A 56028-nucleotide genomic window follows, 5' to 3' on the forward strand; every position below is an offset into this window, starting at 1 on the left:
ATATGGAAAGGAATATCGTCTTGATGGGAATTTATTAAATTAAGTGAAAATACCGGCGCATAATAGGTTCCGGGTTTTCTGCCGCAAAGTAATAATTTGTTACGGCACTCGCCATTCCGAGAAACGCCAGTGCGGGACCGATTCCAGACGCACAAATAAAAAGCCGGACGACAAGTCCGGCTTCGGAAACGCGGCGCGGCGGAGGTCGTCAAAGCGGCACGTCGATCGCGCCGGCGCTGGCCGTGATCGCATTGGCACCGGGCGCCGTCGCGATCGGCGGCAGGTTCGCGCTCGTCAGTGCCGGTGCGGCGCCCGGCGTACCGCCGCGCGGCACCGTGCGGATCACTTGCGACGGCGGCAACGCGGCGCCGTTCTTCAGGTGCCGCCACATCAGGTTCAGCGCCTGCACGTTGTAGTAGTGGACCGGCACGAAGCGCGTGTCGAAGCCCGCCACGGGCAGGAACGCGTCGAAGTGCTGGCCGTTCGTCACCTCGTAGAACACGAGCTGGCTGCGGCCGCCTTCGCTGATGCTGTTCTGCGCCATGTACGCGCGCGACGCGTGGTTCACCGGCACGAGCGCATCGCTGCGGCCCTGCACGATGATCGCGGGCTTGCCCTGCAGGTTAGCGTTCACGCGCACGGCGTCGACGTTCGCCGGCATGTCGAGCATCCCGTTGGTCCACAGCTGGCGCAGGCACAGCGCGCCGGCGAAGCTCGCGTCGGGCGTCGCGAGCCGGTGATCGACGCCCGCGCCGGTGTTGAACACGAGGTTGATGCCGGCCGTCGGCGGCACGCCGTTGCCAAGCCCGAACACGGCCGGCATCGGCGACGTGGCAGGCGCCGCGACCGCGCCCGTCCCCGCGGCGGTGGTCGCGAAGCTGAAATTGCACAGGTTGTCGGTCACGCGCGAGCGCGTGTACGCATTCGCGTAGGTCACGGCGATCGCCGGAATCGCCTGCGAATCCCACATCGACGCCTGCAGCAGGTCGGAATCGGCGAGATAGCCGGCTGCATGCAGCTGCGCGAGCGCGTCGGCGGCCTGGCTTTGCGTGTCGGCGCCCGACACGAGGCCCGCCGCGGCGAGCGTCGCGCAGCGCTGCGTGCGGATCGACTGCGTGGTGGCGAGCGGCAGCCCGCTCAGGTACGGCTCGCCGGCGAGCGACGCGGCCGCGGCCGCGCACGGCTGCAGCAGGTTCGCGAGCGTCGCGTAGTCGGCCAGCGGCCGGCCGAACGACGGCACCGGCTGACCGCCCTCGCGCACGACCGCGTTCGCCGCGAGCCGCACGTTCACCTGCGGCTCGCCGACCACGACCGCGGTGATCCAGCGGCGCGTGTCCTGCTCGGCCGCCGCGAGCGCGGCGCCGCCGCCGTTGCTGACGGATGCCGCGATCGTCGTGATGTCGCCCGCGCGGTAGCGCACGCCGTGCTGCGAGCCGTCGAGCAGCGGGCCGAACTGTTCGTTGAGCGCCCAGTACGCGAATTCGACCGCCTGCAGCGTCGCGTGACCCCAGTCCTGCTCGGGATTCTGCTGCGAATGCGCGTGCTTGAACGCGTAGCGGTTCGGGAAGCGGCTGTTGAACGCGGCCAGGTCGCCGCTCGTCACGTTGGCGGTGAAGAGGCTGGCACTGCCGGCCAGCACCGCGTCGGCGAGCGTGCCGTCGATCAGCGTGATCGTGTCGGAGCCGAGCTCGTGCGCGCCGTTGCCGCCGCCCTTGTCGTTGTACGCGACCGCGCAACCGCGCTTCAGGCCCCATTCGCCGGCCGCCGAGATCGCGCCGTACACGCCGCGCGAGCCCGACGACGTCGCGGTGACGATGCACGGCTGCGCGGGATCGAAGCTCGCGGGCACCTGCACGAGCAGCGTCACGTTCTTGCGGCCGCTGCCGTCGTCGGAATACGCGAGATATTCGGTGCCGGGGATCTTGCCTTCGCCGAGCGTGTCGTTGCCGTCGAGATCGACGTTCGGCCCCCAGAAACGGCCGTAGCCGCCGTTCGCGCTCATGTCGACGAGCGCGCGGTAGTTCGACCAGATGGCGACGCGGCGCAATTCGGCGCTGGTCGGCCGGGATGGATTCGCGAACGCGGGTGCGGTCGCGGTGGCCAGGCCGGTCTTGCCGAGGCCGGCCGTCAGCAGGTCGTCGCTCGTGCCGTCATAGGCGGTCGTGCGCACGCTGCCGGACACGAAACCGGGTAGCCGGTTGCGCTCGCTCGATTCGTCGCCGTTGCAGGCGCCGAGCAACGTGACGGCGGCCAGTGCCGCGCCGACCAGAATCCGACTGCCCCACCCGTGCGTCGTCATAGCCGACCTCTCGATATCGATATCGTGATCGGTCCGCCGCCGCGTCGGGCGCGGCTCGCGGCCATCGGGAAAACGCCGGGTCGCCCCGCGTATTCCTTCCGAAGGAAGTGCCGTTCGAGGCATGCCCTGTCGGTCAACCTGCCCCGCGGGCACGCTGTGGTGCAAACGGGCCCCGGCATGCCGAGGCCCGCCTGAAAGCGGGCGCGGGCGACGCTGGTGCGCCGCTCGCCCGGCGTTATTGCTGCTGAACCGTCAGCTTGTTCGAGACCGACGTCACGCCCTTCACGCCCTTCGCCGCCTCTTCCGCCTTGTCGATCTGAGCCTGGTCGGGCACCGTGCCCTCCAGCGTGATCGCGCCGCCCTTCGAGCGCACGACGAGGCTCGACACGTCGATGCCGCCTGCCTTCGTGATTGCCTTGCGCACCGCGTAGCCGAGCTGGCGGTTCGCCTTCTTCGCGGTCTTGGCCGCCGCCTTCGGCGAGCTCGCTGCCGCGGCCGGCGCTTCGGTGGCCGCCGCATCGCTGGACTGCGCGTACACGCTGCCCGTCAGACAGGCCGCCACGGCCGCAACACCCAACGCTCTCAACACGATCGACTTCATGCTATCTCCTTGTAACTTCGGAACGGCCGTGCACAGTACGGCCGGACACCCCCAAAGGCAGCCGGCCCGCGCGCGAACGGGCGGGACGGCCGATGATTTCCACGGCGATGCGAGAGAGGCGACACGGGCCGGCGGCCGGCGCGCGCGAATGCGGGCCGGCCGGGCCGGACAGCCGCCGGCCGGACGCGCCCGGTCTCATTGCGTGCCGGGTCGCGCGCGAATCGGGCGCGGCTGCGTCGCACAATGTAATCCAGCGCCCGCCGAAGCGCAAAGCTTTTGACGCGCGGGCCCTCGCCCCTCCCCCGCCGCCGGCCGTCGCGGCCACCCGGGCAACCCCGCGCGAGCCGGCCGCCGACTCGCGCACGCCGCGGGAAACCGGGTACCATCGCCGCCAGAACATGCATCGCGTGCAGCGTCCTAGCGCGCCGTCATCGATGCGTCACGCCCGTGTCATCCGCCGACTTCATGAAGCCAGCCAGCCCCCGCCCGCCGCGCCGCATCCTCGCCCGCTTCGTCGCGGTGTCGTGGCGCGACCTCGCGCTGTCGATCGGCCCGACCGTGCTGCTCGCGGCCGGCGCGGTCTGGCTCGCGGTCAAGCTGATCCAGCCGGCGCCGCCGTCCACCCTTGCGATTTCGGCCGGCCCGCCCGGCAGCACGTACTGGAACGCCGCGCAGAAATACAAGACGATCCTCGCGAAGAACGGCGTCACGCTCGACGTCGAGTCGTCCGAAGGGTCCGCGCAGAACCTCGCGCGGCTGTCGAATCCGAAGGCGCCGGTGGACGTCGGCTTCGTGCAGAGCGGCATCGGCCCGAAGGAGCGCGACGAACACCTGATGTCGCTCGGCAGCATCGGCTACGTGCCGCTCGCGATCATGTACCGCGGCCCCGTCGTCGCGCGCCTGTCCGACTTCAAGGGCAAGCGCCTCGCGCTCGGCGCGGAAGGCAGCGGCGCCCGCGAGTTGAGCCTCGCGCTGCTGAAGATGAACGGCATCCTGCCGGGCGGCTCGACGGAACTGCTGCCGACCGCCGGCGAGGACGCCGCGACCGCACTGCTCGACGGCAAGATCGATGCCGCGTTCCTGTCCGGCGACTCGACCCAGATTCCGGTGATGGCGAAGCTGTTCCGCGCGCCCGGCGTGCACGTGTACTCGTTCACGCAGGCCGACGCGTACGCGCGGCGCTTTCCGTACCTGACCGCGATCACGCTGCCGATGGGCGTCTACGATCTCGGCCGCAACCTGCCGCCCGCCGACATCCATACGGTCGCGCCGACCATCGAGCTGGTCGCCCGCGACTCGCTGCACCCCGCGCTGTCCGACCTGCTGATCGAAGCCGCGCGCGAAGTGCACGGCCACGCGACGATCCTGCAGCACGCGGGCGAATTCCCGTCGCCCGTCACGCGCGGCTTCCCGCTGTCGGACGACGCGGCGCGCTATTACAAGTCCGGCAAGACCTTCCTGTACCGGCGGCTGCCGTTCTGGGTCGCGAGCCTCGTCGACCGGCTGCTCGTCGTGGTGGTGCCGCTGATCGTCGTGCTGATCCCCGGGCTGCGCCTCGTGCCGTCGCTGTACGGCTGGCGCGTGCGCTCGCGCATCTATCGCTGGTACGGCGCGCTGATCGCCCTCGAGCGCCGTGCGCTCGGCGAGCACACGGCCGACGAACGCATCCAGCTGCTCAACGAGCTCGACGACATCGAGGAAGCCGTGAACCGGATGAAGATGCCGCTCGCGTACGCCGGGCAGTTCTACGTGCTGCGCGAGCACATCGGCTTCGTGCGCGAGCGGCTGACCGCGCACGACCACGACGTCGCCGCGGCAACGGCGGTCACGCCGGGCGCCGGCGCCGCGGCGCACACCGACGTTGCACCGCAACCAAACGGCGAGCCCCCTCGGGCGACTCCCGGTTCCGCGTGAGCGGCCAATCCGCGATCATTGCTGCATCCGCGCGCCACCGCGTAACATGAAGGCCGCCGCCAGGCGCGCACGCCCCACCCTCTGGAGATCGCCATGACAACCGGCCTCGACACCGCCCAACCCGCCTGGTTCTACGACTTCGTGTCGCCGTTCTCCTACCTGCTGCTGGAGCAGCACGACAAGTGGCCGGACATGCCGTTCGAACCCGTCGCGGTATCGCTGCCCGACCTGCAGCGCCACTGGGGGCAACGTTCGAGCGCCGACGTGCCGGCCAAGCGCGTGTTCACGTACCGCCACGCGCTGTTTCGCGCCGAACAGCTCGGCATCCGCTTCAAGATGCCACCCGCGCATCCGTTCGACTCCGACAAGGTGCTGCGCCTCGCGATCGCGCTGCGCGCCGACATCGCGACGGTGTTGGAAATGTTCCGCTTCATCTGGCACGACGGCAACGATCCATCGACGCCCGACGGCTTCGCCGCCCTGTGCAAACGCGTGGGCGTGAACCACGGCAACGAGCTGATCGAATTCGAGGAAACGAGCGCGCAGTTGCGCCGCAACACCGACGATGCGATCGCGCTCGGCGTGTTCGGCGTGCCGACCTTCTGGATGAACCAGCAACTGTTCTGGGGCGAGGACGCGCTGCCGATGGTGCTGTACTGTGCGCGCACGCCGAACTGGCTCGAGTCGCGCGAGGTCAAGCGGATCAGCGCGCTCGCCAAAGGGCGCGCGTGATGGCCGGTATCACGCACGCGAACGCGCGGCTGCGGTAAGGTTACGCGTCCCCCGAATCACCCATTTCCGATGGAAGACGACGACCGTACCGCCTCGCTCGACATCTGGCTCGTGCGCGTGTTGCGCACGCTGCTGCTCGAGCGCAGCGTCACGCAAACCGCGCTGCGGCTGAACCAGACCCAGCCCGCGATCAGCACCGCGCTGCGCAAGCTGCGCGAGACGCTGAACGACCCGATACTCGTGCGCGGCAAATCCGGGATGGTGCCGACCGAATACGGCACATCGCTGCTCGGCGCCGCGTCGCGCGCGCTGCGCGAGGTCGACTTCATCGCGACGCCGCACGGCGACTTCGATCCGTCGTCCGCGCGACGCACGTTCCGCGTCGCCGCGCCCGACTACCTGAACGATTTCTTCATGCCGACGCTGATCGAGCGCTTTCGCGACGCGGCGCCGCATGCGCATCTGGAAATCGATTCGCTGAATCCCGCGCTCGATCATGCGGAAGCGCTCGAATCGGGCGCGCTCGACCTCGTGATCGGCAACTGGCCGAAGCCCGACCCGCGGTTCGCGCGCCAGGACCTGTTCTCCGACACGATCGTCTGCCTGATGCGCGACGCGCATCCGCTCGCACGCGAACCGCTGACGCGCGAAGCGTACGCAGCGGCCGCGCATGTCGCGCCGACGCCGTACACCGGCGACAAGCGCAACGCGATCGAGATCGGCCTCGCCCGCGCGCGCCTCACGCGACGGATCGTGACGACGCTGCCGTACTTCGGCATCGTGCCGCAGGTGCTGCTGCAGTCGGACCTGATCTTCACGACGACGCGCCGCTTCGCGACGCACTATGCGCAGCTGCTGCCGCTCGTCGTCGTCACGCCGCCGGTGCCGTTTCCGCGCATCAAGAGCTACCTGCTCACGCACCCGCAGCCCGATCGCCCGACCGACATCGCGTGGCTGTGCGCGCTGATGCAGAACGTGTCCGACGAGCTGACGGCCGCACGCGGGCGCAGGCGGTAAAGCGGCACTGAGAGGCGACACTGAAGCGGCACTGACGCCGCGCCGACCCTTCGCACGACGGCCCGCGCGCGTTCACGTCGTCCCGCCGCTCAGGCTGTGCAGAACGTTTCCTGAAGATGGGTCCAGCGCACGACGCCTGCCGCGTCGCGCGCGAACACGGCCGTCGCGCGACGCGCGGGCAATTCGCCCGACGCCGCGTGCTGCGCTTCGAGATAGGTGAGCACCGCATGCGACGCGCCGGCCGCGAGCACGCGGATATCCGACAGCGCGATGCGCAGCCCCGGCTTCGCACCGCAGAGCGTCGCGAACAGCGCGTGCGTGCCGTCGCGGTCGAGCACGCGACCGTCGGTCATGATCATCGTGAATTCGGCGGAAAAAGGCGCGAGCAGCGCAGCGAGCGCCGCGGGTGCGGTATCGGCGCCGGCGAGCCAGCGTTCGATGGCGACGACGCTCGCATCGAGCGCGTCGAGATAGACCTCATGATCGGACATGGCGCGTGCATGAAATACGCGCGGCCCGATGCCGCGCGCTCCGTGCAGTGTAGGCAAAAACGCACCGGCGCGCGTCGCGCGCAACGGTTGCGGGTTGCTAGCGCGCGCAGCTCACGTCGTCGCGCACGCGCCCGGCCGCCGCGGCCTTCGCATCGGCAACCGGCATCCCCGAGCGCGCCTGCAGCAATTCCGCGCAGACGGCCACCGCGATCGCGCCGGGCACCTTGTCGACGATGCCGGCGACGCCGATCGGACACACCATCTCCACGAGCCGCGCCGGATCGACGCCGCGCGCGGCGAGCCGGCGCTCGAACTTCACGCGCTTCGTGCGCGAACCGATCATCCCGAAGTACGCGAAGTCGCGCCGCCGCATGATCTGCGCGGCGAGCGAGAAGTCGAGCGCATGGTTGTGCGTCATCACGAGGAAGTACGCGCCGGGCGGCGCCGCATCGACAATCGCTTCCGGTATGTCGGTCGGCTCCGGCTGCACGTTCGGCGGACATTCGTCCGGGAACAGCTCGTCGCGTGTGTCGACCCACTGCACGACGCACGGCAATGCGCCGAGCAGCGTGACGAGCGCGTGGCCGACGTGCCCCGCGCCGAACAGCACGATGTGCATCGGCGGCGGCGTGGCGCTCGCGCGGTTGCGCTGGCCGGTGCCCGGCGCGAACGGCTGAAGCTGCGACGGCGCGCTGCCGCACGCGCCGTTGCATCCGGCGGCGCGCGCCTGCGACGCGGCGCGCGGCGAACGAGCGGGGCCGTTCATGCCGGCCTCCGCCGCGCCGTCCCGACGAGGCTGACCGCCCCGTCGGGGTCCGCGCACCAAGCGAGCGTAGAGTGGCCGTTCATCTCAGCCTGCCCGCGCGGTGCGCGCCGCACGTACCGCATTCACCGCGCGCAGGATCGACTCGCCGGTAGCCGGCCCGTCGAGCGGCGGATTCACCTGGTAGTCGCCGACCGCGGCCACCGCATCGCGCACCGCGAAGAACACCGAGAACGGCAGCAGCAGCGGCGGCTCGCCGACGGCCTTCGAGCGATGGATGCTGTCCTCGACGTTGCGGTTCTGGAACAGCCGCACGTTGAACTCGGGCGGCGTGTCGTTGACGGTCGGGATCTTGTACGTGGACGGCGCGTGCGTCATCAGCTTGCCGCCCGCGTTCCACCACAGCTCCTCGGTCGTGAGCCAGCCCATCCCCTGGATGAACGCGCCTTCGACCTGGCCGATGTCGATCGCCGGGTTCAGCGACGCGCCGACGTCGTGCAGCGCATCGACGCGCAGCGTGCGCATCTCGCCCGTCAGCGTATCGATCACGACTTCCGACACGGCCGCGCCGTACGAGTAGTAGTAGAACGGCCGGCCTTGCAGCTTCGACTGGTCCCAATGCAGCTTCGGCGTCGCATAGAAACCGTCGGACCACAACTGCACGCGCGCGAGATACGCCTTCGCGATCACTTCGCCGAACGGCACGCTCGCGCCGCCGACCCACACGAAGTCGTTGCCGAACTTCACGTCGGCCGCATCGACCTTGCCGTCGCCGAACTGCTTCGCCGCGAACGCCGCGAGCCGCTCGCGCAGCTGCCGCGCCGCATCCTGCGCGGCCTTGCCGTTCAGGTCGGAGCCGGTCGACGCAGCGGTCGCGGACGTGTTCGCGACCTTGCTGGTATCGGTCGCCGTCACGCGGATCCGGCCGAAACGGATGCCGAGCTCGTGCGCGACGACCTGCGCGACCTTCGTGTTGAGCCCCTGCCCCATCTCCGTGCCGCCGTGGTTCACGAGCACCGAGCCGTCGGTATAGATGTGCACCAGCGCGCCGGCCTGGTTGAAGTGCGTGACGTTGAACGCGATGCCGAACTTCACCGGCGTGAGCGCAATGCCCTTCTTCAGCACCGTGTTGCGCGCGTTGAATTCGCGCACGCCCGCACGCCGTGCGCGGTAGTCGCTGGTCGTCTCGAGTTCGCCGAGCAACTCCTGCAGCACGTTGTCCTCGACGGTCTGCCCGTAAGGCGTCACGTTGCGTTCGGTCTTGCCGTACAGGTTCGCGTAGCGCACGTCGAGCGGATCGCGGCCGAGCGAACGCGCGATGTCGTCGAGGATGTACTCGATCGCGAACGCGCCCTGCGGGCCGCCGAAGCCGCGGAACGCGGTGTTCGACTGCGTGTTGGTCTTGCCGCAGTAGCCGGCGATGTCGACGTCGCCGAGCCAGTACGCGTTGTCGAAGTGGCACACCGCGCGCGTCATCACCGGGCCCGACAGGTCGGCCGAGAAGCCGCAGCGCGACGTCATGTCGAGCGCGACGCCGTCGATGCGGCCGTCGTCGTCGTAGCCGACGTCGAAGCGGTAATGGAAGTCGTGCCGCTTGCCGGTGATCATCATGTCGTCGTCGCGGTCCGGACGCAGCTTCACCGGGCACAGCAGCTTCCACGCGGCGAGCGCCGCGCAGCACGCGAACAGGCCCGACTGCGATTCCTTGCCGCCGAACCCGCCACCCATCCGGCGGCATTCGACCAGTACGTTGTGCGACGCCACGCCGAGCACGTGCGCGACGAGGTGCTGCATCTCGCTCGGGTGCTGCGTCGAGCAGTACACGTGCATCCCGTCGTCGTCCTTCGGCACCGCGTACGCGATCTGTCCTTCCAGGTAGAACTGCTCCTGGCCGCCGAGCAGCATCTCGCCCGACTCGCGGTGCGGCGCGGCGGCCAGCCGCGCGGCCGCATCGCCACGTGCGAGCTTCAGCGGCGGGATCACGTAGGTTTCGGCCTTGCGTGCTTCCTGTGCGGTGAGGATGGCGGGCAGCTCTTCATACTCGACCTGCGCGCGACGCGCGGCGAGCCGCGCGATGTCGTGCGACGTCGCGACGACGATGAACATCGGCTGGCCGACGAACTGCACGATGCCTTTGGCCAGGACCGGATCATCGTGGATGATCGGGCCGCAATCGTTGACGCCGGGAATATCGTCGGCCGTGAACACGGCGACGACGCCAGGCGTCGCACGCACCGCGTCGAAGTTCATCGACACGATCTTCGCGTGCGGCTTCGCCGACAACCCGAGCGCCGCGTGCAGCGTGCCGGCGACGAGCGGGATGTCGTCGGTGTAGGTCGCGCGGCCGCTCACGTGCAGATGGGCGGATTCGTGCGCGCGCGACACGTGCACCTGCGCGGCGTCGGCCTGCGCGTCGAGGGTGCTCAGGAACGGTTCTGCTTGCTGGTTCATGTTCGGTGTTCTCCGTCGTCAGACGCGCGCCGCGTCGTTGGCAACTTCGGCGCCTGCTTCGGCGGCCACTTCGCGCACGTTCAGCGCTTGCGGCGGCAGCGGGTCGTGCGGGCGCGTCTCCAGCCAGAAGCGATACATCAGGTTCTTCGCGGTATCGAGGCGATACGCGCTCGTCGCACGCATGTCGGACAGCGGCTGGTAGTCGCGCTCGAGCGCCTGCATCGCGGCCTGCGCGGTGGCTTCGTGCCACTGCGCGCCATCGAGCACGGCTTCCGTCTGGGTCGCGCGCTTCGGCGTCGCGGCCATCCCGCCGAACGCGATGCGCGGCTCGCGGATCAGCTCGCCGTCCGCGATGAACGCGAAGGCCGCGCACACCGCCGAGATGTCGGAGTCGAACCGCTTCGACAGCTTGTACGTGCGGAATTGCAGCTTCGCGCGCGCGCCGGTGCGGTTCGGCACCTTCACGCCGACGACGAATTCATGCGGCGCCATGTCCTTTTGCTGATAGCCGGTGTAGAGCGCCTCGAGCGGCAGCTCGCGCACCGTGTCGCCGCCGCGCAGCACGACGCGTGCGCCGAGCGCGATCAGGCCCGGCATCGAGTCGCCGATCGGCGAGCCGTTCGCGACGTTGCCGCCGATCGTCCCCGCGTTGCGGATCGGCACCGACGCGAAGCGCTTCCACATTTCGGTGAGTTCCGGATACGTGCCGGCCAGTGCCGCATAGCCCTTTTCGACCGTCACGCCCGCGCCGATCTCGATCCAGTCGTCGCCGTGCACGACCTGCTGCAGTTCGGCGATCTGGCCGACGTAGATCAGGTCGTCGAGGCGGCGCATCTGCTTGGTGACCCACAGGCCGATGTCGGTGCTGCCGGCGAGGATTCGCGCGTCCGGGCGCTGCGCCTTCAGTGCGGCCAGCGCGTCCAGCGTGCGCGGCGCCGCGAACTGCGCGCCGCCGGGGGTCGTGTACGCGAACGTGTCGTCACGCTTGAGCGATGCGAGCGTGCGGGCGAGTGCCGCCGTGTCGACCGGCGCCACGGGCTGCGGTGCGCCTTCGCCGGTCGCACCTTGGCCGGCCGCACCTTGGCCGGCCGCGCCTTCGCCGGCCGCATCGAACATCCGTACCGCCGCGTCGACGATCGGCCGGTAACCGGTGCAGCGGCACAGGTTGCCGGTCAGCGCATCGGCGATCTCGGTGCGCGTCGGCACGTGCTTCGCCTTCGCGCACGCGCTGCCGCAGCCTTCGTGACCGTGCTTCTCGTACAGCGCCCACATCGACATCACGAAGCCGGGCGTGCAGAACCCGCATTGCGAGCCGTGGCAATCGACCATCGCCTGCTGCACCGGGTGCAGCGAACCGTCCGGCTGGCGCAGGTCTTCGACCGTCAGCAGCGCCTTGCCGTCGAGCGTCGGCAGGAACTGGATGCACGCATTGACGGCCTTGAACTCGACCGCGCCCGTGTCGGTCAGCTCGCCGACGACGACCGTGCACGCGCCGCAGTCGCCTTCCGCGCAGCCTTCCTTGGTGCCGGTGCAGTGCGCATCCTCGCGCAGATACTGCAGCACGGTGCGGGTGACGTCCGCGCCGCTGACTTCGCGGACCGCGTGACGATGGTAGAAGCGGATCGGCTCACTCATGTCTCTATCATTCTTCAAGGGGGGCAAGGCGGCCTGCGCCCGGGGCGCTCGACCGTCGTTTCTCTGACAGTTTGCACGCTATCACCATCAAATTCCCCAACCCATAGTTCATCACGCATGGGGCCCATATAACTGCCGCGATATGCGCGTCAGGGTCGTGCGGCAGTCTTCCGAAGCGTTGGCTGGCTTGGGTTCGGCGCGTGCGCGAGCCGATCCGTCCGCGCGCCGTCACGGATAAAACGGGGCGCGATTAACTAAACGGTCCCTGCGGGAAAACCGGTTCCATGGGAAAATCCCGATTCCGTTTTCCGCCAATTTCCGTTCCGTTTCGCTCATTCGTTCCGACCCCATGTCAACCGATTCCGCCACACCGCCGCGCAGCGGCGTTGCCGTCACGCTGCAAATCGTGTCCGTCGTCTGCTTCACGTTCATCTGCTACCTGACCATCGGCCTGCCGCTCGCGGTGCTGCCAGGCTTCGTTCACGACGAACTCGGCTTTTCGGCGATCGTCGCGGGTGGTGCGATCAGCGTCCAGTATTTCGCGACGCTCGCGTCGCGCCCGCTCGCCGGGCGCCTCGCCGATACGCTCGGGCCGAAGCAGACGGTGCTGCGCGGGCTGATCGGCTGCGGCGTGTCGGGGGTGCTGCTGCTCGTCGCGCTGCTGCTTGCTCATTGGCCGGTCGCGAGCCTCGTGCTGCTGGTCGCGAGCCGGCTCGTGCTCGGCGTCGGCGAAAGCCTGTGCGGCACCGGCGCGATCCTCTGGGGCATCGGCCGGGTCGGCGTCGCGCACAACGCGAAGGTGATCTCGTGGAACGGCATCGCGACCTACGGCGCGCTCGCGCTCGGCGCGCCGGTCGGCGTTGCGATCGCGCATACGCTGAATCCGGCGCTGATCGGCGTGATCGTGATCGCGCTCGCCGCGCTCGGCTTCTACCTCGCCCGCCTGATCGATCCGGTGCCGCTCGTGCACGGCGAGCGGATGTCGTATGCGAGCGTGTTCACGCGCGTGCTGCCGCACGGCCTCGGCCTCGCGCTCGGCTCGGCCGGCTTCGGCTCGATCGCGACCTTCGTCACGCTGTACTACGCGGCGCGCCACTGGCCGAACGCCGCGCTGTCGCTGACCGTGTTCGGCACGCTGTTCATCGGCGCGCGCCTGCTGTTCGCGAACACGATCAAGACCTACGGCGGCTTCCGCGTCGCGATCGTGTCGTTCGCGTTCGAGTGCTCGGGCCTCGTGCTGCTGTGGCTCGCGCCCGTGCCGCACGTCGCGCTCGTCGGCGCCGCGCTGACCGGCTTCGGCTTCGCGCTGATCTTCCCGGCGCTCGGCGTCGAGGCCGTCGCGCTGGTGCCGCCGGCCAGCCGCGGCGCGGCGCTGTCCGCGTATTCGGTGTTTCTCGACCTGTCGCTCGGCATCACCGGCCCGCTCGCCGGCTATGTGGCCGGTGCGTTCGGCTATCCGCAGGTGTTCCTGTTCGCGGCGGTGGCCGCGGCTGGCGGCGTCGCGCTGTCGATGCTGCTGTACCAGCGGCAGGCGCGGGTCGCGGGGAGCGGCGCGGCGGCGTGAGCGTGTCGTGCGGGATGCGGTTCAACGCGGCTCAGCGCAGCAACACGTTGAAGTCCCGCAATACGTGAACCGCGTGCGGATGACGCCGAAACGGAACGGCATCCTTGAGAGTTTGGGTGCGGCACGATCGAAGAGCACGAGTGCCTCCGACGTGTTGAGATGCCGGGACATGTATAGAAAGCCGTCGACCCGGCGATGATGCCGGTGGATGGCAAGCGACCACTGCTGCGGAACGTCGTACGGCACGGTGGTCGACAACGCGCCGTCGCCGCCCAGGTTTTTTAACGGCAACCCATGCAGGACGGCCACGTTCAGCGGCGCGCCATCAAACGACAGGACATAGCGATCGAGTTCGGTCGTCACGAGCGGAAAGCCGCCCAGCGCGAGATCGGCGACTTCATCATGCAGCACGGTTTCGGCGAACGCGCAATGCAGATCGAAACCGAAATAGCTGGTGCCGTACCGTCGCCGCTTGCGCGAATCGTCGAAGCGATTGCCGCCCGACTTGCCGAAATACGGCTCGCCTGTCGCGAATCGCGAGATGCGCACGAGCGCGGCCGGCGCAACTTCGCGAGTCACCAGCGTCGCGCTCGCGAAATGTTCCCCTGGCGCTGCAAGCAAATGCGCCCCCTAGCGTTCGGCGAACGCCATGGCGGCGCGCTCGACTTCATCGAGCTTTCCGCGTGACAGCGCGACGAGCGGCGTAACGTTGCCCAGCGATGCCTTCCGCGTCGTGAAGAACTGCCATTTGCTCCATCCCGGCAAACTGCCGAGACATTGCGTCACCCTGCCCAACGTCTTGCGATCGATGTCTCCCGCCAGATAGAAGGCCGGATAGTACTGTGCGGTGCCGACATCGACCGCGAAGATCCGGCCGGACGCCACCGCCTTGCTGAGTGCCTGTCGCGTCATGCCGAGGCCGGCCCAGATCTGTGCCGCGGGCAGCAGCTTGCCCTGCGCGACCAGCACGCGCCGCTCCGTCTGCGCGTGGCGCTCCAGATCAGCGATGGCGACGTCTGCCGGCGCGGCCGCCCCGCGCTTCTTCCCGCTGGACGGCTTCCTGTCGCGCGTCGCGGCAGCCGCAATGCCGAACGTGATCGTGCCGGCCAGATCGATGACCTGCGCGATGCCGACCTTGAACAGGTGGCCCAGTTGCTCGTCCGACAGCCTCAGCAGCGCACGGGCGCGATCGGGGCCGAGCATGGTTGCGGCGCCGACGGCACTGCGCAGCGCCTCCTCGGTCTCGACATCGAGAATTGCATCCGCGCCTTCAAGCGCATGAGCGTGCGTGACCATCCTGCCCTCCTGACCCAACCGGAGGAATCAGCCTAGCCCCGATTCGAAACCAAGTCAACCACGTCAACCATTCCGAATGATCGCGGGCCATACCCTGTAGCGACCCGCGTGACCCCCGGCTCAAGCCGCCCGCAGAAACAACCGGCGCGTCAAATCGAACGCCACCAGATTCCCGGCCAGCACGAGCAGCAGCCCGATCACCGCGAGCGGCGACCACTCGTAGCCTTCGAAGACCGTCGACACCGCCAGCGCAACGATCGGGAACAGCACCGTGCAGTACGCGGCGCGCTCCGGCCCGATCCTCCCGACGAGCGTCAGATACGCGGTGAAGCCGATCACCGAGCCCGGCACCGCCAGATAGATGAGCGCACCGAGATAACGCGGGCTCGGATCGATCGTGAACGGCAGCCCGGCCACCGCGCTGCCGACGGTCAGGATCGCCGCGCCGATCAGCATCGCCCAGCCGTTGGTTGCGAGCGGGTGCAGGCCCATCGACTGCATCCGGCTCGACAGCAGGTTGCCGGCCGAGAAGCACATCGTGCCCGCGAACGCGATCGCGAGGCCCGTCCAGGTCGCGTGATCGTCGAGGTGGCCGGCCATCTGCTGCCAGAACAGGCATGCGATGCCGGTCAGCCCGAGCAGCGCGCCGGCGATCGCGGACGGCCGCAGCGGGCGGCCCATGAACAGCCGGCCATTGATCGAATTCAGCAGCGGCGCGGTCGAGAAGATCACCGCGACGAGGCCGCTCGGCACGACCTGCTCCGAGTAGTAGAAGCACAGGAAATTCAGGCAGAACAGCGCGAAGCCCTGCGCCACGAGATAGCGCCATGCTTTGCGCGGCGGCCAAACCGGCCGGCGCATCACGCGCAGCAGCGCGAACAGCACGGCGGCCGCGAGCCAGAAGCGCCACGCGATCGACACGGGCGGCGGCACGGCGCCGAGCTGCCACTTGATCGCGATCCAGGTGGTACCCCAGATCAGCACGGTGACGAAATAAAGCGACAGGTTCATGGCGGCAATGAAGCGAAGCGAGTGAAACGGACCCTGACTATGCCGCCGCCCCGCCCGCACCGATTGTCCGGAATTGCGGTCTTTTTCGGGCCGCCGCACGGCGCGCCGCGTGCGCGCTTATACTCGGCCCATCATGAGTTCGCCCCTGTACGCCCCGCCCGTCGACCACGCAGCCGCCCTTGCCGGCGGCGCGATGCCGTTCGGCCTGCAGTCGGTGTGCCGCACGCTCGCCGAGGCAAACGCAACGCTCGAGCGCTTCACGTGGCTCGGCGACCATCTCGCGATCGCAGAATGGACGCGCATCACCGACGAAAGCGAGACGATCTACGAACAGCCCGGCCACCATACGCTGTCGTGCTATCTCGACGGCGGCTACCGGACCGAGCGCGAACGCGTGCCGCGCTACGGCGCGCCGAGCCTGCTGTGCGCGCTGCCGGGCGACCATGAATCGCGCTGGTGGGTGCGCGGCGAGATGCACTTCATCCACCTGTACTTCCTGCCCGAGCACTTCACGCAGCGCGCGATTCGCGAACTCGACCGCGAGCCGCGCGAGCTGAAGCTCGCCGACCGCACCTATTTCGAGGATGCGCGCGTCGCCGCGCAGTTGCGTTCGCTCGCGCTCGAGCGCTGGGATGATGCCGACGGACGGCTGCGCACCAACGAGGTCGCGCACGACGTGCTGAGCCTCCTGCTGCGCGGCCAGAGCACGACGCGCACCGACACGGCGTTCCGCGGCGGCCTCGCGCCGGCCGTGCGCCGCCGCGTGCGCGACTACATCGACAGCTACCTGTCGCAGCCGCTGACGCTCGGCGAACTGGCGAACGTCGCCGCGCTGTCCGAATACCACTTCTCGCGGATGTTCCGCCTGTCGTTCGGCCGCGCGCCGCACGCATGGGTGGCCGAGCAGCGGCTCGCGCGCGCGCGCCTGTTGCTGCGCACGACGGCGCTGCCGCTCGCGCAGGTCGCGGCCGATTGCGGCTACGCGAACGCCGGTCACTTCAGCCATCGCTTTCGCGACGCGCACGGCACGACGCCGAACGCGTACCGGCGCGCGATGCAGGGCGGCTGAGCGCGGCGTCGTTCGACGGCCTGCAGCACCGGCCTACCCGCCTCCGCGCTTACGCGCCTCCCCGCTTACGTGCCCCGCTGCGACAGTTCCTGCTCGAGCGCGGCCACGCCGGCCGGCAGGTCGACCGGCACCTTCAGGTCGACCATCGTGCGGCCGAACGCATGCAGCGTGCGGAACAGGTTGTGTTCGCGACACTGCTCGCCCATCTGCCCGATCCGCACGATCGGCAACCCGAACGAGCCGGAGATCTCGACCTGGTACTGCTTCGAGATATGGCCGCACACCATCCCGGGCGTGAGCCCTTCGGGCGTCTCGATGCCGACCACCGAATTGAGCCGGCAGTCCTTCGGCGCATAGAGCGCGAGCCCCATCGCCTCGACGCCCGCCTGCAGCGCGAGCGAGCAGCGCAGGTGCCGCGCGAAGCGGCTTTCCAGCGTCTCCGCGCACACGAGGCGCAGCGCCTCGTGCAGCGCGAGCACGCCCGACACCGGCGCCGTGTAGTGATAGCCGGCGTTGTGCCAGAAGTTCTCGGCGAGCGCCATGTCGAGGCACCAGTGCGCGTTCGGTTCCGGACGCTGCTTCATGCGATTCCACGCGGCGTCGGAGAACGCGATCAGCGACACGCCCGGGATCGATGACAGCCCCTTCTGGCCGCCCGTGATCACCGCGTCGATGCCCCACGCATCCATCTCGAGCGGCATCGTCGACAGCGTGCACACCGCATCGACGACGACCAGCGCGCCGGCCGCCTTCGCGAGCGCCGCGATCTCGCGCAAGTCGCGGTTCCATACGGTATTCGACGTTTCGCCCTGCACGATCGTGACGATCTCGGGCCGCTCGCGCGCGATCGCGTCGGCGATCTCGTCGAGGCTCGCGACCGCGCGGTCGGCCACTTCGAGCGTCGCGACGTCGGCGCCGACGCGGGTGGCCATCTCGGCCATCCGCGCGCTGAAGAAGCCGTTGCGGATCGACAGCACGCGGGTGCCGCGCCATGCGAGGTTCGAGATCGCCATTTCCATCGCGGCCGAGCCGGGGCCGGCGACGCCGAGCACCCACTTCGTGCGGGTCTGGAACACGTAGCGCGCCATCTCCTTCACCTGCTCGATGATCTTCGCCATCGTCGCGCCGAGGTGGTTGATCACGATCGTGTTCGCCTTCGCGACGGCGGCCGGGATCGGGACCGGGCCGGCCCCCATCATCAGCAGCGGTTCTTCGGGCAGGATCGCGTCGAGCGGCACGACGACGGGACAGGGGATCGGCGAGTAATCGATGGACATGGCAGGCAAAAGAGGAAGGAAGAAAACGCACGGACGTCGTCCGCCGCACGGCATGGCGAACTGTCGATCATTCCGCGTTCCGCGCCCGCGCGCAAGAGGCACGCACGGCCGGACAGCGTGCGGCTGGCCCGGTCAACGGACCGGGCCAGCCGGCCGCGCACCCGTCGAACGATCGGGTTCGGTATTGCGTCGGCATTGGCCGCCGTATGCGAAACGGTGCCATATGCGGTTCGCCGCCCGCGATTTTCTCCCACAATATTGCGACGTGTGGCGAACGCGTGCGTTCAGCACCGTGTATGCACCGTCCGGAATACCGGCCGCCACGAAAAATATCGCGCACTTGGAAATCGACCCACGAAAGCCGCACCTGCGTAAAAACATCCATTATCGCGGCATCTATTGGTGACAGATTTCATCCGTTACTGCCCATCAACGCAACCGATCGATCTCAATACCTTGATTTTTATAACAATTATTCAAATACGAGGCAGTCACGCGTGGCCACAATCAGTCATCTCCGACACGGACGCACGACATCGCCGCGTTAAACCGATACCCGCGATTTCGATTTTACGCAACCCGCCCCTTTTCTCAGGTTGACGGATAACGCTTTCGTAATGAACAATCGTCTGCAGAATCGAAAACCGATTTTTCGATACGAACGAGAACCGGATGTCGCGCCACGGTTTTCCCGGTCGTGCCACGAAAAATCACAACCATAATCATTCAACCGGGCCAGAAATCCGCGAGCCATGAACCAGATTCAGACCATGCGTGTGTTCGTCTGCGTCGCCGAGCAGCAGAGCTTCCGGCGCGCGGCGCACCATCTAGGCGTATCCAATGCGCTCGTCACGCGTTCGATCGCGATGCTCGAGTCCCACCTGAACACGCGGTTGATCCACCGCACCACGCGCAACCTGTCGCTGACCGAGGCCGGCCTGCGCTACCTCGACGGCTGCCGCGCGCTGCTCGAGGAATTCGATCATCTCGAGGCCTCCGTCGCGCATGCGGTGCGCGAACCGGCCGGCACGCTGCGGGTCGTCGCGTCGGGGCTGTTGTCGCCGCTCGCGCTCACGCCGCTCGTCACCGGCTTCCGGCACCGCTACCCGGAACTGCGCGTACAGCTGACGGTCGCCGAAGGCCCGCTCGATGTGCTGGATTCGGGCTACGACGTCGGTATCGTCACCGGCAACGGGCTCGACGGCAATCCGACGCTGATTGCGCACGCGCTCGCGCCGAATCCGTTCGTCGCCTGCGCGGCGCCCGCCTATCTCGAGCGGCGCGGCGAGCCGCGCGCGCCCGACGACCTGCCGGGCCACGACTGGGTCGCACTCGCGCCGCACCAGCATGCGCCCGCGTGGCGGCTGGTCGGCCACGACGGCGTCACGCATTCGATCACCGTGCGCCCGAGCTGCACGGTCAACCAGCTCGCGCTCGTGCAGGCGGCGGCCGTCGCCGGGTCCGGCATCGCGGTGCTGCCCGAGCCGTGCGTCGCCGACGCGCTCGCCACCGGCACGCTCGTGCGGCTGCTGCCCGCCTACCGGATCGACGACCCGGACGCGCAGCTGTCGCTCGTCTACCCGAACCGCCAGTATGTGCCGGCCCGCACGCGCAGCTTCGTCGAGCACGCGCTCGAGCATTTCGGCGTGCAGGCGGACCGCGAGGGGGCCGGCTACGGCTTCCTGCGCGCGCCCGATCGCATCGATCGCGGCTCCGGCCTGCAGACGGGCCTGCAGTAAACTGCACGCGACAGCCATCGGAGGTGCAGCGTGCGCGTGATCCTGTTCAGCAGCCGGCAGTACGACGACGAATCGTTTAGCGCCGCGAATCGGCAGTTCGGCTATCGGCTGCACTTCCAGCCGTCGCACCTCGACGTGGAAACAGCGATCCTCGCGCACGGCTATGACGTCGTCTGTCCGTTCGTCAACGATACCGTCGACGCGGCGGTGCTCCAGCGGCTCGCCGACGGCGGCACGCGCCTGATCGCGCTGCGTTCGGCCGGCTTCAACCATGTCGACCTGGCGGCCGCCGAGCGGCTTGGCATCGCGGTCGTGCGCGTGCCCGCGTATTCGCCGCACGCGGTTGCCGAACACGCGGTCGCGCTGATCCTCGCGCTCAACCGCCGGCTGCCGCGCGCGGTCGCACGCACGCGCGAAGGCGACTTCTCGCTGAACGGCCTGCTCGGCTTCGACCTGCATGACAAGACGGTCGGCGTCATCGGCACCGGGCTGATCGGCCGCGTGTTCGCGAAGATCATGATGGGCTTCGGGATGCACGTGCTCGCGCACTCGCAGCCGCCGTACGACGACGAGCTGATCGCGTTCGGCGCGCGCTACGTCGAGCTCGACGAACTGCTGCGCCACGCCGACGTCGTCAGCCTGCATTGCCCGCTGCTGCCGTCCACGCACCATCTCATCAATGCGCAGACGCTCGCGCGGATGAAGCACGGCGCGATGCTGATCAATACCGGCCGCGGCGGCCTCGTCGACGCGCAGGCGCTGGTCGACGCGCTCAAGAGCGGCCAGCTCGGCCATCTGGGGCTCGACGTGTACGAAGAGGAAAGCGGCCTGTTCTTCGAGGATCACTCCGACCTGCCGCTGCAGGACGACGTGCTCGCGCGCCTGCTGACCTTCCCGAACGTGATCGTCACGTCGCACCAGGCGTTCTTCACGCGCGAGGCGCTGGCCGAAATCGCGCACACGACGCTGCTCAACATCGAGGCGTGGCACGCCGGCACGCCAACCAACGTCGTGACGGCCGCGCGCTGAGCCGCGGCGCTGGTACGGCGTTCCGCGAGAAATCCATCAACGATTCATCATTTTGTTTCGACTGATGTAACGGCGCACGTGCGGGGTCTGCTATCGTTGCGCCGACCTCCCCTCGCTTCTGCCGCTCATGCGTTTCGACGACTCCGCCATTGCCGCGGTCTACCGCGCCATCTTCGAACGGCGCGACATGCGCCATTTCACGCCGGCACCCGTCGATCCGGCCACGCTCGCGCGCCTGCTGCGCGCCGCGCACCATGCGCCGAGCGTCGGCTTCATGCAGCCGTGGCGCTTCATCCGCATCACCGATCCCGCGCTGCGCACCGCGATCCATGCGCTGGTCGAGGCAGAGCGCCGGGCGACCGCCGACGCACTCGGCGAGCGGCAAGACGAATTCATGCGGCTGAAGGTCGAAGGCGTGCGCGAATGCGGCGAACTGCTGGTCGTCGCGCTGACCGACGACCGCGAGCGCCACGTGTTCGGCCGCCGCACGCTGCCGGAGATGGATCTCGCGTCCGCCGCGTGCGCGATCCAGAACATGTGGCTCGCCGCGCGCGCCGAAGGACTCGGGATGGGCTGGGTGTCGCTGTTCGACGTCGACGCGCTGCGCACGCTGCTCGGCATGCCGGCCGGCGCGAAGCCGATCGCCGTGCTGTGCGTCGGACATGTCGACGCGTTCTATGCGAAGCCGATGCTCGAGGAGGAGCGCTGGGCGGCACGGATGCCGATCGAAGCGTGTCTGTTCGAAAACGGCTGGGATGCGCCGGCGATCGCTGACGCAGATTGCGCCGCGGCCTGCCTTGGTGCCGCCGGCGACTCGTCCCCCTCGCCGGCAATTGCTGCGCCGGACGATGGCCCCGATCGCGCGCCGGTGGAAACGGCTCCCGGGCGCTGACCGGACGCCTGCCGCCGACTTGTCACCCTCACCGGCGATCGCTGCGCCTTGACGCTGGCGCCGCCTCCGCACCGATCGAAGCGCTTCCCGGGCGCTGACCGGACGAGAGGCCCTGCGAAACGCCGGTTCAGCGTCTGCGTTCCGGCCCGATATTCCTCCACGCACCGTGCCGTCAGACGCAGGGAAATCCCCGCTGTCGCGTACTCGGCCGACTGCTGCGTCGCACGCCGGCAACATCCATTCTGGCCCCGAGCATGCGGGTTTTCACTGAAGTAGAATCGCAGCTGACACTCCCCCGCCCGCCCGTCCCGCGCGCATCCCGCGCCGGCCTCGGGCCGCACCTTTTCCCAGCCCACCGCGATGCCCTTGCCTCTTTTCGCCCTTGCCGTCGCCGCATTTGGAATCGGTACCACCGAGTTCGTGATCATGGGGCTGCTGCCCAATGTCGCCCGCGATCTCGGCGTGTCGATTCCCGCCGCCGGCATGCTCGTGTCGGGCTACGCGCTCGGCGTGACGATCGGCGCGCCGATCCTCGCGGTCGTCACCGCGAAGATGCCGCGCAAGCGCGCGCTGATGGGCCTGATCGGGCTATTCATCGCGGGCAACCTGTTCTGCGCGATCGCGCCCGGCTATGCGGTGCTGATGGCCGCGCGGGTCGTCACCGCGTTCTGCCACGGCGCGTTCTTCGGGATCGGCTCGGTGGTCGCGAGCAACCTCGTCGCGCCGAACCGCCGCGCGCAGGCCATCGCGCTGATGTTCACCGGCCTCACGCTTGCGAACGTGCTCGGCGTGCCGCTCGGCACCGCGCTCGGCCAGGCATACGGCTGGCGCGCGACGTTCTGGGCCGTCACCGGCATCGGCATCGCCGCGGCTGCCGCGCTCGCGGTGTGCCTGCCGAAAAACCTTGCCATGCCCGACACCAGCATCACGCGCGAATTCAGCGTGCTGAAGCATCCGCAGGTGCTGATGGTGCTCGGCATCAGCGTGCTCGCGTCCGCGAGCCTGTTCAGCGTGTTCACGTACATCACGCCGATCCTCGAGGACGTGACGGGCTTCTCGCCACACCAGGTCACCTATGTACTGCTGCTGTTCGGCCTCGGGCTGACCGTCGGCGGCACGCTCGGCGGCAAGCTCGCCGACTGGCGCCGGATGCCGTCGCTGATCGCGACCCTCGCGCTGATCGGCATCGTCCTCGCGCTGTTCGCCGGCACGATGCACGTGCCGTTCGCGACGCTCGCGACGATCTTCGTGTGGGGCATCCTCGCGTTCGCGATCGTGCCGCCGCTGCAGATCCTGATCGTCGATCGCGCGAGCGATGCGCCCAACCTCGCGTCGACGCTGAACCAGGGCGCGTTCAACCTCGGCAACGCAACAGGCGCGTGGCTCGGCGGCATGGCAATCGGTTCCGGCGTGTCGCTCGTGAGCCTGCCGTGGGTCGGCGTCGCGATGGCCGTCGCGGCGCTCGCGCTCACGCTGTGGTCGGCGTCGCTCGAACGCCGTCCGGTGAGCGTGCCGACCGAATTCGTATGACGCGCGGCGCGCATGGCCGCGCGCCGTGCCGCGTCGTTCGTTGCGCACGCAACTCCCTTCGATCATGATTGCCTTCATGGACCTTTCAATGTCCGCGGTGTAGCATCGCGGCCGATGAAAGCCATTCTCAATCGTGATTTCCTCGCGCTGATCCTGAGCGTCGCGGTGGTCGGTCTCGGCACCGGCGCGACGCTGCCGCTCACCGCGCTCGCGCTGACCGAAGCCGGACACGGCACCAACGTCGTCGGCATGCTGACCGCCGCACAGGCGCTGGGCGGCCTCGCGATCGTCCCGTTCGTCACCGCGCTCGCGCGGCACATCGGCGCGCGCCGCGCGATCGTCGCGTCGGTCGTGCTGCTGGCCGCGGCCACCGCGCTGATGCAGTTCACGTCGAACCTGATCCTGTGGGGCGTGCTGCGTGTACTGTGCGGCGCGGCGCTGATGCTGCTGTTCACGATCGGCGAAGCGTGGGTCAACCAGCTCGCCGACGATTCGACGCGCGGCCGCGTGGTCGCGATCTACGCGACCAACTTCACGCTGTTCCAGATGGCCGGCCCCGTGCTCGTCAGCCAGATCGCCGGCGCGACCGGCATCCGCTTCGCGCTGTGCGGCGCGCTGTTCCTGCTCGCGCTGCCGACGCTCGCGACGATCCGGCGCGCACCGCTCGCCGGCGACGACGCGCATCACGCCGCGCACGACAGCTGGCTCGCCGTGCTGCCGCGCATGCCCGCGCTGATCATCGGCACCGGCTTCTTCGCGCTGTTCGACACGCTTGCGCTGTCGCTGCTGCCGCTCTACGCGATGGATCACGGCGTCGCGAGCGCGACCGCCGTGCTGCTCGCGTCGATCATGCTGTTCGGCGATACCGCGATGCAGTTCCCGATCGGCTGGCTCGCCGACAAGCTCGGCCGGGAACGCGTGCACCTCGGCGCCGGCTGGATCGTGCTCGCGGGCCTGCCGCTGCTGCCGTTCGTGATCGCGAATCCGTGGCTGTGCTGGCCGCTGCTGTTCGTGCTCGGCGCGGCCGCCGGCAGCATCTACACGCTGTCGCTCGTCGCATGCGGCGAACGTTTCCGCGGTGCGGCGCTCGTCACCGCGAGCTCGCTCGTGTCGGCCTCGTGGAGCGCCGCGAGCTTCGGCGGCCCGCTGGTTGCCGGCGCGTTGATGGAGCAACTCGGCAGCAACGCGCTGATCGGCGTGCTGGTCGTCTGCGTCGCCGCGTTCGTCGCGGCCGCGCTGTGGGAACGACGCGGCGCCGTGCAGCGCGCAGTCTGATGCAGATCTGAGTCGGCGTCGGCGTCGGCGTCGGCGTCGGCGTCGGCGTCGGCGTCGGCGTCGGCGTCGGCGTCGGCGTCGGCGTCGGCGTCGGCGGGCAGCATGATGCAACCGTGCGGATCGGCTCGCACGCGCCGATCCGCAGGTAAAAAACGAAGACGACCCGCGCAATGCGGGCCGCCCTGTCCTGTCTGACTACGCGCTACGTTTCGCGCCGCAACCCGTCACGCATTCCGCGCGGGCAGGATCTTGCCCGCACACGCGCCGAAGCCGACGCGATAGCCGTCGCCCTGGCACCAGCCCGCGAGCGTGAGCTCGTCGCCATCCTCGACGAACGTGCGGCTGCCGCCGCCGTTCAGCGCGAGCGGTTCCTTGCCGTTCCACGTCAGTTCGAGCAGGCTGCCGAACGAATCCTTCGTCGGTCCGCTGATCGTGCCCGAGCCCATCAGATCACCAACGCGCGTGTTGCAGCCGGCCACCGTGTGATGCGCGAGCTGCTGCGCCATCGTCCAGTACATGTGCTTGAAGTTGGTACGGCAGATCGACGTCGCGTCGGCGGCGCCCTCGGCCCGCAGCGTCACTTCGAGCGCGATGTCGAACGCATGCTTGCCCGCATGCTGCAGATACGCGAGCGGTTGCGGGGACTGTTCGGGCTGCGCGACGCGGAACGGTTCGAGCGCGTCCAGCGTGACGATCCACGGCGAAATGGTCGTCGCGAAGCCCTTCGAATTGAACGGGCCGAGCGGCACGTATTCCCACTGCTGGATGTCGCGCGCGCTCCAGTCGTTCAGCAGCACCATCCCGAAGATATGCGCTTCGGCATCCTCGCACGCGATCGGCTCGCCGAGCGCGTTGCCCTTTCCGACGATGAAGCCCGTCTCCAGTTCGATGTCGAGCTTGCGGCACGCGCCGAACACCGGACGCTCCTGGTCGGGCAGCTTCAGTTGCCCGCTCGGGCGCCGCACCGGCGTGCCGCTCACCACCACCGACGACGCACGGCCGTTGTAGCCGATCGGCATCTCCGACCAGTTCGGCAGCAGCGCATTCTTCGGATCGCGGAACATCGAGCCGACGTTGGTCGCATGCTCCTTCGACGAATAGAAATCGGTATAGCCGGGAATGTCGACCGGCAGGTGCAGCGTCGCGTCGCGCTGCGCGACGAGCACTTGCGCGCGCAACGCAGCCTCGTCGCGCAACCGCACATCGTCGCGCGAGAACAGGTTCGACAGCTGCACGCGCACGCTGCGCCATGCGTCGCGGCCAAGCGCGATGAACGGATTGAGCGTCGATGCGGCGAACACGTCGGCGCCGGCCGGCAGCGTCACGAGGCCCGCACGCGCGAGCGCGGCGAGGTCGACGATCTGGTCGCCGAGCGCGACGCCCGCGCGGCGCGCCGGTTGCTTCGCATCGCTGAAGATCCCGAACGGCAGGTTCTGGATCGGGAAATCGCACGCGGGATCGTTCGCCGTGTCGACCCAGCTCTTGCGAGCCGGGTCGAGCGTCGCGCGCCAGTCTTGGGTATCGCTCACTTTTGCTCCGGATTGAAGTGTTTCTTGATGCCTTGCCAGCATTCGAAGTAATCGGCCTGCAGCTGCGCGGTGTCGAGCGCATAGCGCGTCGGCCGGATCAGCGTGCGGGTTTCGAACATGAATGCCATCGTCGCGTCGACCTTGTGCGGCTTCGTCGTGTCGCTCGCGGACGCCTTCTCGAACGTGTCCGCGTCCGGCCCGTGGCCCGACATGCAGTTGTGCAGGCTCGCGCCGCCCGGCACGAAGCCCTCGGCCTTCGCGTCGTACGCGCCGTGCACGAGCCCCATGAACTCGCTCGCGACGTTGCGGTGGAACCACGGCGGCCGGAACGTATCCTCGGCCGCGAGCCAGCGCGGCGGGAAGATCACGAAGTCGATCGTGTCGACGCCCGGCGTGTCGCTCGGCGACTGCAGCACGAGGAAGATCGACGGATCGGGATGGTCGAAGCTGATCGAGCCGATCGTGTTGAACAGGCGCAGGTCGTATTTGTACGGTGCGTAGTTGCCGTGCCACGCGACGACGTCGAACGGCGAATGGCCGATGTCCGCGCGCCACAGGCGCCCGTTCAGCTTCGCGACCAGTTCGAACGCGCCTTCGCGATCCTCGTATGCGGCCTGCGGCGTCAGGAAATCGCGCGGGTTCGCGAGCCCGTTCGAGCCGATCGGGCCGAGGTCCGGCAGGCGCAGCAGCACGCCGAAGTTCTCGCAGATGTAGCCGCGCGCGTCGCCGTCCGGCAGCGCGACCGAAAAACGCACGCCGCGCGGGATCACCGCGATCTCGAACGGCTCGACGTCGAGCCGGCCGAACTCGGTCGCGATGAACAGGCGCCCCTGCTGCGGCACGATCAGCAGTTCGCCGTCGGCGCTGTAGAAGAAGCGGTCCTGCATCGAGCGGTTCGCCGCATACAGATGAATCGCACAGCCGTTCATCGTGGCCGCCGAGCCGTTGCCGGCCATCGTGACCAGCCCCTCGACGAAATCGGTCGGCTCGACCGGCATCGGCAGCGGATCCCAGCGCAGCTGGTTCGGCGGCGTCGGCGGCACGTCGGCCGAGTCGCCGAATTCCGACACGAGCCGCTGCGTGCCGGTGAACGGCTCGAACGGCCGGTGCACGGCCGCCGGGCGGATCCGGTACAGCCACGAGCGGCGGTTGTGGCTGCGCGGCGCGGTGAACGCGGTACCCGACAACTGCTCCGCGTACAGCCCGTACGGCGCGCGCTGCGGCGAGTTGCGGCCGTGCGGCAGCGCGCCGGGCAGCGCCTCGGTCGCGAATTCGTTCGCGAATCCGCTCAGGTAGCCGGCGGTTGCCGGTTTCGACAGGTCAAGCGTCATCGTTTCCTTTCTCCATCAATTCAAGGCGGCGTTGGGCGCCTGCGCGTCGCCGCGCCGCGTGACGCCGGCGAGGCCCAGCACGAACAGCGCCGAGCACAGCACCGGCACCGCGGCCGCGTGGAACAGCGCGCCGTTGGTCCAGTTCAGCGCAATCAGTTGTCCGCCGACGAGCGGCCCGAGCATAGAGCCGATCCGGCCGATGCCGAGGCTCCAGCCGATGCCGGTCGAACGCAGCGACGTCGGGTAATACTGGCCCGCGAGCGCGTTCACGGCCGGCTGGCCGCCGACCACGCAGAAGCCGCCCGCGAACACGACGAGCAGCAGCCACGGCAGCGCATGCGCGACCGAGCCGATCAACCCGACCGACACGGCGGCGCACGCAAAGCACGCGAACAGCACGCGCACGAAGCCGTGGCGTTCGATGAACCAGCCGAGCGACAGCGTGCCGATCACGCCGCCCGTCTGCAGCACCGTGCCGACGATCACCGCCGTGCCCGGCGAATAGCCGGCCTCGCGCATCACGGTCGGCAGCCAGTTCGACAGGAAGTACAGGTCGATCAGGTTCATGAAGCTGATCGCCCACAGCAGCAGCGTGACCGGCAGACGGCCGTGGCGGAACAGTTCGGCGACCGGCGCGCCGCTTGCCGCGCGCTCGCGCACGACGAGGCGCGTGTGCGCATCGATGCCGGCCTGCGGCGCGAAGCGGGCGAGCCAGTCGCGCGCGTGTGCGTCGCGCCCTTTCAGCACCAGGAACTGCAGCGACTCGGGCAGCCGCGCGAGCATCGCGATCGTCAGCACCAGCGGCACCGCGCCGCCGACGAAGAACACCGAGCGCCAGCCGAGCGCCGGAATCAGCGCGGCGCTGATGAAGCCGCCGATCGCCGCGCCGAGCGTGAAGCCGCACGACACGATCATCATCCGCTTCACGCGATGCGCGGCCGGGCTGAATTCGCCGACCAGCGCCATCGCGTTCGGCATGATGCAGCCGAGGCCGAGGCCCGTGACGAAGCGCAGCGCCATCAGCACCGGGATCGAGCCCGCGAACGGCGTCGCGAGCATCGTCACCGCGAAGAACAGCGTCGAGCCGATCAGCACCGGGCGCCGCCCGATCCGGTCGGCCAGCACCGACAGCCCGAGCGCACCGAGCAGCATCCCGAACAGGCTCGCACTGAACACGGGCCCGAGCGCCTGCTTCGGCACGCCCCATTCGGCGATCACGCTCGGCGCGACGTAGCCCATCGCCTGCGCATCGAAGCCGTCGATCACCAGGCACAGCCCGCACAGGATCAGCAGCATCCAGTGAAAGCCCGGACGATGGGTCTCGTCGATCACGCGCTCGACTTCGAGCACGCGCGCGTCGGCCGGCGCCGCGCTCATTGCGTCACCTCGGCGGCCGGATGCACGGGCGGCGTCACGCCCTGGCGTGCGAGCGCCATCGCTTCGCGCAGCACGTCGGCGTCGCCGATCTGGTTCGCGAGCAGCAGGATCAGCTTCGCGTTGACGAGCTGGCTGTCGGCGTCCGACAGGTCGCGATGCATGTCGATCAGCGCTTCGTAGAACGCGTCCGGGTCAGCGAGGCGCGGGCTAGTGTCGAGTCGGGGCATGACGGGTGTCTCCGGTATCGTTATGGTTTCAGCGCGCGCAGGTCGCGCGCGTCAGCGCGTCGGCGATCGCCGCGCGCTCGAGCGTGCGCATCCGGGCGCACACGTGCTGGTCGGGGCGCAGCAGGTAGAACGTGCCGGGCTTCGCGTCGTAGCGTTGCGCGGCGAAACCGTCGACGTCTTCCACGACGTCGACGCCAGCCACCGGCTGCGCATGTCCGGCCGGCACGACCAGCACCGGCCGCACCGGCAGCGCGAGGCCGTCGAGCGCCTGCGCGAGCGCGGCGGCGTCGCCCGGCAGCCCGAACAGCACGCCGGCGAAACCGTCGCCCAGATGCTTCAGCAGCCAGTCGGCAGCGCCTTGCACGCGCACCGGCGCATCGGCCGCCGCCGCGCCCGGGCACATCGGGCCCGCAAACGTGTCGCCGTTGCGGTCCGGCGTGTTCAGCGGCGAATCGGCCAGTACGGCCGGCACCGACAGGCGGCCGCTGTTCACGAGCTTGCGCGCGAACTCGCAGTCGCGCGCGAGCTTCAGCGTCGCGTCGCGGAACACGCGCGACACCGCGCTCTTCGGCGTGATGAAGTCGGTCGAGCGCGTCGAATTACGGATGTTCTCGTCGGCCGCGAATTCGCGCTCGCTCGCGTAGGTGTCGAGCAGGTGGTCGTCCGAGTGGCCGTCGAGCACGAGCTTCAGCTTCCACGCGAGGTTGTCCGCGTCCTGCACGCCGCTGTTAGCGCCGCGCGCGCCGAACGGCGACACGCCGTGCGCCGAATCGCCCGCGAACAGCACGCGGCCATGACGGAACGTATCCATCCGCTGGCAGCGGAACGTATAGACGCTCACCCATTCGAGCTCGAACTCGACGTCCGCGCCGAGCAGCGCACGCACGCGCGGGATCACACGCTCCGGCTGCTTCTCGGCGACCGGATCGGCATCCCAGCCGAGCTGGAAGTCGATGCGCCACACGTTGTCGGGCTGCCGATGCAGCAGCACCGACTGGTTGCGATGGAACGGCGGATCGAACCAGAACCAGCGCTCGGTCGGGAATTCCGCCTTCATCTTCACGTCGGCGATCAGGAAGCGGTCCTTGAACGTGCGGCCGCGGCTCTCGAGCCCCATCGCCGCGCGCATCGGGCTGCGCGAGCCGTCGGCCGCGATCACGTATTGCGCGCGCAGCGTCTCGATGCCTTCCGGCGTCTCGACGGTCAGCGCCGCGTGGTCCGACGACTGCGCGACGCCCGTCACCTTGTGCTTCCAGCGGATCTCGAGGTTCGGCAGCTCGGCCGCGCGCTCGGCCAGGTAGCCTTCGACGTAGTACTGCTGCAGGTTGATGAACGCGGGACGCGCGTGCCCTTCCTCCGGCAGCAGGTCGAATGCGTACAGCTGTTCGTCCTGCAGGAACACCTTGCCGACGTGCCAGCTCACGCCCTTGTCGACGAAGCGCTCGCCGCAGCCGAGCCGGTCGAAGATCTCGAGCGTGCGCTTCGCGAAGCAGATCGCGCGCGAGCCGGTCGACAGCGTGTCGTCGTCATCGAGCAGCACGACCGGCACGCCGTGCTGCGCGAGGTCGATCGCGGCCGACAGGCCGACCGGGCCCGCACCGACGACGATCACCGGGTGAACGGCCGCGTCATCTCCGGCGGCCCGCGCCGCGCGCGGCCGGTAGTCGAATTTCAGCGTCTGGTAATCGATGCTCATGGTCGCCATCCGCTCCTCAGCCCTGCCGTGCGTGCGCCGCCGCGCAACGCAGCGTGCCGCTCGTGCCATGCGTGCCGCTGATGCCCGTTTCCTGCCGCCGCTGCCGCGGCCCGTGCTGCTCCGCCCGCTTCCTGTCACCCGCCACGTCTCGCTCCTTGCTTCCTGTTGATTCGATTCGGAACCGGCGCCGATCGAGGGGCGCCCGACTGCCGCTTTTCTTGATCGGCAACAAAATCTTGGATTTACGAATAGTAAAACCAATTACGAATAGTGAAATCAACGTAAACCCTAGCCATCGGCTCGGGAACGGGATAACCATATGAACGAAACGCCAAGCCGAGCCGGGCGCGCACTGCTAATATCAAGGCGTGAGGCGGCCCTATCGGCCGCCCTTTTTCCTTCCTACGCCATGATTCCGCCCAACATTCCCGAGCTGGTCGCCCGCGCCGGGCAACTGCCTTATCTGCGGGAACACCTCGCGCTTGCCGACGGCGGCACCGCGTGCGCGAATCTGCCCGAGCGAACGCTCACGAGCGCGTACGAACCGATTTACGACGTGACGATGCCCGGCGCGCCGCAGTCCACGTCGTTCGCCGATGCGATCGAGCGCTACGGCGACGAACTCGGCTTCCAGGCCGTCACTTTGGTCACGGGCGCCGAGCACGACCCGCTCGACTCGGCCGTCGACGACCAGACGCTCGTCGCGATCGACCGGCTGTCGCGCGCGCTGCACGCGATCAACTTCTTCGGTGCGCAGCGTCACGGGCTGCTGTTCCTGCGCGTGCACGAACGGCTGCTGAAAAGCGTGAAGTACGACCACGGCAAGCATTTCTCGACGGTGCTGCAGCGCTTCGGGCTACCGACCGAGCGGATCGTGATCGAGCTGCCGGCGGTCGCGGTCGCGCACAAGACCTTCCTTGGCTACCTGACGCGCAGTTACCAGCATCATGGCTTCAAGGTCGCGGACAAGCTGCCCGATCCCGGCCGGATCCTCGCGGTCGAATCGGAGATGGCGCGGCCCGACTACATCAAGATGGATGCAGGGATCGCGCTGCGCGACGGGATGGTGAAGGCGCTGGTCGCGTATGCGCAGCGCGTGCGGATTCCGCTGATTTTCGACGGCGTCGTCGACGAGACGCAGTGCGAGCTGCTGCGCCAGCACGACGTGCGGTTCATGCAGGGGCCGGTGTTCGCGAAGGTTGTCACGGCCTGAGTGGTTTGAGCGGCCTGCTGACGGCTGCGCGCGGTGTGGCGCGCTGGAACGTGGATGCCGGATGTCGCGTCCGCGGACGTTGGAAATCGGGGATCGGGTTCCAGCACGCAGCGCCGCTGTGATACCGGCCCGCTCCTGAGTTCCGCTCATGCCGACAGATCGCGCGCATTCGCTCGCGCGTTCGACACCGGTGCATCGACGCCGCTGCACCGCCTACTCTCTTCCACAATTCCGCGACGCGCGGAAGCGCGCCGTGTGCCCCCTCAGACCGTCTGCCCGAGCCGCTGGGCGAGCGCCTTCAGCTTCGGGCCGACCTGCGTGCGGAACACGTCCTCGTCCATCGACGATGCGGGTCCGCTGCAACTCAGGATCAGCCAGCGGCCCTCGCGCGGCTCGCGAAACGGCACTGCCGCCGCGTTCACGTCCATGTGCCACGCGCGAAACGAATAGCAGCATCCGCCCTCGGAAAACTCGGCCACCGCCTGCTGCGCCGCCGCGACGAGCGCATCCGCGTCCGCCGCGCCGCCGGCCGCCCGGTGCAGCTCCGCAAAGAGCGCACGGCGCACGTCCTCCGGCTGCACGGCCAGGTATGCGCGCCCCATCGAGCTCGTCAGCATCGACAGCCGCGAGCCGGGCGCGAGCCCCAGCGTCAGCGCGGTCTCGCTGCGAATCGTTTCCAGATAGATCATGTCGAGCCCGTCGCGGCAACCGAGCGATACGGCCGCCCCGATTTCGCGCGCGAGCGCCTGCATGTGCGGCCGCGCGAGGTCGAGCGTGCCCGAGCCGGACAGCAGCGCGTAGCCGAGCGACAGCACGCCGGCGTCGAGCGCATACTTTCCGAGCGTCTCGTCGTAGCGCAGGTAGCCGAGCACGGTCAGCGTATAGGCGAGCCGGTTCACGGTCGCCTTCGGCAGCCCGGTGCGCTCCGCGAAGTCGCGGTTGCCGAGCATCGTCTCGCCGGGCCTGAACGCACGCAGCAGGTCGAGGCCGCGCGCGAGGGCAACGACGAACTTGCGCTCGTCGATCGTGGTTTCGTCGATGGTTGAAAGCGTCATCTGATGCTACACTGGGGTCGATTTGCAAAACATTGTTCCGCACAGCGGAACTTTCGTCAAGCAAACATTCAGAGAACGGGACACGGCGCTGAAACGCGCGCCCGGGACCGACCGAAAAGGATGGAATCGGAGCCAGCGCTGAAGCACTGGCTGTGGCCGACCGCGAAGCATGGGACCAGAGCAAGCGCTGAAGCGCCGACTCCGGTCGACAGGAGATGACACGATGACTGCTGCAAGTTTTCATTGGGACGACCCGCTGCTGCTCGACCAGCAACTGACCGAAGAAGAGCGGATGGTGCGCGATGCCGCGCGCGCGTACGCGCAGGACAAGCTCGCGCCGCGCGTCACCGAGGCGTTCCGCCATGAGCGCACCGACGCCGGGATCTTCCGCGAGATGGGCGAGCTCGGCCTGCTCGGCCCGACGATTCCGGAGGAATACGGCGGCCCAGGCCTCAATTACGTGAGCTACGGGCTGATCGCGCGCGAAGTCGAGCGCGTCGATTCGGGCTACCGCTCGATGATGTCCGTGCAGTCGTCGCTCGTGATGGTGCCGATCCACGAATTCGGCTCGGACGCGCAAAAACAGAAATACCTGCCGAAGCTCGCGAGCGGCGAATGGATCGGCTGCTTCGGGCTGACCGAGCCGAACCACGGCTCCGACCCGGGCAGCATGGTCACGCGCGCGAAGAAGGTACCGGGCGGCTACTCGCTGTCCGGCGCGAAGATGTGGATCACCAACTCGCCGATCGCCGACGTGTTCGTCGTATGGGCGAAGCTCGAGGAAAACGGCACGGACGCGATCCGCGGCTTCATCCTCGAGAAAGGCTGGAAGGGCCTGTCCGCGCCTGTGATCCACGGCAAGGTCGGGCTCCGCGCGTCGATCACCGGCGAAATCGTCCTCGACGAAGTGTTCGTGCCGGAAGAGAACCTGATGCCGAACGTGCGCGGCCTGCGCGGCCCGTTCACCTGCCTGAATTCGGCGCGCTACGGGATCGCATGGGGCGCGCTCGGCGCGGCCGAGTCCTGCTGGCACATCGCACGCCAGTACGTGCTCGACCGCAAGCAGTTCGGCCGGCCGCTCGCCGCGAACCAGCTGATCCAGAAGAAGCTTGCCGACATGCAGACCGAAATCACGCTCGGCCTGCAGGGCGTGCTGCGTCTCGGCCGGATGAAGGACGAAGGCACGGCGGCCGTCGAGATCACGTCGATCATGAAGCGCAACTCGTGCGGCAAGTCGCTCGACATCGCACGGCTCGCGCGCGACATGCTTGGCGGCAACGGCATCTCGGACGAATTCGGCGTCGCCCGCCACCTGGTGAACCTCGAAGTGGTCAACACGTATGAAGGCACGCACGACATCCACGCGCTGATCCTCGGTCGCGCGCAGACGGGCATCCAGGCATTCTTCTGATCATTCGCGCGTGCGGTGCGCGTCTGCATGCCATTGCGACGCACGCCCTGAAAAAAAGACACGGCCCGCCGGGCATCGCTGCCGGGCGGGCCGTTTTCATCGGGCGCCGCGTTCGTCACGCGCCGCCGCTGCGGCAGTTACTTACTTGTTCGGCTGCGGCGTGATACGCAGGTACGGACGCACCGCATTGAAGCCCTTCGGGAAGCGCTTCTTCAGTTCTTCCGGATCTTGCAGCGACGGCACGATCACGACGTCGTCGCCGTCCTTCCAGTTGCCGGGCGTCGCGACTTTGTAATTGTCAGTCAGTTGCAGCGAGTCGATCACGCGCAGCACTTCGTCGAAGTTACGGCCGGTGCTCGCCGGATACGTGATGATGAGACGCACTTTCTTGTTCGGATCGATCACGAACAGCGAACGCACCGTCAGCGTTTCGTTCGCGTTCGGGTGGATCATGTCGTACAGTTGCGAGACCTTGCGGTCCGCATCGGCGATGATGGGGAAACCGACGACCGTCGACTGCGTTTCGTTGATGTCGTTGATCCAGCCTTTGTGCGATTCGACCGGGTCGACCGACAGCGCGATCACCTTCACGTTGCGTTTCTCGAATTCGCCTTTCAGCTTCGAGGTCAGACCGAGCTCCGTCGTGCATACCGGCGTGTAGTCGGCCGGATGGGAGAACAGGACGCCCCAGCTGTTGCCGAGCCACTCGTGAAACTTGATCGTGCCCAGGCTCGATTCCTGCTCGAAATCCGGTGCGATGTCACCAAGACGCAGACCCATGATGCTCCCTCCTCGAACGATGCTGGTGGAAACCGCGCGCTGTCGGCGCGGGACAGTCCATCAGCTTACGGGAAGCAATGGGCCGTGCGAACGATTATTCCGTTTGATATTCATATTTTTTTGTCATTTTTGCCCGATGGCGAAACAGCACGGATGGCCGCGAAGGAAACTTTTCGGACCGTTTGCGGCTCAGTTGATGATTGCGAGTCGTTTACCATGCAGTCTTGCACTGCCGCCGTATGTGTTCCCGGCTCGCCAGCAGGCAAGCGTTTCGCTACGATGTGAACCTGCAGCATGACAGCATGAAGGGAGTTGCAATGTCGGAAATCAACAAGGAGAAACTGATGTCGGATATCAAAACCGTTCTGGCGGACGCCGAGGATCTGCTCAAGCAGGCAGCGAGCACCACGGGCGACCGTGCGGCCGAGCTGCGCGAGAAAGCCATGTCGCGCCTGAAGCAGGCCAAGGAAAAGGCAGCCGACGTCCAGGTCGTGGTGGTCGAGAAAGGCAAGAAGGCCGCACGCGCAACCGACGATTACGTGCACGAGCATCCGTGGACGTCGATCAGCATCGCAGCCGGTCTCGGCGTGCTGGTCGGTCTGCTGATCAACCGCAAGTAACGCGGTCAGCGCCGTTCCGCCCCACGTGCCGCCCGATGCGGCGCGTGGGCGCAGAAGCCGGCCGGCGGCTCGCCGCCGGCCGGGCTTCGACCTAGCCGCTCACTGCGCGCGCAAGCGCTTGATCCATGACGACAGACACTCACCCGCAGCCGTCCGGCCAGGGGCCGCTGCGCCGCTTCGTCGGCTCGGCGATCGGTCTCCTGCAAACGCGTCTCGAACTGGTCGGCATCGAGCTCGCCGAGGAGAAGGAGCGCCTGATGGGCGTGCTGTTCCTCGGGCTCGCGGCCATGATGCTCGCGACGATGACGCTCATCACCCTGACCGTGCTCATCGCGATCGCGTTCTGGGACACCTATCGCTGGCAGTCGCTCGCGGTCATCACCGCGCTGTACGCGATCGCCGGCATCGCGTGTGCGCTGAAGGCGCGCTCGGGCCTGCGCGAGGCGCCGACCGTGTTCGAGGCGACGCTCGCCGAGCTCGAAAAAGACCGCGAAATTTTCCGCGGCAAGCTGTGAACGCAGCCGCGTTCGCCCCTCTCACCTACTTCGCCGACGCGCCATGAGCCAGAACGTCACGGGCCATTCACCCCGCCCCCATTCGTCGCGATCGAAGTGGAGCGCATCGCAGCACCGCGCGCTCCGCAAAGAATTGCTGATCCTGCGATCCGAGGTCGAGCGGCTCGAGCTTGCCGAAGCCGCCGCCGAGATGCGTCACGCGGTCACGCGCTTCAGCTGGCTCAAGGTGTTCATCCCCGGCCTGTCGACCGGCAAGTTCAGCCAGTCCGCCAAGAACCTGAACGCGAGCCTCGGCCAGCTCGTCAACCAGTATCCGATGCTGAGTTCGCTCGCGTCGCTCGTGTTGACGAAACCCGTTCGCTCGCTGCTGCGCGCGAGCGCGGGCCCCGCGCTCAAGTGGGGCACCGTCGGCTTCGCCGCGTGGGAGGTCTATCGGATCTGGAAACAGTCGCGCGACGAGCGCGGACCTGCCGCGAACGACGACTGATACGCGACGATGCGCGCACGGCCACGCGGCGATGCGCGCTTTACGTGCGTGATCGTGTGATTGCTTGATCACCGTACGCCCCAGCATGCCCGCCCCTGTGCCTCGCCTCCTCCATCGTTCGATCCCGTATTGCCTTTCGTGCCATCCGATCGCAGCGTAAACGAGCCGCATGCGTCGTCGCGCATCGGGCCTGCATCGAGCGGACTCGCAACCAGTTCATACACGACCCGCGCGTCGTCGCCGGCCGATCGCCTCAACCCCACGCGATAGATCGCCTGACCGTCCGGCGGCGCTTGCGCGTAGGCATCGGGCAGCGTCTGCGGCGGTGGGCCGTCGAGCGTTTCGACGTAGTGCGCCGCGCGGTACAGCGCGGCGACCGCGGACGCGCGATGCATGCGCGCGACATGCTCGCGATACGACGGGATTGCCCACCCGGCCAGCACGGCGACGATCGCGAGCACGATCATCAGTTCGATCAACGTGAATGCCGCCGCGCGGCGCATCGGCGGAGGCCGGCTCATCGATGCAGGCCGGCATATTGGCGCAGGCCCGCTCATCAATGCACCGCCGCGACGCGGCGCCAGCGTTGCGCAGCAATGCGTCCATCGCGCAGCGCAACCTGACTCTGCAGCCAGACGACGCTCGACGCATGGCCGCCGACGCCACGCGCGGTGACGAGATAAGCACGGCTATCTGGCGGACCGACGCCTCGCCAGACTTCGATCAGGCAACGCGGCGGCTGGGCGCTCATCGGCCACGAAGCGAATGGGGCGAACGCTTCGGGAGCGGCGAGCGCGGGCATGCGTCGCCATGCGTCCGGCTCGCCGTTCGATGTGGGTTCATCCAGATACGGCGCGGCGCCGCGAAGCAAGCGCCCGGTACAGGCTGCCAGTGCCGCATCGGCCGCGTGGAAGGCAATCAGCCGGTCGGACAATGCGCGCGTGCGGCGCGATTCCGTCAGTGCCGATTCGAACCATGTGCCGGTCAGCGCGGCGACCGCCGCACCGACGGCGATCACGGCAGGCAATGCGAGGCCCGCGTCGCGACGCCAGCCGCGAGTGGGCAACTGGGCGCACGGGCCCGTTGCTCGGCGGTTCAACATCATCGGTGCCTCCGCAGCCCCACGCTGCTTGTCGCAGGACACCGCCGCGCGCCTCCTTTCTGCTCGCCCTGCCGCGCTTCGCATCGCATGCGCGTCGATGAATCCATTTGCGCGGGTCATCACAACGCCTCGTGGTCCTGCACTGCGTCGCGGGCGGAATCGATGAATGCAGCCGAAGTATTCCGTAGCGCGACGATTCGATGCAGCACCAGATGCGCGCGCCCCTCCTGCGACACGACGGTGCGACCGTCGCAATCGGCATGACGCGCGGGCTCGTGCATCGGTTCGCCACGCGCGCGCACGCACAAATGCACGGCGACGACATCGCGCCAGTCGCCGGCGCCCATCGCATTCGCGTCGACGAACTGCGCGCCTTCGCGACGCAGGTAACGCACGCGCAGTTGATCGATGCCGGACACGACGGGTTGCGGCGTACCCGGACGGCCGCTTCCCTCGCAGTACAGCTCGGGCTCACCCGTCGACGGACTGACATGCGCGTCGAAACGGTTTTCCACGAGCGGCCGTTCACCGGGCGCGCCCACACCCTGCCCCAGACAATCCGACACTTGCGCGCCGTTCGTCGCCCACGTCGACACGGTATCGCCGACATACCGGATCAGCACCGCATCCGACGCTGCCCGCACGGCTTCGCAACGCACCTGCGCGCCGTCGCCTCGCACACGCCCCGCGGAACAGCCGAACACCGGCGGGAACGACGACGCCCCTTCGACATCGAGCGGCCGAAACCCGGCCATCTGGATCTGCTGGCCGATCAGCATCAACGCGGTCGCAGCCGCATCGCGCATCCGGAAGCCGTCTTCAGCCCGCCGCTGCGCGACGCGCTGGGTGTGGTACAGCGCTCCGGCAGCGACAAGCACGAGCAGACCGACGGTCATCGCGATCAGCACTTCGAGCAGCGTATGTGCGCGGCTGCGGCGATCAACGTTCAGCGGCATTGGGCTCGACCTCCCGAAACGGAATCCGGACGCACGACGGCGGCTCGACCGCTGCGCCCGCGCCTTCGCATCGTGTCGACGCTGCTGCGGCGGCGCTCCGCCAGCCGACAACCACGTAGCGGACACCGGCCGGCCCATCGTCGAGCGACATCGAGCCGCCCGGCAATGAGGCGGCCGCGAGCGCCGCGAGGCCGTCGTCGGCGGCTGCCGCTGCATGCCGGCGCTCGACGCGTGCGTCGGCAAGCCACAGCGCGCGTTCGCGCCAGATCGTCGTCCGCTGCGCACGCGTCATCGCGAGCTGGCTGCCGGCCACGGCCAGCATCACGACGGCGAGCAGCGCGATGGCCAGTACGGCTTCGAGCAGAGACGTGCCCCGCATCGAGTCGCGCATCGATTCGCGCGCGCGCATCATGCCGCGTCACACCGGCCCGAGACGACGCGCGCCCGGCCGCCTGCCGCGATCCGGATGCAACGCGACACGCGTGCATCGTCGCCGGGCAACTCGCGCTGCGGACGCAATTCGAAACGCCGGATCCCGCCGATCACCTGGCCGGCCGGCGGCGCAAACGCCAGATCGTGCGCGGCGCCCGTGACGACGATGTCGGCATCGTGCGGATAGCGCCGCAGCACACGCGACTGTCCGTCGATCTGGCCGCTGACGATCCAGCCGCACGACCATTCCGCCGGATCGCACCGCTCGCCCGAACGCACGCAGTCGCCATCACGCCCGGCCCTGCACAGCGTGACGCGCGCACCCAGACGCGTCGCCTCGGTGCGCGCGAACGACAGCGCGCCGAGCAGTGCACGCGAGCGGGCATCCACGCGTTCATGCATGCGCCACTGATCGAAAGCGGGCGCCGCGTAGAGTCCGATCCCGACCGCGAGCGCGATCGCGACCATCAGCTCGACGAGCGTGAAACCGCCGTCGCGTCGACTACGTTGTTCAACGGCCTGCCGGTGCACCCCCATCGCCATCGCCCTCCTCGACATGATGGGACGACTGTAGCCGCGCGTGCCAACACGCGCCATTGGCCGAACGGCCGACTGGCGACATGCGCTCGCAGCCGACACAATCGGCGCGAACTGAACCCACGGAGAAAGACGATGAACGAACGCAGCGCGTCAGCGCTTACGTGGAGGCTTGGAGGGGGACGCGCGACGGAACTCTTCGATCACGTCGGCAAATTCGGAAACGTCCTCGAACCGGCGGTAAACCGATGCGAAACGGACATAGGCAATCGTATCGAGGCCGCGCAGCTCGTTCATCACGAGTTCGCCGAGCTTCTCGCTACGCACTTCACGCTCGCCGGTCGCGAGCAGCTGATATTCGATACGAGCGACCGCCGCGTCGATCGCGTCAGCCGCAACCGGCCGCTTGCGCAGCGCGAGTTGCATGCTGGCGACGATCTTGCGACGGTCGAATTCCGTGCGGCTGCCGTCTTTCTTCACGACGGCCGGCAGGTTCAGCTCGACCCGCTCGTACGTCGTGAAGCGCTTGTCGCAAGCCGAGCAGCGTCGGCGCCGACGAATCGCGGCGCCATCTTCGGACACGCGCGAGTCGACGACCTGCGTGTCCTCATGCCGGCAGAACGGGCAGCGCATGCCGGATCAGCGATAGACCGGGAAACGCTTGGTCAGCTCGGCCACTTGCGCGCGCACGCGCTCGATCGTCGCTGCATCTTCCGGGTTCTCGAGCACGTCGGCGATCAGATTACCGACCGTCTCCGCTTCCGCCGGGCCGAAGCCGCGCGTCGTCATTGCCGGCGAACCGAGGCGAATGCCGCTCGTCACGAACGGCTTTTCCGGATCGTTCGGGATCGCGTTCTTGTTCACCGTGATGTGCGCCGCGCCGAGCGCCGCTTCCGCTGCCTTGCCCGTGATGTGCTTCGCGCGCAGGTCCACCAGCATCACGTGGCTTTCCGTACGGCCCGACACGATCCGCAGGCCGCGCTTGACCAGCGTTTCAGCCAGCACGCGTGCGTTCTCGACCACCTTCTGCTGATATTCCTTGAACTCCGGCGACAGTGCTTCCTTGAACGCCACCGCCTTCGCCGCGATCACGTGCATCAGCGGGCCGCCCTGGATGCCCGGGAAGATCGCCGAGTTGATCGGCTTCTCGTATTCCGACTTCATCAGGATCACGCCGCCGCGCGGGCCGCGCAGGCTCTTGTGCGTCGTCGTCGTCACGAAGTCCGCGTGCGGCACCGGGTTCGGATACACGCCCGCTGCGATCAGGCCGGCGTAGTGCGCCATGTCGACCATCAGGTACGCGCCGACCGACTTCGCGATCTTCGCCAGACGCTCGAAATCGATCTTCAGTGCGAACGCCGATGCGCCCGCGACGATCAGCTTCGGCTTGTGTTCGTTGGCCAGCTTCTCGGCCGCGTCGTAGTCGATGTCTTCGTTCTCGTTCAGCCCGTAGCTGACGACGTTGAACCACTTGCCCGACATGTTCACCGGCGAGCCGTGCGTCAGGTGACCGCCGTGCGCGAGGCTCATGCCCATGATCGTGTCGCCCGGCTTGAGCATCGCGAAGAACACGCCCTGGTTCGCCTGCGAACCCGAGTTCGGCTGCACGTTCGCGGCTTCCGCGCCGAACAGCTGCTTCACACGGTCGATCGCCAGTTGCTCGACCACGTCGACGTACTCGCAGCCGCCGTAGTAACGCTTGCCCGGATACCCTTCGGCGTACTTGTTCGTGAGCTGCGAGCCCTGCGCGGCCATCACGGCCGGGCTCGTGTAGTTTTCCGACGCGATCAGCTCGATGTGATCTTCCTGGCGGCGGTTTTCCTGCTCGATCGCTGCAAAGAGTTCGGGATCGACGTTCGCGATGGTGCTTTGGGCTCTGTCAAACATACGGTTTCCGTTAAGTGTGTACAGGTTGACCGGTGCGGCCGAGTACATTGCGCTGCTGGCGGAACCAGCTCGACGTGGCGGAAGAATCCGTATGACGCGAGACAGGACAGCCACCGGCGATGCACGCAACGGCACACAACGGCTGCCCAGGCGAACGGCAAAAACGGCGCCCCGCGCTTCACGGTGGGATGCTCCACCTTGAACCCGAAGGGTTCTATCGCCAGTCACGCAGGGGTGATGAGCGCGTTAGTTTATTGGATGCGTCATGAATAGGCAACCGCACGGCCGTGACGCGGAAACAATAAGGGTCAGATTTTATGCTCCCGTGCCGACGCGCTTCGCCGCCTTGCCGCGGTGCGGCATTCTCAGTAGGCTTGCGGGATACTATCCGCTACTTTGTTACCGACCAGGAGCAGCAATGATTGTGTTCGTCACAGGGGCGTCCGCCGGTTTCGGCGCCGCCATCGCCCGAGCGTTCGTCAAGGGCGGCCATCGCGTCGTCGCCACCGCGCGTCGCAAGGATCGCCTCGATGCGCTCGCGTCCGAACTCGGCGACGCGCTCCTGCCGTACGAGCTCGACGTGCGCGACCGCGCCGCCGTCGAAGCCGTGCCGGCGGCCCTCCCCGCAGAGTTCGCCGAGCTCGACGTGCTCGTCAACAACGCCGGTCTCGCGCTCGGCGTGGAGCCGGCCCAGAAGGCCAGCCTGGACGAGTGGCAGACCATGATCGACACGAACTGCTCGGGCCTCGTGACCGTCACGCATGCGCTGCTGCCCGGCATGATCGCGCGTGGCCGCGGGCACATCTTCAACCTGGGTTCGGTGGCCGGCACCTATCCGTATCCGGGCGGGAACGTATACGGTGCGACCAAGGCTTTCGTCCGACAATTCAGCCTGAACCTGCGCGCCGACCTGATCGGCACGCCGTTGCGCGTGACCGACATCGAGCCGGGCCTGTGCGGCGGTACGGAATTCTCGAACGTCCGCTTCCGCGGCGACGACGCGAAGGCTGCGAACGTCTACCAGAACGTCCAGCCGCTCACGGCCGAGGACATCGCCGACACCATCTACTGGATCGCGACGCGGCCCGCGCACGTCAACATCAACACGATCGAGATGATGCCGGTTGCTCAGGCCCCGGCAGGCCTCGCGATCCATCGCGGCTGACCCGTCGCAGCACCCGCAGGCCCGCCTCCGGCGGCCTGCGGCGTGCTACGGCGTACTACATTCCGTTACGAAACGGTTACGAATCCGGCTGCGGCCTTCCGGTAGAATGCGCGCCATGACTCAGCCTACCCGCTCCCCGGACGCGCCCTCCGGCTTTACCTGGCCGGTACGCGTGTACTACGAGGATACCGATGCAGGCGGCATCGTCTTCTATGCCAACTACCTGAAATTCTTCGAGCGCGCCCGCACCGAATGGCTGCGCGCGTGCGGGATCGACCAGCGTCGGCTTGCCGACGACACGGGCGCGATCTTCATCGTGCGCAGCACGTCGCTCGACTACCGCGCGCCGGCGCGACTCGACGACGCACTGACGATCACGAGCCGGCCCGGACGCATCGGCCGCGCATCAGTGGAATTCACGCAGGAAGCATGGCGTGGCGACACGCTGCTCGTCGCCGGACACATCCGCCTCGGCTGCGTCGACCGAACCGGTATCCGGCCCGCGGCGATCCCGCCGGCCGTACTCGACGTGCTGCAACGCGGGCCCGTCATCGACGCCGGGCAGACTGTATTGTCAACGAAGCTCGGATGAGCGCCGTTTAGACAAAGCCTATGAACTTGCCTTCCTGAATCGATACTAAGCAAGGTTCGGCGCCAGGCATGGCCGGCGCGCCGCGCCGCACGCACACCGTGCGCCCTCGCCGGGCATCCCCGAAGGGACGTTACTCAAACCTCTATGAACACTTCTCAAGACCTGTCGATCATTTCCCTCGTCCTCAACGCGAGCGTGCTGGCCCAGGCCGTGATGGGGCTGCTGTTGCTGCTGTCGCTGATGTCGTGGACCTTCATCTTCCGCAAGTGGTTCGCGATCCGCCGCGCCCGCGCGCAAACCGAACGCTTCGAAAGGGATTTCTGGTCGGGCGGCGACCTGCAGGCGCTGTATCAGAGCGCGGCCAACAACCGTCACACGATCGGCGCGCTCGAGCGGATCTTCGAATCGGGGATGCGTGAATTCCTGAAGGCGAAGGAAAAGCGCATCAGCGACCCGGGCCTCGTGCTCGATGGCGCACGACGCGCGATGCGCGCGTCGTTCCAGCGCGAAATGGATGTGCTGGAGGCGAACCTCGCGTTCCTCGCGTCGGTCGGCTCGGTCAGCCCGTACATCGGTCTGTTCGGCACCGTCTGGGGGATCATGAATTCGTTCCGCGGGCTCGCGAACGTGCAGCAGGCGACGCTCGCGAACGTCGCGCCCGGCATCGCCGAGGCGCTCGTCGCCACCGCGATCGGCCTGTTCGCCGCGATTCCCGCGGTGGTCGCGTACAACCGCTACGCGCACGACATCGACCGCCTCGCGATCCGCTTCGAGACCTTCATCGAAGAGTTCTCGAACATCCTGCAGCGTCAGGCCCAGTAAGGAGCACGCCATGGCAGGAAGTCCCATTCGATCCAGCATGCGCGGCGGCCGTTCGCGCCGCGCGATGGCCGACATCAACGTCGTGCCGTACATCGACGTGATGCTGGTGCTGCTCGTGATCTTCATGGTCACGGCACCGCTCGTCGCCCCGTCGATCATCAATCTGCCGACCGTCGGCAACGCGGCACCGCAGGAACAGACGCCGCCTGTCGTCGTCAACATCAAGGCCGACCGCACGATGAGCGTCAAGTACAAGGGCGACTCCGGCGCGACGCAGGAAGGCACGATGAGCAAGGCCGAGCTCGACAGCTTCATCATGGCCCGGCAGGCCGATCATCCCGACCAGCCGGTCGTCATCGCGGCCGACAAGACCGTGCAGTACGATGCGGTCATGACCGTGATGTCGGATCTGAAGGCGCGCGGCGTCAAGCGCGTCGGCCTCCTCGTCAAATCGCAATGAACCGGCAGCAATCCACGCGCAGCAACGGCTACCCGTCTCAGCCCCCGCGCGAGCGCGGTACGTGGCGCGCGTTCGCGCTGGCCGCGCTGATGCACGTGCTGCTCGCGCTGTTTCTCTACCACGGCGTGCAGTGGCAGAACAGCACGCCGGCGGGCGCCGAAGCCGAGCTGTGGACCGAGGTGCCGGATGTCCCTGCGCCGCGGCCCGTCGTCACGCCCACGCCGCCCGCGAAACTCGCGCCGCCCCCTCCCCCGGTCCGGGACGAGCAGGCGGACATCGCGCTGCAGCAGAAGAAGCGGCAGCAGGAAGCGGCAGCACGAGAAGCGCTGCTCGAGCAGCAGCGCCGCGCACAACAACTGAAGCAGCAGGAAGAGGAAGCCCGCCGCGCGCAGCTCGCGGCCCAGCAGGCCGCCGCGCTCGCCGCGGAAAAGGCCGCCGAACGTGACAAGCAGAAGCAGGTAGCGAAACTGAAGCAACAGCAGCTCGCCGAGCAGCAGAAGCTCGAACAGCAAAAGCTCCAGCAGCAGAAACAGCAGCAACAGAAGCAGGCGCAGCAGGAAGCACAGCAGGCGGCGAAGGCCAAGGCGGATGCCGCCGCGAAGGCGAAGGCCGAAGCGCAGGCCAAGGCGAAGGCCGAAGCGGCTGCGCGTGCGAAGGCGGATGCCGCGGCGAAGGCGAAGCTCGACCAGGAACGAAATGCGCGGCTCGCGCAGATGCAAGGCCTCGCAGGCGCCGGCGAAGGCGGCGGTCAGGGGCTCGCGAAAAACGGCACCGGCACGGGTTCCGGCGGCAACGCCGCGTCGCCCGGCTACGCCGACAAGGTGCGCCGGCGCGTGAAGCCGAACATCGTGTGGGGCGGCGAACGCGCGGGGCTCACGACGATCGTGAAGATCCGCTGTACGCCTTCGGGCGACCTGTTGAGCGTCTCGGTCTCGCGGCCGAGCGGCAATTCGGGGTGGGATCAGGCGGTCGTCAATGCGATCCAGGCGTCGGTTCCGTTACCGCCCGATACTGACGGTCATACCCCGTCCAGTATTACGATTACCTTCAAGGCGGCGGAGTGAGCGGAAATGCGCTTACACTCCGTGCGTCGCTGGCGGACGGGAACGAATCGGGTATTTTTACTGTCTCTGCGGTTGCGCAGCGATCCAAGTCACATGGGAAGCAGAAGCATGAGTTTGATGACGAAACTAGGTTTCAGGGCACTCGTGGCCTCGTGTCTGATTGCGGCGGGCGGCGCCGCTAACGCGCAGGTCAACGTGGTGATCACCGGTGTCGGTTCGACCCAGTTCCCCATCGCTACCGCGAACTTCGCAAACGAGGCGGGCTTGCCGCAGCAGGTCACGTCGATCGTCCGCGCGGACCTCGCGCGCAGCGGCAAATTCACCAATATCGACGCGGGCAGCACGCCCGTGCCCGAGACCGCTTCGGTCGATCTCGGCGCATGGAAGGCCAAGGGTGCGAATGCGTTCGTCGCCGGCAGCGTGAACCGCGAAGCGAATGGCCAGTACAAGGTGAACTTCATCCTGTACGACACCGTGAAACAGCAAAGCCTCGGCGGCCTGTCGCTGACGGCGAACGACACCACGCTGCGCACGGCCGGCCACAAGATCGCCGACTACATCTACCAGAAGCTGCTCGGCGTGCGCGGCGTGTTCGCCACGCGGCTGTCGTACGTGATCAAGACCGGCAACCGCTACCAGCTGCAGATCTCCGATTCGGACGGCCAGAACGCGCGCATCGCGCTGTCGAGCACCGAGCCGATCATCTCGCCGGCGTGGTCGCCGAGCGGGACCAAGGTCGCGTACGTATCGTTCGAGCGCAAGAAGCCGATCGTCTACATCCACGACCTGCCGACCGGCCGCCGCTACATGGTCTCCGACCAGAAGGGCAACAACAGCGCGCCGGCGTGGTCGCCGGACAGCGACACGCTGGCCGTCGCGCTGTCGCTGACGGGCAATACGCAAATCTATACGGTCAATGCGAACGGCGGCGGTCTGCGCCGGCTCACGCAGAGCAGCTCGATCGACACCGAGCCGTTCTACTCGCCGGACGGCCGCTGGATCTATTTCACGAGCGATCGCGGCGGCGCGCCGCAGATCTACCGGATGCCCGCGCAAGGCGAAAGCGCCGGCGCGGCACAACGCGTGACCTTCACCGGCAGCTACAACACCAGCCCGCGCATCAGCCCGGACGGCAAGCTGCTGGCCTACATCTCCCGCACGGGTGGGGGGTTCAAGCTGTACGTTCAGGATCTGCAGACCGGCGCGGCGAACGCCATCACGAACACCAATCGCGACGAATCGCCGAGCTTCGCGGCAAACGGCCAGTACCTTCTCTACGCGACCCAGTCGGGTGGTCGTAACGTGCTGGCAGCAGTGCCCTCCGACGGCAGCGCGCCGCCGCAGATCCTGTCCGTCCAGGGCGGCTCCGTTCGTGAGCCGTCGTGGGGGCCCTTCATGCAATGACCACAAGGAGATTAACCATGATGTCGAACAAAGCTCGTCTGGCCCTGGCCGTGATGATGATCAGCGCGCTCGCAGCGTGTAAGTCGGGCGTGAAGCTCGACGACAAGGCCAACGCAGGTGCGGTCAGCACGCAGCCGAGCGCCGACAACGTCGCACAAGTGAACGTCGATCCGCTGAACGATCCGAACAGCCCGCTCGCGAAGCGCAGCATCTACTTCGATTTCGACAGCTATTCGGTGAAGGACGAGTACCAGCCGCTGATGCAGCAACACGCTCAGTATCTGAAGAGCCACCCGCAGCGCCACGTGCTGATCCAGGGCAACACCGACGAACGCGGCACGAGCGAGTACAACCTCGCGCTGGGCCAGAAGCGTGCGGAAGCGGTTCGCCGTGCGATGGCACTGCTCGGCGTGAACGACTCGCAGATGGAAGCCGTGAGCCTCGGCAAGGAAAAGCCGCAAGCATCGGGTCACGACGAAGCATCGTGGGCGCAGAACCGTCGCGCCGACCTCGTCTACCAACAGTAAGTAACGGAAGAGTTGCCGTATGACGCACCGTGTAACCTGGCTGCGCGTGGCCGCAGCATTCTGCGTCGTCGGCGCGGCGTGGTCGGCCGCGCCGGCGCACGCCGGCATGTTCGACGACAATGAGGCGCGCCGCGCCGTGCTCGATCTGCGCAGCAAGAGCGACAACCTGTCGAACCAGTTGTCGGCCGCCCAGCGTACGATCCTCGATCAATCCGGCCGTATCGACCAGCTGAACCAGCAGGTCGCGACGCTGCGCGGCGAGAACGAGGACCTGACGAACCGGCTGACGACGCTCGAACGGCAGCAGAAGGAGTACTACCAGGATCTCGACACGCGACTCAAGAAGTTCGAGCCGCAACAGGCGACGATCGATGGTGTCGAAGGCACCGTGCAGCCGGGTGAAACGGAGGCGCTCAGCGCGGCACAGCAGCAGTTCCGCAACGGCAACTTCAAGGCGGCTGCGGCTTCGTTCCGCAGTTTCATCGCGAAGTATCCGCAGAGCCCGTACCAGCCGACCGCGCAGTACTGGCTCGGCAATGCGCAATACGCGCTGCGCGACTACCGTGGCTCGACTGCGACGTGGCAAGCGATCGTGAGCAAGTATCCGCAGCATCCGCGCGCGGCCGACTCGCTCGTCGCGATCGGCACGAACCAGCTCGAGCAAGGCCAGAAGGCGGCCGCGAAGAAAACGTTCGAGCAGGTCGTGTCGCAGTACGCCGGATCGAACGCTGCGCAGACCGCGCAGGGCAAGATCGAGAGCATCAAATAATTGTCGCGACAGGTTGTTGACAGACCTGCAATCCGTCGCTATAATTTTTTGCTCTTCGGGTCGCTGAACGAATTAACGCAACGGCCCGACAGGTTTCAAGAACGTGGGGTGGTAACTCAGTTGGTTAGAGTATCTGACTTTTAATCAGAGAGTCGAGGGTTCGAGTCCCTCCCACCCTACCAACTATCTTCGATAGTGCAATTAAAGCCTCCCAAGTGGAGGCTTTTTTGCGTCTGCTTCCGCCGTGTCGCGTTCGGCATCATCGCGAGCAGTGCCTGCCCAGTGCGTTCACGATCGCACGCGCACCCGGCTGCGCGCTCGTGAGACGTTTGCGCTAAAAATTGACACTCAATCGTATCGAAACCCTCAGCGCGAACGATCAGAATGAGTCCTGCATCGCCCGGGATCGCGGCATCCGCCGCCCGCCCCTTCTCTTCTCGAAAGGACGCATCATGCTGAACTGGAACGAATACCGAAAGGAACTCTCGACCCGCATCGGCGACATCGCGAAGCTGTCGCCCGACACGCTGGCCGGCTATCAGGCGCTGGCAGGCGCGGGCGCCAAGACGGGCCATCTCGATGCGAAGACGCGCGAGCTGATCGCGCTCGCGGTGGCCGTCACGACGCGCTGCGACGGCTGTATCGCCGTGCACACGGCCGAAGCCGCGAAGCATGGCGCGACCAAGGAGGAAGTGGCCGAAGCGCTCGGCGTCGCGATCGCGCTGAACGCGGGTGCGGCGCTGGTCTACTCGGCCCGCGTGATGGATGCGCTCGGCGACTGACGCGCGCGCTCGCTGCAACTGTTGCAGAGCGTTGCAAGGCGATCACGGCGGCCTCGTCCAATCGGCCGGCCGCCGCGGATCGCCTGCGGCTGCGCGATGAAGTCGGCTACCATGCGCGAAGATTCATCGCGAAGGAGCGCTTCATGTGCCGCTGGCTCGCCTACACCGGTAATCCGATCCATCTCGAGACCGTACTGTTTCGCGCGAAGCATTCGCTGATCGACCAGAGCCTGCATTCCGAGCTCGGCGCGACCACCACCAACGGCGACGGGTTCGGCATCGGCTGGTACGGCCACCCCGACGAACTGCCGTTCCGCTACCGTTCCGTGCACCCGGCGTGGAACGACCGCAACCTGCGCGAGGCTGCGCGCGCGATCCGCTCGCGGATGTTCATCGCGCATATCCGCGCGGCCACCGACACGCCCGTTCAGGAAACCAACTGCCACCCGTTCCGCCACGGTCGCTGGCTGTTCGCGCACAACGGGCTGATCCGCGATTTCCACAAGCTGCGCCGCGACTTGACGATGAAGGTCGACCCGGCGCTGTTCCCGACGCTCGAAGGCTCGACCGATTCCGAGCTGATGTTCCGTCTCGCGCTGACCCACGGCCTCGAGCAGACGCCGCTGCCGGCGCTCGAGCGAATGGTCGGTGTGATCGAGGAAGCCGGCGCACGGTATCGCGTCGCGGAGCCGCTCAACATGACGATCTGCGCGACGGACGGCGACCAGATCATCGCGGTGCGCTACTCGAGCGAACGGCAATCGCGGTCCCTGTTTCACAGCACGTCGTTCAAGCACCTGCACGAACTCTATCCGCACAATCCGCGCATCGCCGAAGCGGGCGACGATGCGTTCATGGTCGTGTCGGAGCCGCTCGTGGACCTGCGCGGCGCATGGGAAGAGGTGCCGGAAAACACGGCGATCGTCGCGCATGGGGCGGAGGTGCAGCAGCGGGGGTTTAGTCCGCGGCACAAGTAGGCCGCGAAGGCATGCACGTGCTCAGTCGCCGCGCGTGAGCCGCATGCGGACGGAATCGAGTTCGGCGGGTAGCCGGGGCAAGCGCGGGCGACGCCGCGTGAGCGCCGTGAAGCCCAGCCGCTCGTACAGCGCCCGGGCCCGCGCGTTCCGGGTCAGCACGTCGAGCACGATGTCGCGGCTATCGTCGCCCGGCAGCACGCCTGCATCGAACGCATCGCGAAACAACGCCGTGAAGATGCCCTTGCCGCGCTGGCGTTCGTCCGTCGCGCAGTGTGCGATGAGGATCTGAGAACGCTTCGGCGCCGGAATCTCCGTTTCGAGCACCAGCCCGCGCAGCAGTTGCCCAATCGTGCGGCGCACGCCGAAAAAGCGCGCCAACGCCCACACGATGTGAACGTCGTCGAACATCGTCCGGCACCCGTCATGGATCGCCATCACCGCAAGCACGGTGCCGTCGACACCGACCGCGACCCGATGCCGACGCCACGAGAACCGGCCGTGACGCGACCGGAACGCCTGCTGCAGAAACGCGATGCAACGCGCATCGCTTTCACCCAGGAAGAAACCGAATTCACCGACGCCGGATGCGAAGACGAGCGGCGCGCATGCCGCCGCATCGTCCGCGAAGGCGGCGCGAAACGTCGTCAATGGGCCGCGCAGCGGAGCGTCAACCGACGACACATGCGCCGCTGCGGACGTCATGCCGCTCGCCCAGCCAGACGCGCCAGCACGCCAACCGTCCGGCTGATCTGCTCCGGCTCGTGCGTCGAACAGATGAAGAACCGCAGGCGTGCAGCCTTCTCCTCGACGGCCGGATAAAAGATCGGCTGCACGTTGATCCCTTCTTCGAACATCGCGTTCGCCCACTGCGCGGCCTTCAGCGAACTGCCGGTGATCACCGGCACGACCGCATACCCGGCGCTCGTGCCGGTGTTCAGTCCCGCGGCACGCGCCTCGGTCAGAAATTGCCGCCCGCGCGCCTGCAGTTGCGCAACCCGCTCCGGTTCGGCTTCCAGGCGCTCGAGCGCGGCCAGCGACGCTTCGGCGAGCGTCGGCGCAAGTCCGACGCTATAGAGAAAGCCCGGCGCCAGATGACGCAGCATGTCCACGAGCGGCTGGCAGCCTGCGATGAAACCGCCGCAACCGGCCAACGTCTTGCTCATCGTGCCCATCCACATGTCGACCTCGTCGGGTGCGACCGCGCAATGTTCGCGGATGCCCTTGCCCGTCGCACCGAGCACGCCAAGCGAATGCGCTTCGTCGACCAGCAGGAACGCGCCGTGACGCGTCTTCACGTCGACGAAGCGCTGCAGGTCCGGGAAGTCGCCATCCATGCTGTACAGCCCTTCGATCGCGATCAGCACGTGCCGGTATTCGCGCCGCACGCGCGACAGCAATTCGTCGAGCGCCTGCCAGTCGTTGTGCGCGAAGCTCAGCCGTTTCGCGCCGCTCAACTGCGCGCCCTGCACGATGCTGTTGTGCGCGAGCGCATCGTGGACGATCAGGTCGCCGGGGCCGAACAGCGCGCCGATCACGGTCACGTTGGTCGCGTGGCCGCTCACGAACGCGACGCAATCGTCGGTCTCGTAGAACGCGGCGAGCGCACGCTCGAGATCGCGTTGCACCGGGCGCTCGCCCGCGACCATCCGGCTCGCGGACGCCGACGTGCCGTAGCGGTCGATCGCCGCCTTCGCACGCTCGGATACGACCGGATGGCCGGCGAGGCCGAGGTAGTTGTAGTTCGCGAAGTTCACGTATTCGCGGCCGCCGATGCGCGTGGTCGCGCCGGCAACGCCATCGTGCACGCGGAAGAACGGCGAGTCGACACGCAGCTTCTCGCCCATCTCGCGCATGATTCTGACCTGCTGATACTGCGGCATCGATTCGAAGCGGCTGCGCGCCGATGCGGCCTGTGCCGCCGGCGTAGCGGGCATGCCGGGAGCCGCGGCCGCTTCGGTCGCCCGCTCCAGTTGCCGTTTCAGCGCTTTCGCCGCCAGTTGCTGACGAAGGTTTTCTCGGAGTGCCATCGCTTCGTTCGCGGTATGTCGCGAATCCGTTATGAGGTATGAGGTACCGCTTGTCTTTTCAAAAGGCGCCGATTCAGGTTTCCGCGAACTCGACCCACTGCCAGGCGTCCCGGTCGGCCAGCAGCGCATCGACCAGCCGGAAGTTCATCTCGTGGCTCGGGCGCAGCGCACTCACGCGCGCGAGCAGCGGCGCACCGGCCAGCGCGAGATCGCCGATCAGGTCGAGCACGCGATGCCGGACGAATTCGTGCGGCAGCCGCATCCCGCCCAGTACACGATTGCCGACGATCGACGCGGTGCATGACGGCCGTGCGCCGCGCAGGACCGGCACCCCGCGCACATAGCCGGCGATGATCGCCGGCACGGCCCATTTCACCCGTCCGTACGAGCGCGACGGCGCGATTTCGGTCGTAAACGTGTCCGGTGTCAGTGCGCCATCCCATTGCATGTCGCCGAAGCCGCGCAGGTCGTTGCGCACGCTCAGTTCGTAGCGCGCTGCCGGCTCGATCCGCATTTCGCGTCGCTGATCGCCTGCGCCGTCTGCGACCACGACGGGCCGCAGCACACGGATGAACCGCTTCGGTGCGTCGAGCGCGGTGCGGCCGCATGCACGGATCGCGTCGACCCACGGTGCGGCGCTGCCGTCGAGAATCGGCACTTCCTCGGCATCGAGTTCGACGATCGCGTGATCGATTTCGCACGCCAGCAGCGATGCGAGGAGATGCTCGATCGTGCGAACGGCGACACCATCGGCGTTGCGCAGCATCGTGCAAAGCGGCTGTGCGCGGCGCAGGGCGGGATCGACTTCGAGCAAGCCGAGCTCGCGTCCGTTGCGCATCCTTCGGAACACGATCCCGTGACGGCCGCCCGCCGGCTTGACCGGCTCGATCCGTACCCGCACGTGCCGCCCGGTATGCAACCCATGTCCGGACAACACGAGCGGCCGCGCCAGCGTGCCCTCATTCGGCTGCCATCCCGGTGGCAACGAAGCCCGAACAATCCCTGCGTCGCCCGACACGCTCGCGCTTCCTCGCTCGTTCAATTCGAACCTCGCTCGAGCTCGGCCCGCGCTTCGTCGCCCAGCGCATGCCGCGCGACCAGCACCTCCGCCAGTTCATCTGCCGACACGATGTTCTCGTCGCCGGCCTGTGCATCGAGCAGCTCGACGATGCGCTCGGCGAGCGTATGCACCGTCGCACCTTCCGCGATCGCCATGATCGACAGCTTGACGCCGAAGGTCTCCTCGACGGCCATGCCGAGTTCCATGCCCATCAGCGAGTCCATCCCGAGATCGAGCACCGACCGGCCCGCATCGATGCGCTCCGGCGACATGTGCAGGATCCGAGCGATCTGGCCGCGCAATGCCGTCTCGACGAGCGCGACGGCCTCGACCGCAGGGAGCGCCCGCAATTGCTCCAGCAACACGCGATCCTCGCTCGACGTCTCCGCCGCCCCACCCGTCCGCAATGCGGAGTACCGCCGCGCGTGCGCGGCCGGCATGCCGCGCGCAACGGCGTCCCAGTCGAGACGCACGACGGCTTCGCCGGCGCCCCCTTGCGCAAGCGCACGCTCAAGCGCGGCCATCGCCTCGTCCGACGTGATCGACGCACCGCCGATGCGCGACTGCAACGCCTCGCGCGTGCCGGCGTTGCGCGCGAGGAAACCGACGTCCTCGATCGGCCCCCACGCCATGAACATGGCCGGCTGCCCCGCCGCGCGACGATGCGCGACCAGTGCCTCGAGGAAGCCGTTCGCTGCAACATACGCGGCCTGCCCCGGGTTGCCGAGATACGTCGTCGCCGACGAATACATGACGAAGAAATCGAGCGCGCAACGCTGCGTCGCGCGATGCAGGTTCCATGCACCCGCGACCTTCGGTTCGAGCACGGCTGCGAAGCGCGCGTCGTCGATGTTGCGCAGCAGCCCGTCGTCGATCCTCATCGCCGAATGCAGCACACCCTTGAGCGGCGTCCCGCGACGCTCGATCTCGTCGACGAGGCCGTCCAGCGCTGCGCGGTCGGTCACGTCGCATCGCACGACCGACACGTGCGCGCCGCACACATCGCGCCAGCGATCGGCTTCCGCCTGCATCGCTTCATCCAGTACGCCGCCGCGACTCGCGAGTGTCAAGTGCCGCGCGCCACGCTCGATCATCCAGCGCGCGGTCGCGAATCCCAGTCCGCCGGTGCCACCGACGATCAGGTACGCCGCCTGTGGATCCAGCCGCAACGTCGGCACTGCGATGCCGCGCGTCGGAACCGGCGTGCCGGAAGGATAGGTGACGAGCACCTTGCCGATCTGGCGCGCCTGCTGCATGTAGCGGAACGCCTCCTCCGCGCGCGTGGCCGGGAACGCACGGTACGGCAACGGATGCAGCACGCCGCTCGAGAACAACCCCATCACTTCCTCGAACAGCCGCGTCGTCAGCGACGGCAGCACACCCATCAGCTGATCGGCGTCGATGCCGAAATAGCTGATGTTGTTGCGGAACGGCCGCAGGCCGATCTGGCTGTTCTCGTAGAAATCGCGCTTGCCGAGTTCGAGGAAGCGCCCGAACGGGCGCAGCGTATCGATGCTGCGCACCATCGCTTCGCCAGCGAGCGAATTGAGCACGATGTCGACGCCCTCGCCGTGCGTGCACGCGCGAATCTCGTCCGCGAACGCGAGGCTGCGGGAATCGAACACGCGGTCGACGCCGAGCAGGCGAATGAACTCGCGCTTCTCGTCGCTGCCGGCGGTGGCAAAGACCTCCGCGCCGAGATGCCGTGCGATCTGGATTGCCGCGATGCCGACTCCACCCGCACCGCCGTGCACAAGCACGCGCTCGCCGCGGCGCAGCCGCGCCAGTTCGCACAGCGCGTAGTACGCGGTAAAGAACGTCGTCGGGATCGTGGCAGCCTCTTCGAACGACATCGTGTCGGGCTTGCGTGCGACCGCCGTTGCGCGCGTGACCACGCGCGTCGCGAACGATGCCGGCGCGAAACCGAGCACGGCATCCCCCGGCGCGAAACCGTCGACGTCCGGGCCTACCCTGACCACGCGCCCCGACATTTCCATGCCGATCGTCGCGCCGGCGAAGCCTGTCTCGACTGCCTCGTCGGACAGCAGTCCCATCGCGTACATCACGTCACGGAAATTGAGCCCCGTCGCCATCGGCTCGATCTCGACCTCGCCGGCGGCGAGATCGCGTTCCGGTATCGCGAACCATTCGAGGTTGCGCAACGAGCCCGGCATGTCGAAGGCGAGGCGCGCGCCGGGTTGGCCGGACATGGCCCACGACCCGTTCTCACGCTCGGCGGCCTGCGCAGCCGGCAGCATGCGCGGGACGTAGCGGCCCTGCGGCGCAAGCAGCACTTCTTCTTCGCCATCGTCACCGAGCAGCGCCATTGCGAGCTGCGACGCCGCCCGCTCGACGGCCGGATCGACGTCGATCAACCGGATCGGCAGCGTCGGATACTCGTTCGCCATCACGCGGCCAAGACCCCACAACGTTGCCTGCTCGGGATGCGACGACGCGCCGGTCGCGAACGGCGCACCGCCGCGCGTCACGACGCATAGCTGACCGCGTTCCGTCGCACCCGCCGCATCGAGATCGCGCGCGAGCGAGGCCAGCGCGAGCGCGCCGCCTCGCTGCGCGCACATCAATGCCGCGCCATCGGCTGTCTCGAGCGCTGCAATCGGCGCAACGAATACGACATG

The 56028-nt window shown here is 67.7% G+C and carries 53 protein-coding genes, 1 tRNA gene and 1 riboswitch (1 of these 55 only partly in view); of the genes, 26 read left to right on the forward strand and 28 right to left on the reverse strand.

Annotation, left to right across the window (positions count from 1 at the left end; genetic code table 11):
• Positions 1-208: 208 nt before the first annotated feature.
• Entirely contained in the window at positions 209-2299 is a 2091-nt protein-coding gene (locus C7H84_RS07975; protein ID WP_121858311.1) for a D-(-)-3-hydroxybutyrate oligomer hydrolase, read from the reverse strand.
• Between the two features lie 235 nt (positions 2300-2534).
• Positions 2535-2900, reverse strand: a complete 366-nt coding sequence (locus C7H84_RS07980; protein WP_121858312.1) for a BON domain-containing protein — start codon at positions 2898-2900, stop codon at positions 2535-2537.
• A 465-nt stretch (positions 2901-3365) separates the two neighbouring features.
• Between C7H84_RS07980 and C7H84_RS07985 the strand changes: the two genes are divergently transcribed.
• The 3 genes from C7H84_RS07985 (at position 3366) to C7H84_RS07995 (ending at position 6563) form a co-directional block, all read left to right on the forward strand.
• Positions 3366-4814, forward strand: coding sequence for a TAXI family TRAP transporter solute-binding subunit (locus C7H84_RS07985; RefSeq protein ID WP_121858313.1), 1449 nt, complete (start codon positions 3366-3368; stop codon positions 4812-4814).
• Positions 4815-4907: 93 nt separating this feature from the next.
• A complete protein-coding gene (locus C7H84_RS07990; RefSeq protein WP_121858314.1) occupies positions 4908-5546 on the forward strand; it encodes a DsbA family protein in 639 nt (212 codons plus the stop codon).
• 69 nt (positions 5547-5615) lie between these two features.
• Positions 5616-6563 carry a LysR family transcriptional regulator gene (locus tag C7H84_RS07995; RefSeq protein ID WP_121858315.1) on the forward strand — a complete coding sequence of 316 codons (948 nt, stop codon included), beginning with the start codon at positions 5616-5618 and terminating at the stop codon, positions 6561-6563.
• Positions 6564-6652: 89 nt separating this feature from the next.
• Here C7H84_RS07995 and C7H84_RS08000 read toward each other — a convergent pair whose 3' ends face one another.
• The 4 genes from C7H84_RS08000 to xdhA all read right to left on the reverse strand — a co-directional run bounded on the left by C7H84_RS08000 (position 6653) and on the right by xdhA (position 11903).
• Positions 6653-7054, reverse strand: coding sequence for a polyketide cyclase (locus C7H84_RS08000; protein WP_121858316.1), 402 nt, complete (start codon positions 7052-7054; stop codon positions 6653-6655).
• Positions 7055-7151: 97 nt separating this feature from the next.
• Positions 7152-7820 carry a xanthine dehydrogenase accessory protein XdhC gene (gene xdhC / locus C7H84_RS08005; protein ID WP_121858317.1) on the reverse strand — a complete coding sequence of 223 codons (669 nt, stop codon included), beginning with the start codon at positions 7818-7820 and terminating at the stop codon, positions 7152-7154.
• A gap of 84 nt (positions 7821-7904) precedes the next feature.
• Positions 7905-10268: a xanthine dehydrogenase molybdopterin binding subunit gene (xdhB, locus tag C7H84_RS08010; RefSeq protein WP_121858318.1), complete on the reverse strand. Its 2364-nt coding sequence runs from the start codon at positions 10266-10268 to the stop codon at positions 7905-7907.
• 18 nt (positions 10269-10286) lie between these two features.
• On the reverse strand, positions 10287-11903 hold the full coding sequence (gene xdhA / locus C7H84_RS08015) for a xanthine dehydrogenase small subunit (protein ID WP_121858319.1): 1617 nt from the start codon (positions 11901-11903) through the stop codon (positions 10287-10289).
• 349 nt (positions 11904-12252) lie between these two features.
• Between xdhA and C7H84_RS08020 the strand changes: the two genes are divergently transcribed.
• Positions 12253-13467, forward strand: a complete 1215-nt coding sequence (locus C7H84_RS08020; protein ID WP_121858320.1) for an MFS transporter — start codon at positions 12253-12255, stop codon at positions 13465-13467.
• Positions 13468-13488: 21 nt separating this feature from the next.
• On the opposite strand, the gene C7H84_RS08025 is transcribed toward C7H84_RS08020, so the two are convergent.
• The 3 genes from C7H84_RS08025 to C7H84_RS08035 all read right to left on the reverse strand — a co-directional run bounded on the left by C7H84_RS08025 (position 13489) and on the right by C7H84_RS08035 (position 15774).
• A complete protein-coding gene (locus tag C7H84_RS08025; protein WP_240462002.1) occupies positions 13489-14046 on the reverse strand; it encodes an RES family NAD+ phosphorylase in 558 nt (185 codons plus the stop codon).
• A 51-nt stretch (positions 14047-14097) separates the two neighbouring features.
• Positions 14098-14763 (reverse strand): hypothetical protein, encoded by a 666-nt coding sequence (locus C7H84_RS08030; RefSeq protein WP_121858321.1) that lies wholly within the window; start codon positions 14761-14763, stop codon positions 14098-14100.
• Positions 14764-14883: 120 nt separating this feature from the next.
• Positions 14884-15774 (reverse strand): EamA family transporter, encoded by an 891-nt coding sequence (locus C7H84_RS08035; RefSeq protein WP_121858322.1) that lies wholly within the window; start codon positions 15772-15774, stop codon positions 14884-14886.
• 133 nt (positions 15775-15907) lie between these two features.
• Between C7H84_RS08035 and C7H84_RS08040 the strand changes: the two genes are divergently transcribed.
• A complete protein-coding gene (locus tag C7H84_RS08040; RefSeq protein WP_121858323.1) occupies positions 15908-16843 on the forward strand; it encodes an AraC family transcriptional regulator in 936 nt (311 codons plus the stop codon).
• A gap of 65 nt (positions 16844-16908) precedes the next feature.
• Here the strand turns inward: C7H84_RS08040 and C7H84_RS08045 are convergent, their stop codons facing one another.
• The gene (locus C7H84_RS08045) at positions 16909-18120 is read right to left on the reverse strand and encodes an alanine--glyoxylate aminotransferase family protein (RefSeq protein ID WP_121858324.1); all 1212 of its coding nucleotides are present in this window, start codon (positions 18118-18120) and stop codon (positions 16909-16911) included.
• A gap of 752 nt (positions 18121-18872) precedes the next feature.
• Here C7H84_RS08045 and C7H84_RS08050 point away from each other — a divergent pair.
• The 5 genes from C7H84_RS08050 (at position 18873) to C7H84_RS08070 (ending at position 24585) form a co-directional block, all read left to right on the forward strand.
• A complete protein-coding gene (locus C7H84_RS08050) occupies positions 18873-19859 on the forward strand; it encodes a LysR family transcriptional regulator (RefSeq protein WP_121858325.1) in 987 nt (328 codons plus the stop codon).
• Positions 19860-19889: 30 nt separating this feature from the next.
• Complete coding sequence (locus tag C7H84_RS08055; RefSeq protein ID WP_121858326.1) at positions 19890-20888, forward strand: 2-hydroxyacid dehydrogenase; 999 nt, start codon at positions 19890-19892, stop codon at positions 20886-20888.
• A 127-nt stretch (positions 20889-21015) separates the two neighbouring features.
• A complete protein-coding gene (gene bluB / locus C7H84_RS08060) occupies positions 21016-21780 on the forward strand; it encodes a 5,6-dimethylbenzimidazole synthase (RefSeq protein WP_121858327.1) in 765 nt (254 codons plus the stop codon).
• 360 nt (positions 21781-22140) lie between these two features.
• Positions 22141-23310 (forward strand): MFS transporter, encoded by a 1170-nt coding sequence (locus C7H84_RS08065; RefSeq protein WP_121858328.1) that lies wholly within the window; start codon positions 22141-22143, stop codon positions 23308-23310.
• Between the two features lie 114 nt (positions 23311-23424).
• Positions 23425-24585: an MFS transporter gene (locus C7H84_RS08070; protein ID WP_121858329.1), complete on the forward strand. Its 1161-nt coding sequence runs from the start codon at positions 23425-23427 to the stop codon at positions 24583-24585.
• Between the two features lie 224 nt (positions 24586-24809).
• On the opposite strand, the gene fahA is transcribed toward C7H84_RS08070, so the two are convergent.
• Genes fahA through C7H84_RS08095 form a run of 5 tightly spaced genes read right to left on the reverse strand, consistent with a single transcriptional unit; the run spans position 24810 to position 30754 of the window.
• The gene (gene fahA / locus C7H84_RS08075; RefSeq protein WP_121858330.1) at positions 24810-26114 is read right to left on the reverse strand and encodes a fumarylacetoacetase; all 1305 of its coding nucleotides are present in this window, start codon (positions 26112-26114) and stop codon (positions 24810-24812) included.
• Positions 26111-27445 (reverse strand): homogentisate 1,2-dioxygenase, encoded by a 1335-nt coding sequence (hmgA, locus tag C7H84_RS08080; RefSeq protein ID WP_121858331.1) that lies wholly within the window; start codon positions 27443-27445, stop codon positions 26111-26113. The genes fahA and hmgA overlap by 4 nt, the downstream gene beginning before the upstream one ends.
• A gap of 15 nt (positions 27446-27460) precedes the next feature.
• Positions 27461-28822, reverse strand: coding sequence for an MFS transporter (locus C7H84_RS08085; protein ID WP_121858332.1), 1362 nt, complete (start codon positions 28820-28822; stop codon positions 27461-27463).
• Positions 28819-29049, reverse strand: coding sequence for a DUF2783 domain-containing protein (locus C7H84_RS08090; protein WP_121858333.1), 231 nt, complete (start codon positions 29047-29049; stop codon positions 28819-28821). Before C7H84_RS08090 ends, C7H84_RS08085 begins: the two co-directional genes overlap by 4 nt.
• Before the next feature lie 28 nt (positions 29050-29077).
• The gene (locus C7H84_RS08095) at positions 29078-30754 is read right to left on the reverse strand and encodes an FAD-dependent oxidoreductase (protein ID WP_121858334.1); all 1677 of its coding nucleotides are present in this window, start codon (positions 30752-30754) and stop codon (positions 29078-29080) included.
• Between the two features lie 400 nt (positions 30755-31154).
• Here C7H84_RS08095 and C7H84_RS08105 point away from each other — a divergent pair, with 400 nt between their 5' ends.
• Positions 31155-31958 carry an EAL domain-containing protein gene (locus C7H84_RS08105; protein WP_121858336.1) on the forward strand — a complete coding sequence of 268 codons (804 nt, stop codon included), beginning with the start codon at positions 31155-31157 and terminating at the stop codon, positions 31956-31958.
• Between the two features lie 263 nt (positions 31959-32221).
• Here C7H84_RS08105 and C7H84_RS08110 read toward each other — a convergent pair whose 3' ends face one another.
• Complete coding sequence (locus C7H84_RS08110; RefSeq protein ID WP_121858337.1) at positions 32222-33013, reverse strand: IclR family transcriptional regulator; 792 nt, start codon at positions 33011-33013, stop codon at positions 32222-32224.
• A 223-nt stretch (positions 33014-33236) separates the two neighbouring features.
• Between C7H84_RS08110 and C7H84_RS08115 the strand changes: the two genes are divergently transcribed.
• Positions 33237-34424, forward strand: coding sequence for an acyl-CoA dehydrogenase (locus C7H84_RS08115; protein WP_121858338.1), 1188 nt, complete (start codon positions 33237-33239; stop codon positions 34422-34424).
• A 141-nt stretch (positions 34425-34565) separates the two neighbouring features.
• Here the strand turns inward: C7H84_RS08115 and C7H84_RS08120 are convergent, their stop codons facing one another.
• The gene (locus C7H84_RS08120) at positions 34566-35204 is read right to left on the reverse strand and encodes a peroxiredoxin (protein ID WP_121858339.1); all 639 of its coding nucleotides are present in this window, start codon (positions 35202-35204) and stop codon (positions 34566-34568) included.
• 317 nt (positions 35205-35521) lie between these two features.
• Here C7H84_RS08120 and C7H84_RS08125 point away from each other — a divergent pair, with 317 nt between their 5' ends.
• The 3 genes from C7H84_RS08125 to C7H84_RS08135 all read left to right on the forward strand — a co-directional run bounded on the left by C7H84_RS08125 (position 35522) and on the right by C7H84_RS08135 (position 36826).
• On the forward strand, positions 35522-35824 hold the full coding sequence (locus C7H84_RS08125; protein WP_121858340.1) for a YqjD family protein: 303 nt from the start codon (positions 35522-35524) through the stop codon (positions 35822-35824).
• A gap of 125 nt (positions 35825-35949) precedes the next feature.
• Positions 35950-36339, forward strand: coding sequence for a phage holin family protein (locus C7H84_RS08130; RefSeq protein WP_121858341.1), 390 nt, complete (start codon positions 35950-35952; stop codon positions 36337-36339).
• A 43-nt stretch (positions 36340-36382) separates the two neighbouring features.
• Positions 36383-36826, forward strand: coding sequence for a DUF3318 domain-containing protein (locus tag C7H84_RS08135; protein WP_121858342.1), 444 nt, complete (start codon positions 36383-36385; stop codon positions 36824-36826).
• Positions 36827-36894: 68 nt separating this feature from the next.
• On the opposite strand, the gene C7H84_RS08140 is transcribed toward C7H84_RS08135, so the two are convergent.
• The 7 genes from C7H84_RS08140 to glyA all read right to left on the reverse strand — a co-directional run bounded on the left by C7H84_RS08140 (position 36895) and on the right by glyA (position 41740).
• The gene (locus C7H84_RS08140; protein ID WP_240462003.1) at positions 36895-37347 is read right to left on the reverse strand and encodes a type IV pilin protein; all 453 of its coding nucleotides are present in this window, start codon (positions 37345-37347) and stop codon (positions 36895-36897) included.
• A 35-nt stretch (positions 37348-37382) separates the two neighbouring features.
• Positions 37383-37928, reverse strand: coding sequence for a pilus assembly protein (locus tag C7H84_RS08145; RefSeq protein WP_240462010.1), 546 nt, complete (start codon positions 37926-37928; stop codon positions 37383-37385).
• Between the two features lie 119 nt (positions 37929-38047).
• Positions 38048-38884 (reverse strand): PilW family protein, encoded by an 837-nt coding sequence (locus tag C7H84_RS08150; RefSeq protein ID WP_121858344.1) that lies wholly within the window; start codon positions 38882-38884, stop codon positions 38048-38050.
• On the reverse strand, positions 38868-39263 hold the full coding sequence (locus tag C7H84_RS08155) for a hypothetical protein (protein ID WP_205611407.1): 396 nt from the start codon (positions 39261-39263) through the stop codon (positions 38868-38870). Before C7H84_RS08155 ends, C7H84_RS08150 begins: the two co-directional genes overlap by 17 nt.
• Positions 39264-39292: 29 nt before the next feature.
• Entirely contained in the window at positions 39293-39853 is a 561-nt protein-coding gene (locus tag C7H84_RS08160; RefSeq protein ID WP_121858560.1) for a GspH/FimT family pseudopilin, read from the reverse strand.
• 153 nt (positions 39854-40006) lie between these two features.
• Positions 40007-40486 (reverse strand): transcriptional regulator NrdR, encoded by a 480-nt coding sequence (nrdR, locus tag C7H84_RS08165; RefSeq protein ID WP_006760615.1) that lies wholly within the window; start codon positions 40484-40486, stop codon positions 40007-40009.
• 6 nt (positions 40487-40492) lie between these two features.
• Positions 40493-41740 (reverse strand): serine hydroxymethyltransferase, encoded by a 1248-nt coding sequence (gene glyA / locus C7H84_RS08170; RefSeq protein ID WP_121858345.1) that lies wholly within the window; start codon positions 41738-41740, stop codon positions 40493-40495.
• A 137-nt stretch (positions 41741-41877) separates the two neighbouring features.
• A riboswitch (ZMP/ZTP riboswitch) is annotated at positions 41878-41978 on the reverse strand.
• A gap of 180 nt (positions 41979-42158) precedes the next feature.
• On the opposite strand from glyA, the gene C7H84_RS08180 reads away from it, so the two are divergent.
• From C7H84_RS08180 to C7H84_RS08230, 11 genes are all read left to right on the forward strand, one after another.
• Complete coding sequence (locus C7H84_RS08180; RefSeq protein WP_121858346.1) at positions 42159-42905, forward strand: SDR family NAD(P)-dependent oxidoreductase; 747 nt, start codon at positions 42159-42161, stop codon at positions 42903-42905.
• A 106-nt stretch (positions 42906-43011) separates the two neighbouring features.
• On the forward strand, positions 43012-43497 hold the full coding sequence (gene ybgC, locus C7H84_RS08185; RefSeq protein WP_121858347.1) for a tol-pal system-associated acyl-CoA thioesterase: 486 nt from the start codon (positions 43012-43014) through the stop codon (positions 43495-43497).
• Positions 43498-43641: 144 nt separating this feature from the next.
• Entirely contained in the window at positions 43642-44319 is a 678-nt protein-coding gene (tolQ, locus tag C7H84_RS08190) for a protein TolQ (RefSeq protein WP_010091489.1), read from the forward strand.
• Positions 44320-44329: 10 nt separating this feature from the next.
• Complete coding sequence (gene tolR, locus C7H84_RS08195; RefSeq protein ID WP_121858348.1) at positions 44330-44779, forward strand: protein TolR; 450 nt, start codon at positions 44330-44332, stop codon at positions 44777-44779.
• The gene (gene tolA / locus C7H84_RS08200; RefSeq protein WP_121858349.1) at positions 44776-45843 is read left to right on the forward strand and encodes a cell envelope integrity protein TolA; all 1068 of its coding nucleotides are present in this window, start codon (positions 44776-44778) and stop codon (positions 45841-45843) included. Before tolR ends, tolA begins: the two co-directional genes overlap by 4 nt.
• Before the next feature lie 108 nt (positions 45844-45951).
• Positions 45952-47247: a Tol-Pal system beta propeller repeat protein TolB gene (gene tolB, locus C7H84_RS08205; RefSeq protein WP_121858350.1), complete on the forward strand. Its 1296-nt coding sequence runs from the start codon at positions 45952-45954 to the stop codon at positions 47245-47247.
• A gap of 17 nt (positions 47248-47264) precedes the next feature.
• A complete protein-coding gene (gene pal / locus C7H84_RS08210; protein ID WP_006753270.1) occupies positions 47265-47774 on the forward strand; it encodes a peptidoglycan-associated lipoprotein Pal in 510 nt (169 codons plus the stop codon).
• 19 nt (positions 47775-47793) lie between these two features.
• The gene (gene ybgF / locus C7H84_RS08215; RefSeq protein WP_121858351.1) at positions 47794-48543 is read left to right on the forward strand and encodes a tol-pal system protein YbgF; all 750 of its coding nucleotides are present in this window, start codon (positions 47794-47796) and stop codon (positions 48541-48543) included.
• A 105-nt stretch (positions 48544-48648) separates the two neighbouring features.
• A tRNA-Lys gene (locus C7H84_RS08220) sits at positions 48649-48725 on the forward strand.
• Between the two features lie 270 nt (positions 48726-48995).
• The gene (locus C7H84_RS08225) at positions 48996-49325 is read left to right on the forward strand and encodes a carboxymuconolactone decarboxylase family protein (protein WP_027788276.1); all 330 of its coding nucleotides are present in this window, start codon (positions 48996-48998) and stop codon (positions 49323-49325) included.
• A 143-nt stretch (positions 49326-49468) separates the two neighbouring features.
• Entirely contained in the window at positions 49469-50302 is an 834-nt protein-coding gene (locus C7H84_RS08230) for a class II glutamine amidotransferase (RefSeq protein ID WP_121858352.1), read from the forward strand.
• A 21-nt stretch (positions 50303-50323) separates the two neighbouring features.
• Here the strand turns inward: C7H84_RS08230 and C7H84_RS08235 are convergent, their stop codons facing one another.
• The 4 genes from C7H84_RS08235 to C7H84_RS08250 form a co-directional block, all read right to left on the reverse strand.
• Positions 50324-51004 carry a GNAT family N-acetyltransferase gene (locus tag C7H84_RS08235; protein ID WP_121858353.1) on the reverse strand — a complete coding sequence of 227 codons (681 nt, stop codon included), beginning with the start codon at positions 51002-51004 and terminating at the stop codon, positions 50324-50326.
• Positions 51001-52329 carry an aminotransferase class I/II-fold pyridoxal phosphate-dependent enzyme gene (locus C7H84_RS08240; RefSeq protein ID WP_121858354.1) on the reverse strand — a complete coding sequence of 443 codons (1329 nt, stop codon included), beginning with the start codon at positions 52327-52329 and terminating at the stop codon, positions 51001-51003. The genes C7H84_RS08235 and C7H84_RS08240 overlap by 4 nt, the downstream gene beginning before the upstream one ends.
• Before the next feature lie 73 nt (positions 52330-52402).
• Positions 52403-53329, reverse strand: a complete 927-nt coding sequence (locus C7H84_RS08245) for a UDP-3-O-acyl N-acetylglycosamine deacetylase (protein WP_121858561.1) — start codon at positions 53327-53329, stop codon at positions 52403-52405.
• Between the two features lie 38 nt (positions 53330-53367).
• A protein-coding gene (locus C7H84_RS08250; protein WP_121858355.1) for a type I polyketide synthase crosses the window boundary here: on the reverse strand, positions 53368-56028 show its final stretch. Its footprint extends 4905 nt past the window's final position; 2661 of the gene's 7566 nt are visible here — the last part of the coding sequence; its start codon lies beyond the right edge, outside the window; it ends in the stop codon at positions 53368-53370.

The sequence above is a fragment of the Burkholderia sp. Nafp2/4-1b genome, assembly GCF_003635165.1.
Classification (GTDB): domain Bacteria; phylum Pseudomonadota; class Gammaproteobacteria; order Burkholderiales; family Burkholderiaceae; genus Burkholderia.

What these genes read in the sequence shown, in the direction of transcription:
- C7H84_RS07975 (WP_121858311.1), bottom strand. Translation starts at nt 2,299, where the DNA reads ATGACGACGCACGGGTGGGGCAGTCGGATTCTGGTCGGCGCGGCACTG.
- C7H84_RS07980 (WP_121858312.1), bottom strand. Translation starts at nt 2,900, where the DNA reads ATGAAGTCGATCGTGTTGAGAGCGTTGGGTGTTGCGGCCGTGGCGGCC.
- C7H84_RS07985 (WP_121858313.1), top strand. Translation starts at nt 3,366, where the DNA reads ATGAAGCCAGCCAGCCCCCGCCCGCCGCGCCGCATCCTCGCCCGCTTC.
- C7H84_RS07990 (WP_121858314.1), top strand. Translation starts at nt 4,908, where the DNA reads ATGACAACCGGCCTCGACACCGCCCAACCCGCCTGGTTCTACGACTTC.
- C7H84_RS07995 (WP_121858315.1), top strand. Translation starts at nt 5,616, where the DNA reads ATGGAAGACGACGACCGTACCGCCTCGCTCGACATCTGGCTCGTGCGC.
- C7H84_RS08000 (WP_121858316.1), bottom strand. Translation starts at nt 7,054, where the DNA reads ATGTCCGATCATGAGGTCTATCTCGACGCGCTCGATGCGAGCGTCGTC.
- xdhC (WP_121858317.1), bottom strand. Translation starts at nt 7,820, where the DNA reads ATGAACGGCCCCGCTCGTTCGCCGCGCGCCGCGTCGCAGGCGCGCGCC.
- xdhB (WP_121858318.1), bottom strand. Translation starts at nt 10,268, where the DNA reads ATGAACCAGCAAGCAGAACCGTTCCTGAGCACCCTCGACGCGCAGGCC.
- xdhA (WP_121858319.1), bottom strand. Translation starts at nt 11,903, where the DNA reads ATGAGTGAGCCGATCCGCTTCTACCATCGTCACGCGGTCCGCGAAGTC.
- C7H84_RS08020 (WP_121858320.1), top strand. Translation starts at nt 12,253, where the DNA reads ATGTCAACCGATTCCGCCACACCGCCGCGCAGCGGCGTTGCCGTCACG.
- C7H84_RS08030 (WP_121858321.1), bottom strand. Translation starts at nt 14,763, where the DNA reads ATGGTCACGCACGCTCATGCGCTTGAAGGCGCGGATGCAATTCTCGAT.
- C7H84_RS08035 (WP_121858322.1), bottom strand. Translation starts at nt 15,774, where the DNA reads ATGAACCTGTCGCTTTATTTCGTCACCGTGCTGATCTGGGGTACCACC.
- C7H84_RS08040 (WP_121858323.1), top strand. Translation starts at nt 15,908, where the DNA reads ATGAGTTCGCCCCTGTACGCCCCGCCCGTCGACCACGCAGCCGCCCTT.
- C7H84_RS08045 (WP_121858324.1), bottom strand. Translation starts at nt 18,120, where the DNA reads ATGTCCATCGATTACTCGCCGATCCCCTGTCCCGTCGTCGTGCCGCTC.
- C7H84_RS08050 (WP_121858325.1), top strand. Translation starts at nt 18,873, where the DNA reads ATGAACCAGATTCAGACCATGCGTGTGTTCGTCTGCGTCGCCGAGCAG.
- bluB (WP_121858327.1), top strand. Translation starts at nt 21,016, where the DNA reads ATGCGTTTCGACGACTCCGCCATTGCCGCGGTCTACCGCGCCATCTTC.
- C7H84_RS08065 (WP_121858328.1), top strand. Translation starts at nt 22,141, where the DNA reads ATGCCCTTGCCTCTTTTCGCCCTTGCCGTCGCCGCATTTGGAATCGGT.
- C7H84_RS08070 (WP_121858329.1), top strand. Translation starts at nt 23,425, where the DNA reads ATGAAAGCCATTCTCAATCGTGATTTCCTCGCGCTGATCCTGAGCGTC.
- hmgA (WP_121858331.1), bottom strand. Translation starts at nt 27,445, where the DNA reads ATGACGCTTGACCTGTCGAAACCGGCAACCGCCGGCTACCTGAGCGGA.
- C7H84_RS08085 (WP_121858332.1), bottom strand. Translation starts at nt 28,822, where the DNA reads ATGAGCGCGGCGCCGGCCGACGCGCGCGTGCTCGAAGTCGAGCGCGTG.
- C7H84_RS08090 (WP_121858333.1), bottom strand. Translation starts at nt 29,049, where the DNA reads ATGCCCCGACTCGACACTAGCCCGCGCCTCGCTGACCCGGACGCGTTC.
- C7H84_RS08095 (WP_121858334.1), bottom strand. Translation starts at nt 30,754, where the DNA reads ATGGCGACCATGAGCATCGATTACCAGACGCTGAAATTCGACTACCGG.
- C7H84_RS08105 (WP_121858336.1), top strand. Translation starts at nt 31,155, where the DNA reads ATGATTCCGCCCAACATTCCCGAGCTGGTCGCCCGCGCCGGGCAACTG.
- C7H84_RS08110 (WP_121858337.1), bottom strand. Translation starts at nt 33,013, where the DNA reads ATGACGCTTTCAACCATCGACGAAACCACGATCGACGAGCGCAAGTTC.
- C7H84_RS08115 (WP_121858338.1), top strand. Translation starts at nt 33,237, where the DNA reads ATGACTGCTGCAAGTTTTCATTGGGACGACCCGCTGCTGCTCGACCAG.
- C7H84_RS08120 (WP_121858339.1), bottom strand. Translation starts at nt 35,204, where the DNA reads ATGGGTCTGCGTCTTGGTGACATCGCACCGGATTTCGAGCAGGAATCG.
- C7H84_RS08125 (WP_121858340.1), top strand. Translation starts at nt 35,522, where the DNA reads ATGTCGGAAATCAACAAGGAGAAACTGATGTCGGATATCAAAACCGTT.
- C7H84_RS08130 (WP_121858341.1), top strand. Translation starts at nt 35,950, where the DNA reads ATGACGACAGACACTCACCCGCAGCCGTCCGGCCAGGGGCCGCTGCGC.
- C7H84_RS08135 (WP_121858342.1), top strand. Translation starts at nt 36,383, where the DNA reads ATGAGCCAGAACGTCACGGGCCATTCACCCCGCCCCCATTCGTCGCGA.
- C7H84_RS08140 (WP_240462003.1), bottom strand. Translation starts at nt 37,347, where the DNA reads ATGAGCCGGCCTCCGCCGATGCGCCGCGCGGCGGCATTCACGTTGATC.
- C7H84_RS08145 (WP_240462010.1), bottom strand. Translation starts at nt 37,928, where the DNA reads ATGTTGAACCGCCGAGCAACGGGCCCGTGCGCCCAGTTGCCCACTCGC.
- C7H84_RS08150 (WP_121858344.1), bottom strand. Translation starts at nt 38,884, where the DNA reads ATGCCGCTGAACGTTGATCGCCGCAGCCGCGCACATACGCTGCTCGAA.
- C7H84_RS08155 (WP_205611407.1), bottom strand. Translation starts at nt 39,263, where the DNA reads ATGCGGGGCACGTCTCTGCTCGAAGCCGTACTGGCCATCGCGCTGCTC.
- C7H84_RS08160 (WP_121858560.1), bottom strand. Translation starts at nt 39,853, where the DNA reads ATGGGGGTGCACCGGCAGGCCGTTGAACAACGTAGTCGACGCGACGGC.
- nrdR (WP_006760615.1), bottom strand. Translation starts at nt 40,486, where the DNA reads ATGCGCTGCCCGTTCTGCCGGCATGAGGACACGCAGGTCGTCGACTCG.
- glyA (WP_121858345.1), bottom strand. Translation starts at nt 41,740, where the DNA reads ATGTTTGACAGAGCCCAAAGCACCATCGCGAACGTCGATCCCGAACTC.
- C7H84_RS08180 (WP_121858346.1), top strand. Translation starts at nt 42,159, where the DNA reads ATGATTGTGTTCGTCACAGGGGCGTCCGCCGGTTTCGGCGCCGCCATC.
- ybgC (WP_121858347.1), top strand. Translation starts at nt 43,012, where the DNA reads ATGCGCGCCATGACTCAGCCTACCCGCTCCCCGGACGCGCCCTCCGGC.
- tolQ (WP_010091489.1), top strand. Translation starts at nt 43,642, where the DNA reads ATGAACACTTCTCAAGACCTGTCGATCATTTCCCTCGTCCTCAACGCG.
- tolR (WP_121858348.1), top strand. Translation starts at nt 44,330, where the DNA reads ATGGCAGGAAGTCCCATTCGATCCAGCATGCGCGGCGGCCGTTCGCGC.
- tolA (WP_121858349.1), top strand. Translation starts at nt 44,776, where the DNA reads ATGAACCGGCAGCAATCCACGCGCAGCAACGGCTACCCGTCTCAGCCC.
- tolB (WP_121858350.1), top strand. Translation starts at nt 45,952, where the DNA reads ATGAGTTTGATGACGAAACTAGGTTTCAGGGCACTCGTGGCCTCGTGT.
- pal (WP_006753270.1), top strand. Translation starts at nt 47,265, where the DNA reads ATGATGTCGAACAAAGCTCGTCTGGCCCTGGCCGTGATGATGATCAGC.
- ybgF (WP_121858351.1), top strand. Translation starts at nt 47,794, where the DNA reads ATGACGCACCGTGTAACCTGGCTGCGCGTGGCCGCAGCATTCTGCGTC.
- C7H84_RS08225 (WP_027788276.1), top strand. Translation starts at nt 48,996, where the DNA reads ATGCTGAACTGGAACGAATACCGAAAGGAACTCTCGACCCGCATCGGC.
- C7H84_RS08230 (WP_121858352.1), top strand. Translation starts at nt 49,469, where the DNA reads ATGTGCCGCTGGCTCGCCTACACCGGTAATCCGATCCATCTCGAGACC.
- C7H84_RS08235 (WP_121858353.1), bottom strand. Translation starts at nt 51,004, where the DNA reads ATGACGTCCGCAGCGGCGCATGTGTCGTCGGTTGACGCTCCGCTGCGC.
- C7H84_RS08240 (WP_121858354.1), bottom strand. Translation starts at nt 52,329, where the DNA reads ATGGCACTCCGAGAAAACCTTCGTCAGCAACTGGCGGCGAAAGCGCTG.